Annotated in this window: 56 protein-coding genes and 1 pseudogene (1 of these 57 cut by a window edge); 25 read left to right on the top strand and 32 right to left on the bottom strand. The window is 64.4% G+C overall.

Going from position 1 to position 55,021, the window contains the following annotated elements; all coding sequences use genetic code 11:
* Position 1: 1 nt before the first annotated feature.
* From BDD21_RS16695 to BDD21_RS16655, 9 genes are all read left to right on the top strand, one after another.
* Positions 2 to 214: a hypothetical protein gene (locus tag BDD21_RS16695; protein ID WP_120798101.1), complete on the top strand. Its 213-nt coding sequence runs from the start codon at positions 2 to 4 to the stop codon at positions 212 to 214.
* A gap of 150 nt (positions 215 to 364) precedes the next feature.
* Complete coding sequence (istA, locus tag BDD21_RS16690; protein WP_120795811.1) at positions 365 to 1,906, top strand: IS21 family transposase; 1,542 nt, start codon at positions 365 to 367, stop codon at positions 1,904 to 1,906.
* 57 nt (positions 1,907 to 1,963) lie between these two features.
* Complete coding sequence (gene istB / locus BDD21_RS16685) at positions 1,964 to 2,719, top strand: IS21-like element helper ATPase IstB (RefSeq protein WP_120795810.1); 756 nt, start codon at positions 1,964 to 1,966, stop codon at positions 2,717 to 2,719.
* Between the two features lie 170 nt (positions 2,720 to 2,889).
* Positions 2,890 to 4,062, top strand: coding sequence for an ISNCY family transposase (locus BDD21_RS16680; RefSeq protein ID WP_211335083.1), 1,173 nt, complete (start codon positions 2,890 to 2,892; stop codon positions 4,060 to 4,062).
* A gap of 2 nt (positions 4,063 to 4,064) precedes the next feature.
* Complete coding sequence (locus BDD21_RS16675; protein WP_120798099.1) at positions 4,065 to 4,700, top strand: Rpn family recombination-promoting nuclease/putative transposase; 636 nt, start codon at positions 4,065 to 4,067, stop codon at positions 4,698 to 4,700.
* Between the two features lie 602 nt (positions 4,701 to 5,302).
* A complete protein-coding gene (locus tag BDD21_RS16670; RefSeq protein WP_120798098.1) occupies positions 5,303 to 5,752 on the top strand; it encodes a pilin in 450 nt (149 codons plus the stop codon).
* Positions 5,753 to 6,024: 272 nt separating this feature from the next.
* Entirely contained in the window at positions 6,025 to 6,258 is a 234-nt protein-coding gene (locus tag BDD21_RS16665; RefSeq protein ID WP_120798097.1) for a hypothetical protein, read from the top strand.
* A 420-nt stretch (positions 6,259 to 6,678) separates the two neighbouring features.
* On the top strand, positions 6,679 to 6,957 hold the full coding sequence (locus tag BDD21_RS16660; protein ID WP_120798096.1) for a type II toxin-antitoxin system RelE/ParE family toxin: 279 nt from the start codon (positions 6,679 to 6,681) through the stop codon (positions 6,955 to 6,957).
* A 12-nt stretch (positions 6,958 to 6,969) separates the two neighbouring features.
* The gene (locus BDD21_RS16655; protein WP_211335082.1) at positions 6,970 to 7,275 is read left to right on the top strand and encodes a HigA family addiction module antitoxin; all 306 of its coding nucleotides are present in this window, start codon (positions 6,970 to 6,972) and stop codon (positions 7,273 to 7,275) included.
* A gap of 30 nt (positions 7,276 to 7,305) precedes the next feature.
* Here the strand turns inward: BDD21_RS16655 and BDD21_RS16650 are convergent, their stop codons facing one another.
* Entirely contained in the window at positions 7,306 to 8,025 is a 720-nt protein-coding gene (locus tag BDD21_RS16650; RefSeq protein ID WP_120798095.1) for a transposase, read from the bottom strand.
* Positions 8,026 to 8,214: 189 nt separating this feature from the next.
* On the opposite strand from BDD21_RS16650, the gene BDD21_RS28715 reads away from it, so the two are divergent.
* Positions 8,215 to 8,694 (top strand): pilin, encoded by a 480-nt coding sequence (locus BDD21_RS28715; RefSeq protein ID WP_425470284.1) that lies wholly within the window; start codon positions 8,215 to 8,217, stop codon positions 8,692 to 8,694.
* Positions 8,695 to 9,323: 629 nt separating this feature from the next.
* Here the strand turns inward: BDD21_RS28715 and BDD21_RS16640 are convergent.
* The 8 genes from BDD21_RS16640 to BDD21_RS16605 all read right to left on the bottom strand — a co-directional run bounded on the left by BDD21_RS16640 (position 9,324) and on the right by BDD21_RS16605 (position 12,688).
* Positions 9,324 to 9,764, bottom strand: coding sequence for a type II toxin-antitoxin system VapC family toxin (locus BDD21_RS16640; protein ID WP_120798093.1), 441 nt, complete (start codon positions 9,762 to 9,764; stop codon positions 9,324 to 9,326).
* Positions 9,751 to 9,981, bottom strand: a complete 231-nt coding sequence (locus tag BDD21_RS16635; RefSeq protein ID WP_120798092.1) for a type II toxin-antitoxin system Phd/YefM family antitoxin — start codon at positions 9,979 to 9,981, stop codon at positions 9,751 to 9,753. The genes BDD21_RS16640 and BDD21_RS16635 overlap by 14 nt, the downstream gene beginning before the upstream one ends.
* A 358-nt stretch (positions 9,982 to 10,339) precedes the next feature.
* The gene (locus tag BDD21_RS16630; protein WP_120798091.1) at positions 10,340 to 10,672 is read right to left on the bottom strand and encodes a helix-turn-helix domain-containing protein; all 333 of its coding nucleotides are present in this window, start codon (positions 10,670 to 10,672) and stop codon (positions 10,340 to 10,342) included.
* On the bottom strand, positions 10,672 to 11,016 hold the full coding sequence (locus BDD21_RS16625; RefSeq protein WP_120798090.1) for a type II toxin-antitoxin system RelE/ParE family toxin: 345 nt from the start codon (positions 11,014 to 11,016) through the stop codon (positions 10,672 to 10,674). The genes BDD21_RS16630 and BDD21_RS16625 overlap by 1 nt, the downstream gene beginning before the upstream one ends.
* Before the next feature lie 50 nt (positions 11,017 to 11,066).
* A complete protein-coding gene (locus tag BDD21_RS16620; protein ID WP_211335081.1) occupies positions 11,067 to 11,360 on the bottom strand; it encodes a hypothetical protein in 294 nt (97 codons plus the stop codon).
* 30 nt (positions 11,361 to 11,390) lie between these two features.
* Positions 11,391 to 11,912: a PIN domain-containing protein gene (locus BDD21_RS16615; protein WP_170164788.1), complete on the bottom strand. Its 522-nt coding sequence runs from the start codon at positions 11,910 to 11,912 to the stop codon at positions 11,391 to 11,393.
* Complete coding sequence (locus BDD21_RS16610; RefSeq protein WP_120798088.1) at positions 11,902 to 12,156, bottom strand: UPF0175 family protein; 255 nt, start codon at positions 12,154 to 12,156, stop codon at positions 11,902 to 11,904. The genes BDD21_RS16615 and BDD21_RS16610 overlap by 11 nt, the downstream gene beginning before the upstream one ends.
* A gap of 49 nt (positions 12,157 to 12,205) precedes the next feature.
* The gene (locus BDD21_RS16605; RefSeq protein ID WP_245969654.1) at positions 12,206 to 12,688 is read right to left on the bottom strand and encodes an RpnC/YadD family protein; all 483 of its coding nucleotides are present in this window, start codon (positions 12,686 to 12,688) and stop codon (positions 12,206 to 12,208) included.
* A gap of 90 nt (positions 12,689 to 12,778) precedes the next feature.
* Here BDD21_RS16605 and BDD21_RS16600 point away from each other — a divergent pair, with 90 nt between their 5' ends.
* Positions 12,779 to 13,792, top strand: coding sequence for an RpnC/YadD family protein (locus BDD21_RS16600; protein WP_120798087.1), 1,014 nt, complete (start codon positions 12,779 to 12,781; stop codon positions 13,790 to 13,792).
* A gap of 672 nt (positions 13,793 to 14,464) precedes the next feature.
* On the opposite strand, the gene BDD21_RS16595 is transcribed toward BDD21_RS16600, so the two are convergent.
* Positions 14,465 to 15,481, bottom strand: a complete 1,017-nt coding sequence (locus BDD21_RS16595; protein ID WP_120798086.1) for an IS110 family RNA-guided transposase — start codon at positions 15,479 to 15,481, stop codon at positions 14,465 to 14,467.
* Between the two features lie 309 nt (positions 15,482 to 15,790).
* Between BDD21_RS16595 and vapB the strand changes: the two genes are divergently transcribed.
* Together vapB and BDD21_RS16585 are read left to right on the top strand one after the other, a co-directional pair.
* Entirely contained in the window at positions 15,791 to 16,027 is a 237-nt protein-coding gene (gene vapB, locus BDD21_RS16590; protein WP_120798085.1) for a type II toxin-antitoxin system VapB family antitoxin, read from the top strand.
* Positions 16,027 to 16,434, top strand: coding sequence for a type II toxin-antitoxin system VapC family toxin (locus tag BDD21_RS16585; protein ID WP_120798084.1), 408 nt, complete (start codon positions 16,027 to 16,029; stop codon positions 16,432 to 16,434). The genes vapB and BDD21_RS16585 overlap by 1 nt, the downstream gene beginning before the upstream one ends.
* Before the next feature lie 158 nt (positions 16,435 to 16,592).
* Here BDD21_RS16585 and BDD21_RS16580 read toward each other — a convergent pair whose 3' ends face one another.
* Both BDD21_RS16580 and BDD21_RS16575 read right to left on the bottom strand, forming a co-directional pair.
* A complete protein-coding gene (locus BDD21_RS16580; RefSeq protein WP_147431121.1) occupies positions 16,593 to 17,282 on the bottom strand; it encodes a DUF6399 domain-containing protein in 690 nt (229 codons plus the stop codon).
* A gap of 170 nt (positions 17,283 to 17,452) precedes the next feature.
* Positions 17,453 to 17,713, bottom strand: coding sequence for a hypothetical protein (locus BDD21_RS16575; protein ID WP_120798082.1), 261 nt, complete (start codon positions 17,711 to 17,713; stop codon positions 17,453 to 17,455).
* 662 nt (positions 17,714 to 18,375) lie between these two features.
* On the opposite strand from BDD21_RS16575, the gene BDD21_RS16565 reads away from it, so the two are divergent.
* The 3 genes from BDD21_RS16565 (at position 18,376) to BDD21_RS16555 (ending at position 19,912) form a co-directional block, all read left to right on the top strand.
* Positions 18,376 to 18,708 (top strand): DUF7317 family protein, encoded by a 333-nt coding sequence (locus tag BDD21_RS16565; protein WP_120798081.1) that lies wholly within the window; start codon positions 18,376 to 18,378, stop codon positions 18,706 to 18,708.
* A 24-nt stretch (positions 18,709 to 18,732) separates the two neighbouring features.
* A complete protein-coding gene (locus BDD21_RS16560) occupies positions 18,733 to 19,251 on the top strand; it encodes a PIN domain-containing protein (protein ID WP_120798080.1) in 519 nt (172 codons plus the stop codon).
* 316 nt (positions 19,252 to 19,567) lie between these two features.
* Positions 19,568 to 19,912: a hypothetical protein gene (locus BDD21_RS16555; RefSeq protein WP_120798079.1), complete on the top strand. Its 345-nt coding sequence runs from the start codon at positions 19,568 to 19,570 to the stop codon at positions 19,910 to 19,912.
* Between the two features lie 256 nt (positions 19,913 to 20,168).
* Here BDD21_RS16555 and BDD21_RS28710 read toward each other — a convergent pair whose 3' ends face one another.
* The gene (locus BDD21_RS28710) at positions 20,169 to 21,323 is read right to left on the bottom strand and encodes an IS701 family transposase (RefSeq protein WP_245969653.1); all 1,155 of its coding nucleotides are present in this window, start codon (positions 21,321 to 21,323) and stop codon (positions 20,169 to 20,171) included.
* Between BDD21_RS28710 and BDD21_RS16540 the strand changes: the two genes are divergently transcribed.
* Complete coding sequence (locus BDD21_RS16540) at positions 21,310 to 21,615, top strand: HigA family addiction module antitoxin (RefSeq protein WP_211335080.1); 306 nt, start codon at positions 21,310 to 21,312, stop codon at positions 21,613 to 21,615. The genes BDD21_RS28710 and BDD21_RS16540 overlap by 14 nt on opposite strands.
* A 932-nt stretch (positions 21,616 to 22,547) precedes the next feature.
* Here BDD21_RS16540 and BDD21_RS16535 read toward each other — a convergent pair.
* Genes BDD21_RS16535 through BDD21_RS28320 form a run of 3 tightly spaced genes read right to left on the bottom strand, consistent with a single transcriptional unit; the run spans position 22,548 to position 24,162 of the window.
* The gene (locus BDD21_RS16535; protein ID WP_120798077.1) at positions 22,548 to 22,961 is read right to left on the bottom strand and encodes a HEPN domain-containing protein; all 414 of its coding nucleotides are present in this window, start codon (positions 22,959 to 22,961) and stop codon (positions 22,548 to 22,550) included.
* A 26-nt stretch (positions 22,962 to 22,987) separates the two neighbouring features.
* Positions 22,988 to 23,419, bottom strand: coding sequence for a nucleotidyltransferase domain-containing protein (locus BDD21_RS16530; protein ID WP_120798076.1), 432 nt, complete (start codon positions 23,417 to 23,419; stop codon positions 22,988 to 22,990).
* Positions 23,420 to 23,475: 56 nt separating this feature from the next.
* Positions 23,476 to 24,162 carry a reverse transcriptase family protein gene (locus tag BDD21_RS28320; protein WP_211335078.1) on the bottom strand — a complete coding sequence of 229 codons (687 nt, stop codon included), beginning with the start codon at positions 24,160 to 24,162 and terminating at the stop codon, positions 23,476 to 23,478.
* Here BDD21_RS28320 and BDD21_RS16520 point away from each other — a divergent pair.
* The 3 genes from BDD21_RS16520 to BDD21_RS27900 all read left to right on the top strand — a co-directional run bounded on the left by BDD21_RS16520 (position 24,139) and on the right by BDD21_RS27900 (position 25,404).
* On the top strand, positions 24,139 to 24,519 hold the full coding sequence (locus tag BDD21_RS16520) for a type II toxin-antitoxin system VapC family toxin (RefSeq protein ID WP_120798075.1): 381 nt from the start codon (positions 24,139 to 24,141) through the stop codon (positions 24,517 to 24,519). The two genes, BDD21_RS28320 and BDD21_RS16520, sit on opposite strands and share 24 nt — an antisense overlap.
* A 141-nt stretch (positions 24,520 to 24,660) precedes the next feature.
* Entirely contained in the window at positions 24,661 to 24,804 is a 144-nt protein-coding gene (locus BDD21_RS16515) for a hypothetical protein (RefSeq protein WP_245969651.1), read from the top strand.
* Between the two features lie 246 nt (positions 24,805 to 25,050).
* Complete coding sequence (locus tag BDD21_RS27900; protein WP_170164787.1) at positions 25,051 to 25,404, top strand: hypothetical protein; 354 nt, start codon at positions 25,051 to 25,053, stop codon at positions 25,402 to 25,404.
* A gap of 251 nt (positions 25,405 to 25,655) precedes the next feature.
* Here BDD21_RS27900 and BDD21_RS16510 read toward each other — a convergent pair.
* The 4 genes and pseudogenes from BDD21_RS16510 to BDD21_RS16500 form a co-directional block, all read right to left on the bottom strand.
* Positions 25,656 to 26,027, bottom strand: a pseudogene (locus BDD21_RS16510) (hypothetical protein); the annotation flags it as partial.
* A 91-nt stretch (positions 26,028 to 26,118) separates the two neighbouring features.
* Complete coding sequence (locus tag BDD21_RS27895; protein ID WP_170164786.1) at positions 26,119 to 26,277, bottom strand: hypothetical protein; 159 nt, start codon at positions 26,275 to 26,277, stop codon at positions 26,119 to 26,121.
* A 105-nt stretch (positions 26,278 to 26,382) separates the two neighbouring features.
* Positions 26,383 to 31,944, bottom strand: coding sequence for an alpha-2-macroglobulin family protein (locus BDD21_RS16505; RefSeq protein WP_120798074.1), 5,562 nt, complete (start codon positions 31,942 to 31,944; stop codon positions 26,383 to 26,385).
* 79 nt (positions 31,945 to 32,023) lie between these two features.
* Positions 32,024 to 32,572 (bottom strand): transglycosylase SLT domain-containing protein, encoded by a 549-nt coding sequence (locus BDD21_RS16500; RefSeq protein WP_120798073.1) that lies wholly within the window; start codon positions 32,570 to 32,572, stop codon positions 32,024 to 32,026.
* Between the two features lie 207 nt (positions 32,573 to 32,779).
* On the opposite strand from BDD21_RS16500, the gene BDD21_RS16495 reads away from it, so the two are divergent.
* A complete protein-coding gene (locus BDD21_RS16495; RefSeq protein WP_120798072.1) occupies positions 32,780 to 33,427 on the top strand; it encodes a hypothetical protein in 648 nt (215 codons plus the stop codon).
* Positions 33,428 to 33,664: 237 nt separating this feature from the next.
* Here BDD21_RS16495 and BDD21_RS16490 read toward each other — a convergent pair whose 3' ends face one another.
* Complete coding sequence (locus BDD21_RS16490; RefSeq protein WP_120798071.1) at positions 33,665 to 34,390, bottom strand: hypothetical protein; 726 nt, start codon at positions 34,388 to 34,390, stop codon at positions 33,665 to 33,667.
* 339 nt (positions 34,391 to 34,729) lie between these two features.
* Positions 34,730 to 35,842 carry an alanine dehydrogenase gene (ald, locus tag BDD21_RS16485; RefSeq protein ID WP_120799974.1) on the bottom strand — a complete coding sequence of 371 codons (1,113 nt, stop codon included), beginning with the start codon at positions 35,840 to 35,842 and terminating at the stop codon, positions 34,730 to 34,732.
* Between the two features lie 245 nt (positions 35,843 to 36,087).
* On the opposite strand from ald, the gene BDD21_RS16480 reads away from it, so the two are divergent.
* From BDD21_RS16480 to BDD21_RS16470, 3 genes are all read left to right on the top strand, one after another.
* Complete coding sequence (locus tag BDD21_RS16480; protein WP_211335077.1) at positions 36,088 to 37,761, top strand: MFS transporter; 1,674 nt, start codon at positions 36,088 to 36,090, stop codon at positions 37,759 to 37,761.
* A gap of 100 nt (positions 37,762 to 37,861) precedes the next feature.
* Positions 37,862 to 38,455: a Uma2 family endonuclease gene (locus BDD21_RS16475; RefSeq protein WP_120798070.1), complete on the top strand. Its 594-nt coding sequence runs from the start codon at positions 37,862 to 37,864 to the stop codon at positions 38,453 to 38,455.
* 90 nt (positions 38,456 to 38,545) lie between these two features.
* Entirely contained in the window at positions 38,546 to 39,490 is a 945-nt protein-coding gene (locus BDD21_RS16470; RefSeq protein ID WP_245969650.1) for an NAD(P)/FAD-dependent oxidoreductase, read from the top strand.
* A 145-nt stretch (positions 39,491 to 39,635) separates the two neighbouring features.
* Here BDD21_RS16470 and BDD21_RS16465 read toward each other — a convergent pair whose 3' ends face one another.
* The 4 genes from BDD21_RS16465 to recC all read right to left on the bottom strand — a co-directional run bounded on the left by BDD21_RS16465 (position 39,636) and on the right by recC (position 50,001).
* A complete protein-coding gene (locus BDD21_RS16465; RefSeq protein ID WP_147431118.1) occupies positions 39,636 to 39,956 on the bottom strand; it encodes a peptide ABC transporter substrate-binding protein in 321 nt (106 codons plus the stop codon).
* Positions 39,957 to 40,238: 282 nt separating this feature from the next.
* Positions 40,239 to 42,377: an exodeoxyribonuclease V subunit alpha gene (recD, locus tag BDD21_RS16460; RefSeq protein ID WP_120798068.1), complete on the bottom strand. Its 2,139-nt coding sequence runs from the start codon at positions 42,375 to 42,377 to the stop codon at positions 40,239 to 40,241.
* On the bottom strand, positions 42,374 to 46,348 hold the full coding sequence (gene recB, locus BDD21_RS16455; protein ID WP_120798067.1) for an exodeoxyribonuclease V subunit beta: 3,975 nt from the start codon (positions 46,346 to 46,348) through the stop codon (positions 42,374 to 42,376). Before recB ends, recD begins: the two co-directional genes overlap by 4 nt.
* A complete protein-coding gene (gene recC / locus BDD21_RS16450) occupies positions 46,345 to 50,001 on the bottom strand; it encodes an exodeoxyribonuclease V subunit gamma (protein WP_120798066.1) in 3,657 nt (1,218 codons plus the stop codon). Before recC ends, recB begins: the two co-directional genes overlap by 4 nt.
* A 367-nt stretch (positions 50,002 to 50,368) precedes the next feature.
* Here recC and BDD21_RS16445 point away from each other — a divergent pair, with 367 nt between their 5' ends.
* On the top strand, positions 50,369 to 50,719 hold the full coding sequence (locus BDD21_RS16445) for an FUN14 domain-containing protein (RefSeq protein WP_120798065.1): 351 nt from the start codon (positions 50,369 to 50,371) through the stop codon (positions 50,717 to 50,719).
* A 22-nt stretch (positions 50,720 to 50,741) separates the two neighbouring features.
* Here BDD21_RS16445 and BDD21_RS16440 read toward each other — a convergent pair whose 3' ends face one another.
* From BDD21_RS16440 to BDD21_RS16415, 6 genes are all read right to left on the bottom strand, one after another.
* Positions 50,742 to 51,533: an ABC transporter ATP-binding protein gene (locus tag BDD21_RS16440; protein WP_120798064.1), complete on the bottom strand. Its 792-nt coding sequence runs from the start codon at positions 51,531 to 51,533 to the stop codon at positions 50,742 to 50,744.
* A gap of 195 nt (positions 51,534 to 51,728) precedes the next feature.
* On the bottom strand, positions 51,729 to 52,340 hold the full coding sequence (locus tag BDD21_RS16435; protein WP_120798063.1) for a DUF2796 domain-containing protein: 612 nt from the start codon (positions 52,338 to 52,340) through the stop codon (positions 51,729 to 51,731).
* A 95-nt stretch (positions 52,341 to 52,435) separates the two neighbouring features.
* Positions 52,436 to 52,888, bottom strand: a complete 453-nt coding sequence (locus BDD21_RS16430) for a Fur family transcriptional regulator (protein WP_120798062.1) — start codon at positions 52,886 to 52,888, stop codon at positions 52,436 to 52,438.
* Positions 52,889 to 52,892: 4 nt separating this feature from the next.
* Positions 52,893 to 53,753: a metal ABC transporter permease gene (locus tag BDD21_RS16425; protein WP_120798061.1), complete on the bottom strand. Its 861-nt coding sequence runs from the start codon at positions 53,751 to 53,753 to the stop codon at positions 52,893 to 52,895.
* Between the two features lie 4 nt (positions 53,754 to 53,757).
* The gene (locus BDD21_RS16420) at positions 53,758 to 54,564 is read right to left on the bottom strand and encodes a metal ABC transporter ATP-binding protein (RefSeq protein ID WP_120798060.1); all 807 of its coding nucleotides are present in this window, start codon (positions 54,562 to 54,564) and stop codon (positions 53,758 to 53,760) included.
* Positions 54,561 to 55,021: the 3' portion of a metal ABC transporter solute-binding protein, Zn/Mn family gene (locus BDD21_RS16415; protein WP_120798059.1), read on the bottom strand. 412 nt of this gene lie beyond the right edge of the window; only the last 461 of its 873 coding nucleotides appear in the window; its start codon lies beyond the right edge, outside the window; the stop codon is at positions 54,561 to 54,563. The genes BDD21_RS16420 and BDD21_RS16415 overlap by 4 nt, the downstream gene beginning before the upstream one ends.

The raw sequence follows: 55,021 nt of genomic DNA, 5'->3' as shown, positions 1-55,021 counted from the left end.
TTTGGTCCTCAAGCCTGCCGTTGCCCAGAGTGATCCTGCGCCGGACGTGTTCTCGGTCACCGGCTTGGTGAAGCGGATTCGCGAGGCCTTGTTTGATTTGCCTGATCACCGTAAGGGCGGCAACAACCAGTCTTATTCCATCGGCGACGCTGCGCTGAGTGCCTTCTCGGCGTTTTTCCTGCGTATTCCGGCCCAATCCGGCCACCCATTCTGATTGAAAGCGGCCACCCATTCTGGTTCAAACCGGCCACCGATTCCGGCTGAATCCGGCCACCGATTCCGGTTGATCCGGCCACCCCGGCCGGGGTCTCGCCACACGGGATAACCCTGCGTAGGGTGCCTCCTCTTTTCAGGAGGTGCTCAGATGCCAAGACAGAGGTTATCCATGCGAAAAGTCGAAGAGGTGTTGCGGTTGAAATGGGGTTCCGGGCGGTCGGTGCGGGAGATCGCCCGTGCGCTCGGTATCGGGCGAACAACGGTGTCGGAGTACTTGGATCGGGCCGAGGCGGCAGGGCTGTCCTGGCCGTTGCCCGAGGGTCTGAGTGCGGGCGAGTTGGAGCGGCGGCTGTTCAAGCCGGGCGGGCGCCCCGCCGAGCGCGGGCTGGTCGAGCCCGACTTCGATGTCGTTCACCGGGAGCTGCGGCGCAAAGGCGTCACGCTGTTCCTGCTCTGGCAGGAGTACCGCGAGCGCCATCCCGAGGGCTATTCCTACAGCCAATTCTGCGCCCGCTACAGCGTCTGGAAGGGTCGGGTGGATGTGGTCATGCGCCAAACCCATCGGGCCGGGGAGAAGCTCTTCGTCGACTACGCCGGGCAGACGGCGGCGGTGATCGACCCCGACAGCGGGGAGATCCGCACCGCGCAGATCTTCGTGGCGGTGCTCGGGGCCTCCAACTACACCTATGCCGAGGCGACCTGGACGCAGACGCTCCCCGACTGGATCGGCGCGCAGGTGCGCGCGCTGAACTTTCTCGGCGGTTGCCCGGACATCATCGTTCCCGACAATCTGAAAAGCGCCGTCAGCAAGGCCCACCGTTACGAGCCGGATCTGAATCCGACCTACCAGGATTTCGCCGCCCATTACGGGCTGGCGGTGATCCCGGCACGGGTGCGCAAACCTCGGGATAAGGCCAAGGCCGAGGGCGGCGTGCTGTTGGTCGAACGTTGGATCCTGGCGCGCCTGCGCCATCAGGAGTTCTTCTCCCTTGCCGAGCTCAACGGGGTCATTGCCACCCACCTGCAGGCGCTCAATACCCGTCCCTTCAAAAAGCTCGACGGCTCGCGCCTGAGCCAATTCGAGGCGATCGATCGCCCGGCCCTGCGCGCGCTGCCGGCAACTCCCTACGAGTACGCCGAATGGCGCAAGGCACGGGTGGCGCCGAACATTCACATCGAGGTCGACGGGCACCACTATTCGGTCCCGCACGCCCTGGTCAAGCGCCAGGTCGACGTGCGCATGACCACCACCACAGTGGAGGTCATGCACCAAGGCCAGCGGGTCGCCAGCCATGTCCGCAGCGCCCGTCGGGGCGGCTATACCACGGTGACCGACCACATGCCGGAGCGCCATCAACGCGCCCTGGAGTGGACCCCGGAACGCCTGCAGCGCTGGGCGCACACCATCGGCCCGGCCACCGCTGCCGTCACCACGCAACTGCTCGGCGCGCGGCGCCATCCACAACAGGCCTTCAATGCCTGTTTCGGGGTGCTGCGCCTGAGCACGGCCTACAGCGAGGCCCGCCTGGAGGCGGCCTGTGCACGCGCGCTCACCCTCGGCACCGTCAGCTACAAAAGCCTCGCCACGATCCTGGAGAAAGGGCTTGATCAGCGGCCCTTGCCGACCCCCGATCAGCAGAGTTTGCCGCTGGATCACGCCAATCTGCGCGGCGCCGACTACTACCACTAACCGTCACCATGACCCCGTCGAACGACGGGGTCCTCACCCGTTACGGAGACCAGCGCCATGTTGCTTCACCCCACCCTGGAGACCCTCGCGCAACTGCGCCTCGACGGCATGCTCAAGGCTCTGCAGGAACAACTCGAGATGCCGGAGATTCAAACCCTGAGCTTCGAGGAGCGCCTCGGCCTGCTGCTCGATCGCGAGCTGAGCACGCGCGAGAATCGACGCCTCAAGACCCGGCTGAAACAGGCCAAGCTGCGTGAGCCGGCCGCCATCGAAGATCTCGACTACCGCACGCACCGCGGCCTGGACAAAGCCCTGATGAGCCGCCTGGCGACCGGTCAGTGGATCGGCGAGCACCTCAACGTCATCCTCACCGGGCCGACCGGCGTCGGAAAAACGTGGATCGCGTGCGCACTGGCCCACAAGGCCTGCCGCGACGGCTTCACCGTGCGCTATCTGCGCCTGCCCCGGCTGCTGCAGGATCTGGCGATGGCCCGCGCCGAGGGCCGCTACACCAAGCTGCTCGCCGAACTGGCGCGCACTGAGCTGCTGGTCCTGGATGACTGGGGATTGGCCCCTTTGAACGACGAGCAGCGGCGCGATCTGCTCGAAATCCTCGACGACCGCTTCAAGACGCGCGCCACCCTGGTCACCAGCCAACTCCCGGTCGCCCTTTGGCATGACTACCTCGGCGATCCGACCCTCGCCGACGCCATCCTCGATCGCCTCGTGCACTGCGCCTACAAGATCAATTTGACCGGAGACTCGATGCGCAAACACTCCACCGGGTTGACAGACGATCCCGCCCTCGCGTAACTACACCCATCCCGTGTCGCGGGGCCGCTTCGGACCGGCCGCTTTCCTTCGGACTGACTGGCTGGATTGAATCAGAACCAGTGGCCACTTTCCTTCGGACCGGGTGGCCACTTTCGCCGGAATACGCATTTTTCCTGCAGAGTCCGTCGTTTCTGGATTACCAGCGGCGCATGCAGAAAGAGCACGGGGAGAACAACGCCAGCTCGCTGTTCGGCGTGCATCAGATCCCGAGCACGCAGCAGATCGGCAATCTGCTCGACCCGGTCTCGGCGGATCATCTCGCGCCGGTGTTCTTCGAACTCATCGAGGCGCTGCATCGGCACGGCGCCTTGGCATCGCACCGCGGCGTCGACGCACGCCTGCTGATTGCGCTCGACGGGACTCAGTACCACTGTTCCGAGTCGATCCACTGCGAGCACTGCTCGACGCGCACGCTGAGTAACGGCAAGACTCAGAATTACCATGTTGCCGTCACACCGGTGATCGTCGCCCCGGGGCAAGCGCAGGTCTTTACCTTGCCACCGGCATTCGTGCGCCCGCAAGACGGGCAGGCCAAGCAGGACTGCGAGCTCAATGCTGCAACGCGGTGGCTGCTGCAGTGGGGTGCGCGTATCGCGCCGTGGCGCACCACAATGCTGGGCGACGATCTGTACTGTCATCAGCCGTTCTGCGAGCAGGTGCTCGCGCTGGGCTGTGCGTTTTTGTTCGTCTGCCTGCCACCGTCGCACACGCTGCTGTATGAATGGGTTGCGGACTTCGAGCGCATCGGCGCGGTGCCGACCCTGGTGAACACATGCTGGACGGGCAAGCAGCGCCTCACCGAGACCTATCGCTGGCTCAATGATCTGCCGCTGCGCGACGGTGATGATGCCCTGAAGGTCGGTTGGTGCGAGCTGACGACCACCGATGCCGCGGGCAATGTGCTCTACCGCAACGCCTGGGCCAGCTCCGTGCCGGTCACCCGGGAGAACGTCGTCGAACTCGTCGCCGACGGGCGCAGCCGCTGGAAGATCGAGAACGAGAACAACAATACCCTCAAGACCAAGGGCTACAACTTCGAGCACAACTACAGCCACGGCAAACAGCACCTGTCCTCGCTGCTGGCAAGCCTGATGCTGCTGGCCTTCCTCACCCACAGCGTGCTCGATCTGCTCGACCAACGCTATCGCGCAATCCGCCGGAACCTGCCCTCGCGGCGCACCTTCTTCGAACATCTGCGCGCGCTCACCTTGTACATGCCCTTTACCTCCTGGGATCACCTCTTCGACTTCATGCTGGAGGCCCTGCAGCCCGCGAGGCCGCCGCCCAAGCGTCGATCGCCCGGACAACGGCGGCAAATTTAGAATTGCTGGCCCGCGACACGGCCCGGCGGATCTTTCAGGTCGAGATCCAGCTCCTGGTCTTCCCCCGCTACCTGGCCCCGCGCATCCTCTATGCCTGGGCCGATCTCTACAGCCAGCAACTGCACAGCGGGCAGGACTACGACGCGCTCCGGCCGACCTATACGATCTGGATCCTCGACCAGACCCTCTTTGTCGAGCGACCGGAGTATGCTCACCGCTACTGTCTGCGCGACGACCTGGGGCGCCGGCTCGTCGACCACGGCGCCATCCGGCTCTTCGAGTTGAGCAAATTCCAGCTCGCGCGGGTCGAAACAGACGCCGAACGTTGGCTAAAATTCCTCAAGGACGGTGAACACCTCGATCCCGAGCATCTCCCCGAGTGGATGCAGCATCCCATCATGAGGCAGGCCATGAGCATCTTAAGCCGCTTTTCCGAGAAAGAGCGCGACTACCATCGCTATCAGTCCCGACAGGAGGCGCTGCGCGTGCAACGCTCCATCCAGCGCGCGCTGGACGAGGCACGCGCAGCCACGGAAGCCGAGCGCCAAGCCAAGGAAGCCGCCCTCCAAGACAAGGAAGCCGCACTCGCCGAGGTCGCACGCCTCAAGGCGCTCCTGCAGCAGCAGACCGACCGCTGAGGCCCTGTCCGAGCCGGGGCGCGCCCTATGTGGGTCGGGCTTCAGCCCGACAATCCTGCCGAGAGCAGCAGCACAGCAGAGTCGGACTCAAGTCCGACCCACAGCGCGATCCGCAAGCCGGCCGTCTTCATCCGATCCCCCGATCCGCCCGAGCGACCGGAATGGGCACCCCGAACCTGCCCCGTTTCGTCACCTTTTGACACGCTGGGTCCGAGCCGAAGGCGGTGTTGTCGCGTCCGGGCGATCCGACGAGCCGTGCCGGGCGGATCACGCGCGATCCTTATTCGACGGGCAATCGGCTGTCGATCGGTAGGGTTTTGCGTGGAGATTGCGGAAATACCTTGCCGACGTAGGGATTTCAACGTCTTGGGCCGAGGTGCCGATCCGTGAAAGCGTGATGGGCGTCACGGCGTGCGAGGAGGATTTCCTTTAGTCCCGTGCGCGGCGTCTCAGCGCGGTCCGTATGGCTGCGGCGGATGTCGGTTGCTGGCCCGAATGATGCTGTATCTGGGTCGGGACACCCAGGGATGCGACGCTAGAACACTGGCAGTACCCAACCGCCGGGATCGCCCGGGTCATCACACAGCAACGAGAGTACAAACATGAAAAAGCAGCAATCCGGTTTTACACTTATCGAGCTGATGATCGTCGTGGCGATCATTGGTATTTTGGCGGCGATTGCTTTGCCGGCTTATCAGGATTATACGGGGCGTGCTCAGTTGAGTGAGGGAATGAGCTTAGCCGGTGGTTTGAAAACGAGTGTAGCTGAAGCTTACAGTTTGACTGGAAACTTGACAGGCCTTAATAGCGACTCAAATGGTATCCCAGCAGCAGTTGAAAAAGATGTAGGGAAGTATGCAGACGCGGTCTCAGTCACCAATGGAATCATCGAGGTTAAGATGCAGAAAGATGGTGTAGCTTCTTGTGCTTCAGAAGCGACTGTGACACTGGCACCAAGCGACGCAGGCGGCGTGGCTCAACCACTTGTTTGGGATTGCTCAACCACCGCCAAGTGCGCACCTAGTTCTTGCCCAACTAAAGCAAAGAGTTAGAAAAGAGGAAGAAAGGGGACAGATTTATTTTCCAGGAGATCGTAAGTTAAGGATGACGGAACAAGCCTGAATCTGCCCCTGTGAGATAAAGACCGCTTCGGCGGTCTTTTCTTTTGCGTTGAAAAAGAGGAAAAAAAGGGGACAGATTCTGAGGTATCCCCACTAAAAAATCTTATAATACAATCGTTTATTTTCGCATATGTAAGTTAGAATGGAACATGCATGGGGTTTGATGGTCCACAACGGGCGACCAAACCTGCGGAGGCCCCCCCATGCATGCCCTGACGATTCTACAGCGTTGTGTTGCCCCACTGCTGGCCGGCATTCACCGTCGGCGCTTGGCCGTGTTGCTCGAAGCCGTCGCCGCAACCGTCAGTGGTCCGCGGCTGACGCTGACCGAGATCGGCCGACGCTTCCGCGGCGGGTTGGATTTGCGACACCGCATCAAGCGGGCCGACCGGCTGCTGGGCAATGCGCATCTTCAGCGCGATGCCAAAGGCATCTAGGGATAAACGGGGACAGACCACGATTTAGTCCGGAAAAAAGGGGACAGATTTATTTTCCAGGAGATCGTAAGTTAAGGATGACTGAACAAGCCTGAATCTGCCCCCTGTGAGATTAAGACCGCTTCGGCGGTCTTTTCTTTTGCGTTGAAATAGAGGAAAAAAGGGGATCGATTGAACTTCGTAGCGCCCTTCCCGGAGTGTTCCCGAAGGTGAGTCCTGACGGTTGACGACGCGCGTCTGCAATCCGAGCTGCGCGGGTGCCTGGAGCCAGACGATCAGAGCGCGCACGATGCCCATCGCGGCCGCGATCCGCGGCTCGCCTCAAGCCGGAACAGCGCACCCTTGTCGAGACGGGTAAGCCCGGGACAGACTGCCTTCCTTATGATTGACGTATTACGCTTAACGTAATATTCTACTTGCATGATCAAATCGTTTCGCTGCAAGGACACCGCCAAGCTGTTCGCCGGCCAAAGCCCGCAACACTTTCGCGCTTTCCAACGTGTTGCGGAGCGCAAACTGACGCAACTTCACGCCGCCATAACCCTCGAGTTTCTGCGCAGCCCACCAGGCAACCGTTTGGAAGCCTTGAGCGGAGATCGCACGGGACAGCACAGCATACGTATCAATGGCCAATGGCGCCTGTGCTTCATTTGGCGCGATGGCGATGCTTACGAAGTCGAGATCGTGGACTACCACTGAGGAGGTGATCGAATGATTCCCATCAATGGCCTCAGGCCAGTGCATCCGGGTGAGATTCTGCGCGAGGACTTTCTGATACCACTGGGGATGAGCGTCAACGCCTTGGCGCACGCTTTGCGCGTGCCGGCTACCCGTCTGCATGAGATCGTCAAGGAACGGCGCGCGATCACTCCCGATACTGCTTTGCGGCTCGCGCGCTACTTCGGCGGTGATGCGCAATCGTGGCTGAATCTTCAGGCCTGTTTCGATCTGAAGACCGCGGAACTGAGGTTACGCGACGTGATCGAACGCGAGGTCGAGCCGCGCGAGGCAGCTTGAGCCGTGGGAGAGGGCAAAAAAGGGACAGATTTATTTTCCGCCCACCTCGCCAGGACCAACCGGCTTGCAAGGTCGTCCGCGTCTACGATTCTCGATTCGCCGGCTGAGGATGGCCTCCACTTGATCCGCGAACCGTTGTCCTCCGGTGAGTTGTCCACGTTGCACAGCCTCGCGGATCAGCGTCCACTCCCCTTGCGGAATCGCGCCGCGCGCGAACTCCCGATAACGCGCGGCTCGCTCGGAGGCCGTAGAGCCCAGCGCTTCGTAACACGGATCGATATCGAGCCAGTCGAGGGTGTCGTCTGCGCCGACGTGTCGGCGATAACTCGACCAGGGATAAGACGCCGGCGCATCGGTCATGCGGGCGCGCACCGGGTTGAGCTCGACGTATCGGCAACAGGCCAGCAAATAGGCATCGGTCTCGATCGGGCTGGATTTGTAGCGTCCTTCCCAGAGGGTTCCCGACCGTGCGTCCTGACGGTTGACGAAGCGCGTCTGCCGCCCCGCCAGGCGTTTCATGAGTTGCCCGAGACCGGCGATCGCCTCGCCGGGCTGCAGGATCAAGTGAACGTGGTTTGTCATCAAACAGAACGCGTAAACCTGAACGTCGTAGAGGGCCTTGAACGCCTCCAGGGTGTTGAGGTAGTACCGATAATCCGCTTCTTCGACAAACACCACCTGCTTGTTGTGGCCGCGCTGCACCACGTGATGCGGATAGTTCGGAAGCACCACGCGACCGATTCTCGGCATGCTCCGGTCCTGCTTCGGATGGGTTCAGGCGCCAGTGTAGCAGGAGTCGCAGAAGACACGATCTGTCCTCGGTCATGGCGCACGCATTCTGGATTGGCCTGAAATTTGCTATTGAATCGACAGTATCCAAACCAGACAAGGAGATCGACCTTGCAACCACATCAGCAGGGATTCAACCTGATCGAGCTCATGATCGTCGTGGCGATCATCGGGATCCTCGCCGCTGTCGCGGTGCCTGCGTACCGGGATTATGCGATTCGCGCGAAGGTCTCCGAGGTTCTCCTCGAGGTCGGCAAGGTTAAGACAGATTTAAGCCTTTTCTATTCCGACCATGGGCGCTTCCCGGTCGGTCCGGATGCAGATGTCGGCACTGACGAGCGCAAGCAGTTCAAGATCTCTCCGGAAGACAAACATCCCAGCATTCGCGTTCTGGCGGTCCACGGAGTCGGAGCCTGCAATCGCAAAGCTGGCTGCCCGAAGACCCGGATGGAGGTGCAGCTGCGGCGCTCCGTCTACAACGGCATCGGCGGCGATGCGAACAGTCAGTTGCGCCTCGAAGGGCATGGTGGACCGAGCGGTGGCGTTGTGACCTGGCTTTGCGGACCACGTGATGTCCAACCGCTAAGATTGGAATGGCTGCCCGCGACCTGTCGGCATCCACCGACTTGAGATTCACCCGAGCATACCGGCGTGGTATGCGTGGGTCGTCGGGGTCAGGTTGTGACTTGGGTCTTTTCCGAGCTCTCTTATGGCTTATGGCCAGGCCGCTGCAACGTGAGATGCACCCGAGCGTAGCGGCGAGGCATGCGTCAGAACCTGACCCGCCACCTATGCCAGCTCGTGTACTCCGAGGTAACATTCGACGAGACGAACACGCCTCGGAGAGGCCCATGCCCATGCCCACGCCCAAAACATCGGGGTCACCATTTAGCTGACCCCGATCAATGGCACGACCTCTTTTCTCGCACCCAGGCACGCTTGTGTCGGTCGGGAAGTGCGACATCGGTACCGCCAACGCGCCCGCGGTTCTCGCTGAAAGGTCGCGGATTGACTCCGATCCGCGCCAGTCACCCTTCTGGATCAAGGCGATGGGGCTGCTCCGTCGGGAGTAGACACCCGGCCCCTGGCTAGCACAAAAAGGGACAGATTTATTTTCCAGGAAATCGTAAGTTAAGGATGAAGGATCAACCCTGAATCTGAGCCCCTATTGAAAAAGACCGCTTCGGCGGTCTTTTGGTTTGGAAGAAGAAAGGGGACGGAAGAAGGAAACATGGGAAAAAGGGGACTTCTGCGTCGATCTAAAATTGCCTCACCGTCAGGCCCATCGCCGAGGCGGCTTCGGCCATCACACAATCCGCGGTGGCCAGTGTCTCCACAGCCAGATGACCGGCCAGCGCCAAGTGCAGCGCGTCGAGTGTGCGCAGCGGGTGCTCGGGATAACGGGTGATCAAGTTCACGGCCTGGTCGAAGCAGACGTCGTTCACAGGGTGATCCTGCAGCCAGCCCCGAGCGATATCGTCCAGGAACGCGGCATAGAGGACGGATTCGAGCTCGGCGCTCAGCTCGCCCATGCGCCGGCGACGGCTCAGCAGCGAGCGCATCTCGGTGTGGGTGAGCCGGCTGATGATGGCAACATCGACACCCTGCAGGTATTCGGCAAAGACCTCGGAACCCGGTTCGCTGAGATACCACTTTGCCAGGGCGCTGGTATCCAGGTAGACGCGATCATCCGCGCTCATCGCGTTCGGCGCGGATCAGCACTGCCGAGGAGGTCGACAGCCGCCGGGTACGGGCGCGCAAGTCGGCGTGGTCCGGCCGCCGCCGCTTTCCGGCAATTGGCAGGATGCGGGCGATAGGGCTCCCGCGGCGACTCACGACGATCTCGCCGGCCTCCTCCACCAACTTGTCGAGCTGACCGATCACTGCCCGCATTTCTCTGACATTCAGTTCTTTCATGGCGTTCGTTCCCGATGTGCTGCAACTACTGATAGTGTGGCACATTCGGCGAGTGGCTTGTTGAAAGATTCTCATGAAGGTCGTCAAGGCCTAGGGTCAGAGGCCTAGGGTCAGGTCTTGACTTTTGCCTTTTCAGAGCTACCTTTAAAGCCATGCCCAGACCCCGATGCTGGGGTCAATTCTGTCCTCGTGACAGTCCAGAGTGTCACGAGCGCCATCACCCGCCAGGCGGGCGACCCTCAAAGGGCCGTGCAAGCCGCCCGCGGCCTGACGTCCCGATCCAGACGCTCGCCCAGGCGCTTGCAAGCCTCCTTGAGGTCGTCGTCCGCCTGTAGACCCACAACGGGGACACCAACCATCACGCCGCGATCTGTCCCAGCTCGCGAAGTTTGTCCAAGGTATCCGGGAACTTTCGCACCATCAGGATCAGCGCGGCCGCCTGAGCATTCGGCCTAGCGCGGCCCTGCTCCCAGTTCTCCAGGGTGCGGGTAGAAACGCGCAAACGGCGGGCAAACACAGCCCTAGAGACATGCATCTGTTCTCGCGTCTGCCGGATCAGTTCGGCATCGACCACCAATGGCGGTAGGTCCTCCACCTCGTGCGAACGCAGCGTCACCTTGCCGGTGCGCTGCTGCTGCATGGATTCGACTCCATCCATCAACTCATCGAATAGCTTACGTTTGCGCGTCATCAGCTTTTCCTCCTGGCCGTTAGCTCGGCCTGGATCGCTTTCTTCAGTAAGTTCTTTTCTTCGGCCGTCAGATCCGCCGCTTCGTCCTTCCCATAAAGGGTGAAGAACCAGATCTGGTGATCGGCCGTGAGGGAGTAGTAGATCACCCTCAGACCACCCCGCTTGCCCTTCCTACGGCGAGCGTCCTCCCACCGTACCTTGCGGAACCCACCTGTGCCAGGCATCACGTCGCCGAGCTCGGGGTTCTCCAAGAGGGTCCGTTGCAACTCCCGGTAACCCTCGTCGCTCAGGTAGTCCGGGAGCAGGCGAGAAAACAGCGGGGTTTCGAAAAACACGAGCTTCATTGCTTCATTATACGCAAATTGCGTATGTTATGGGGGAAAAGGGGACAGATTTATTTTCCGGCCACCTCGCCAGGACCAACCGGCTTGCAAGGTCGTCCGCGTCTACGATTCTCGATTCGCCGGCTGAGGATGGCCTCCACTTGATCGGCGAACCGGTGCCCTCCGGTGAGTTGTCCACGTTGCACAGCCTCGCGGATCAGCGTCCACTCCCCTTGCGGAATCGCGCCGCGCACGAACTCCCGATAACGCGCGGCTCTCTCAGAGGCCGTAGAACCCAGCGCTTCGTAACACGGATCAATATCGAGCCAGTCGAGGGTGTCGTCTGCGGTCTCGGGGTCTTTCATGGCCGGGTCTGATCAGGATACGTGTGAATTTCAGCAATCTCGGCTGATTTCCAGCGACTCACCAACCTCGCCAACCTCGCGCAAGAGTCGCTGCACAATCTCGTCGGACGCGTAGAGTCCGGTTTCCCGCAGTCGCTGGATGACGGGCCCAGCGCAATCGATCAGTCCTGCAACCTTCGCGCGACCGATGATGCCCAAGGTTCCAATGATCGCGAGCCCCATCGCCTTCGCGCAGCGTCTGGCCGCCAAGTCGTCGATCACGACCCGATCTGCGGCATGCGCAACCGCATAGCTGATGACTTGGGTTTCGCCCGCGCCGAGATCCCAGCTCAGAATATTGGCCGGCGGGACTTCGTCATCCACGATGATGGCAGGCTCGAGTGCGCCCAGGATCTGAATCGTACGCGCTCCATCTGGTTTGGCGCTGACCTCTTGGATGACGGCGCCGGGCACGGCGATCTGCCCTGCCATGGCTCTGAGCAGTTCGATCTGCTCGACCTTGCCGAGCAAGATCAGCGGCGAGGCATTGACGAACCAGCGTCTATCCGCCATGGATCTCGGCCGCAAGCTCATCGGCCGTGACTTGGCACGCCGGGACCTTGCGGCGGTGGAGCTCTTCCAAGAGCTCGGCGCGCGTCAGATCGGCCAGCTCAGCCGCTTTTCCCTGCGAAACGACGCCTTCGGCGTACCACTGAACCGCCGCGGCGATGCGCATCTCGCGTGCAAACTCCCCGGGCGCGAGGCGCAACGCGCCGAAGGCCGAGGCATCGAAGTCAAAAGTGATCGTGGTGGTCATGGCTGTTCTGGCGGTGGGTTGTGGGCATCAGGGTCCAACATCGACGCCATCAGTGCAGCACCTCATCAAGACTGTTGGCATCGAGTATCCGATCGGACCATTGCAGCAGCGTGTTCGGGTCGGCCCGGGTGACGCGTTCGCGCACCTGCTCACTGGGCGGGCCGAAGCGGCGTTCGATGAGGCGCAGGAGCATGGCTGCGCCGCCTTGCTGCACGCCCTGATGCACGCCCTGTTCAATGTAACGGTCGATGAAGGTTTGCATGATGGGGTCTCCGGTGCTGGTTGACTGTTGGAGCAGTTCCCGTACGTCGTGTTCTTCGATGCGCTGCGTGCCTTGGACATAGTAGCGCAACAGGGATTCCAGGATCGCGACGGCGGTGTCCTTGTCCTGCACCTGCTCGATCAGCGCCAGCAGCGTGCGCAGGCGCCCGATGGGTTGATCGTCGAAGATCCAGCGCAGGGCGAGTTGGACCAGACGCGTGAGCACTTGGCCCTTGATCTCGGCGTTGGTGCGCGCTCCGGGGACGATCATGCCGCTTGGCGTTGGGCTGATGATGCGGAGACTTTATCGTGTACGATCCGGTAAGATGCGCGACGACACGAACAGGCTACGGAGAGGCCCATGCGCACACCTGCCGCCGATCGCGACGATTATGATTCCCCCTGGAAGGATCTGCTCGACCGTTGGCAGCGTCCATTTCTGGAGTTCTTCTTCCCGGCGATCGCCGCCGACATCGACTGGTCGAGGGGCTTCGAGTTTCTCGACAAGGAGCTGCAGAAGGTCACGCGCCGTGCGGTGGTCGGTCGACGGTATGTCGACAAGCTGGTCAAGGTCTGGCGCACTGGCGGCGAGGAGGCTTGGGTCTTGATCCACACCGAGGTGCAGGGCGAGCCGGATCCGGCATTCGCGCGGCGGCTCTACACCTACCACTCGCGTCTGATGGACCGCTACGATCGTCCGGTCGCGACCTTGGTGATCCTGGCCGATGAGCGGCACGGCTGGCGCCCGAAGCGCTATCGTCATGCCCTCTGGGGCTGCGAGGCGGTGCTGGTGTTTCCGGTCGTGAAGCTGCTGGATTTCAAGTCCCGCATGGCCGAGCTGGAGGCGAGTGCCAACCCGTTCGCGCTGGTCGTCCTTGCGCAGTTGGCCGCCACCGCGACCAAACGCGACCCGGCAGCGCGGCTGGATCGCAAGATCGGGCTAACCCGGCGTCTGTACCGTTCCGGTCTGAGCCGCGACGAGGTGTTGAGTCTGTATGCCTTCATCGACTGGGTGATGACATTGCCCGAGCCGTTGGAGGACGACTACCATCGGGCCATTCAAGCCATCGAAGAGGCGGAGCAGATGCGATACGTGACCACGGCCGAGCGAATCGGCATGCGCAAGGGGATGGAGCGGGGTCTGGAATCCGAACGTGCATTGCTGCAGCGCCTGGCTCGGCGGCGCTTCGGAGATGCGGTCGCCGAGCGCGCCGCTGTGCTGTTGGCGCTGATTCGGGCGCCGGAGACTCTTGAGCAGCTCGGTGAATGCCTGCTCGATGATGCCGACGGCGAGGTCTGGTTGACGGCGGTACAGGCACAGGCGGAGCGCGCGGACGATCGCAGCGATGAAGGAAAAAGGGCCAGGCTCAAATAGCCCTTTCACCTTTGAAAAGGCCGCTGAAACGGCATCGGTGGAGGAAGGAGGAGGAAGACGACGGGGTCTTGACTTTTGCCTTTTCCGAGCTATTTTCGGAGTCATGGTGAGACCCCTACGACTTGAGTTTGCCGGTGAACTTTGGGGTCACCATTTAGCTGACCCCGATCAATGGCACGACCTCTTTTCTCGCACCCAGGCACGCTTGTGTCGGTCAGGAAGTGCGACATCGGTACCGCCAACGCGCCCGCGGTTCTCGTTGAAAGGTCGCGGATTCACTCCGATCCGCGCCAGTCACCCTTCTGGATCAAGGCGATGGGACTGCTCCGTCGGGAGTAGACACCCGGCCCCTGGCTCATTGGAGCCCCAGAAAATCGTCGGTGCCCCACCAAGGTCCACGTGGACCACGGAGGTGAGTGCGGGGCGGGGGCGCGGATCCCTAAATATCCAGGCGTCCCCGCCCCGCACTCACCGGGCCGCGGGATCACAGATCGCTGGCTCGGTGCCATGTCGGCACCGTCCAACCCCGTGCTGGCTCGATGGCAGAGGCGTCTCGGTCACGCTCGTTGCTCCCTGACGGATGTGGGCGGGAGATGTGCCGGCGGCCAATCAGATCTGGAGGCTGTCCGCCAACCCCGTGTCCTGGCTCACCGGCGCATCGCCCATAGTCCTTCAGGCGAAGGCCCGATCGACATCGAAATCGGTGCCCTCGCGCAGCATGTAGTAACAGGCCCGTGCCAGCTTGTGGGCCACCGTCTTGATGGCGACCACGCCATTGGTCTTGGCGCGCTTGCGCTGGTCGTAGCGCTTGATCGCGGGGTTGTAGCGCACCGCGAAGTTGGCCGCCTCCAGATAGGCCCAGGCCAGATACTTGTTGCCGCTCTTGGTGTTGCCCCGGCCCTTGCGTTTGCCGTTGGAGAGCCGCTCGCTGCCGACGAGGCGGCTGTAGGAGGCATAGTTGCCGACGTGGGCAAAGCGCTCGATGGGTCCGGTCTCCAACAGGATCGTCAGCCCCAGCACCTGACCGATGCCGCTGGTGCTGAGCAGATGCCGGTACTCGGGCCGGCTTTTGACCTGCGCGCAGGCCTCGTGCTCCAACAGGTCGATCGCCGCCTCTTGGCCACGCATGGCCAGCAGGGTGCTTTGGACCGCCAGAGCCAGATTCGCATCGGGCAGCAGCTCGCCTACCCTCCCGGGCGTCAGGCGTCGGATCGCATTGGCGCTCAGCGAGCGCCCGCGGTTGCGCGAGAACAGGTTCTGCACCGCCAGGACGTTGGCCGTATGCTGCTGGACCAGGCGACTGCGCCGTCGCAGCAGATCACGCACGGCGCGCTGTTCCTTGGGGTAGATATAGCCTTCCGCCAACAGCTTCAGGCGCAGCAGCTTGGCCAGCCAGGCGGCGTCGGAATCGTCGTCGCTGTACTTCAGCCCGCTGTACTGCACGATCGCCGCGGTATTGGCCAAGTGCACCCGATACCCCGCGTCCATCAAGGCATCGACCAGCCAGTACCAGTTGTAGGTCGACTCCACCACCAGTCCCGTGATCGCTTCGCGATACGGCGCCAAGGCTTCCAGCACCAGCGCCGCGTCGTTCGCCAGTCGCTTGCGATACACCACGCGGTCCTCTTCGTCCAAAAGGGCCACGACGCTATTGTTGGAATGCAGATCGATTCCGCCGTAGAGTTTCATCGTCGACTCCTCCTGCCGGGTCTCCAGGTCTGGTGTTTTCTTCTACCTTAACTGTAGGCCCACGGGCGGGGTCGGCTAGATGTTTATCAGGTTTTCCATTGCACACTTGGTCGGATCAAGGTCCTTGGGCTTATGGCCGCACCGCTGCGACTTAAGAGCCACCCGAGCCTACCGGGGGGCACAAGTCAGGACCTGCCCGCCCTCCCCGCCGACTCCCGTACTCCGCGTCGAGGCGCTCGCCAACGCCTTGCGTTTGCTGTTTCCCATGCTAAAGTACATACACTGTACATCCTTGATCGCGAGCTGCTCATGCGCATCACGAAAGCGTTTAAAAATGGCCATTCGCAAGCCGTGCGGATCCCCGCCGAGCTGGCTTTCGAGCGAATGGATGTTGAACTGGAGATCGAAAGATGCGGCGACGAACTGCGCATTCGCCCCGCACGGCGGTCTTTGGCAGGGGTATTGACCAAATTTGCCCAATTCTCTCCTGACTTCATGGCGAACGGTCGCGGCGAGCAAGAACAGGACGATCGGGATCACCTCTGATGCCGCGCTACATGCTCGATACCAACATGTGTATCTATCTGATCAAGCATCAGCCCGAGATCGTCGCCCAACGCTTTGCCCAATGTCATGTCGGCGATGTCGTGATGTCCGCGATCACCTTCGCCGAGCTGGAATATGGCGTCGTGGTAGCGGCCCATCCGCAAAAGGAACGCGGTTATCTGGACAGTCTGATTCAAGACATCCCGGTTGCACCCTTCGATGCGGCAGCCGGCCGAGCCTATGCGTCGGTCAGACTCGCGACACGCGATAGCCGGAAGGACGCTCTCGACAAGCTGATTGCCGCCCATGCACAGTCGCTCAACGTCACACTCATCACCAACAACACGAAAGATTTCGCCAGATATCCCAGGGTCATGATCGAAAACTGGCTGATGCCAAACACCTGAAACCCTGAATCCCCCGGAATCCGAATTCCTGAAGTTCCCCTGAAATGCATGGCAAAACGGGGGCATGTCTCTTGTAGCCTTCGATGACCTTGGGTCAAATCATCAGGACATTGCTGCATGGCCCGCCCCGGCCTTGATCATCGTTTGGTCCACCGTTGCTAAGCCGCCACAGGGACGAGGTACGGCTGCCTTGCCGGGCGCGGTCGTCCTCGGGCCGGTCGGGCAGGCCAGGGCATGCGCTCGAGCACCTGCTCGAACAAGGATGGGTGGGGCTGAGCGAAGAAGCGCTCGGCGGCCGTGGTGCCGTCGGGCCGCTTGATCGCAAAGTTGTGCAGGGCGGTCAAGACCTGCTGCTTGCGCGGACTGAGTCGGTGATGCCCGTGCTGATAGAGCGCGAGGAAGCCGTTGCGTCCCTCGACACAGGAGCTGCTGCGCTGGAACAGATCGGCACACTCCCCGGCGACCTGCTCGAGATGGTGACGGGTCTGCGGATCCAGCGACTGGATCGGGTGCGAGGGCTGCCTCAGCGGGGCGAGACGCTGCGCACTCAGTGCTCGGAGTCGATGACGGGGCTCGGCGCGGGTGCTGCGTGCGGCGACGCGCTCCAGATAAAGCGCCGGGATCAGGTCGTCGAGCATCGCCTGCTCGATCGCCGGTGCCAGGTCCAGCGCCTGCACCCGGGTGTTGACCATCATGAAGAAGAAAGTCAGCGTGGCGACGAGGCTGTGAGTCAGGCGCTTCGCCTTGGCCAGATGTCCGCATAGGCGCTCAGACAGATCCGCTGCCTCGGCGATCGCCTCCAAGCGCGCAAACAGCGTCCCCATCCAACTGGCGGGTGCCCTGTACATCGTCGCGCAGCAGCGATTCCAGAAGCTCCAGCACGGCCGGCTGCTCCAGCGCCTGGGCGATCAGACTCAGCAGTTCGCGCAGTCGTTGGTTGACTGGGCCCGCGGGTCGACGATGTGGCGCAGCGCCAGTTGTACCAGACGGGTCAGGACAGTGCCCTCATCCCCATCATCTAGCCGATTTCCTTGTGACATTTTAGGCACAAACCATCGATCAGTTGATCGACGGCAGCGTCACAGTAGGAGCAGAGTCCGACTTTTTCCCCGATGTCTTCAAGGATTTCACCAGGGTTACAATCGTAATGATGGCCGATTTTGATGACGGCTTGAGCGAATATCTGGGTCTGCTCTCGACCGAGCATGTCGAAAACGCCATGACGATCAAGCAAACGCAGCACCTCGTTGAGCATGTAACTACCACTGTGGTTCGACATGGGTTTCGACTCTCTCTGGAGCGCGGGAACGCTCGGACATAATCGGGGTTTCGGTCATCGGTCGCTCAGGCACCGGGATCAATGCAGCACATCGTCGAGCGTTTTGGTATCCAGGATGCGCTCGGACCAGTGCAGCAGGTTGTCGGCATCGGCGGCGGCAATGCGTGCGCGCAGCGGTTCGTCAGGGGTCAGTGGTCAGTGGTCTTTCCTTTTGACAGTCCAGATAGTCCGGCCGAAATCCGGTCGATCCGAGGACGTGGACATGGGCGTACGCTCCGTGCGAGTCGGGGCATGGTACACCGATGCGGGATCGTTTTTGGGGAGCCAGTCGGGATTCAGAGCTGGCGTCGACGTCTTCTCGCTCCGCGCTCCGGGGGACGATCTGGCTTGACGATCATGCCGCTTGGCGGTGGACTGATGACGCGGAGACTTTATCGTAGCAAATAGGCGTAGCAAATAGGGGACGTACCACGGAATCGCTCGTAAGGAGCGAGGATCGGAGGTTCGCGACGTCCGGTGGTGCCCTTGGAATCCGAGACCCTGACGCGGTGGAGTCGGCCGTTACCCGGCCATGGCACTTAGCGCTGGCGAGGATCTATATACGCAGATCTCCACGGTTTTTTTGTGCTACTTTTCGTGAGCACAATCATGCGAGGCAACTGATGGAAACGCTCGATATCTTCTCGGTTCGGGATCTACGTACCCGCTCGGGCGATCTGCTGAGGGACGCCGAGCTCGGACAACTCGCGCTCATCACGAAACATGGCCGTCCTGCGATCCTCGCCGTGCCGTTCGACCGACGGTTGCTCGACCACGGCGTCCATCGCGCCTTGGCACTGACTCTATTCGAGAACCGTCAACTCACCCTCGCCCAGGCCGCCAAGGTTGCGGGGCTCTCGCTGGATGGTTTCCTCGATCTGCTGGGATCGCTCGGCTTAGCTGCCGTGGATTATTCGGCCGAGGAGCTGGTGGATGAGTTGAGCGTCGCCTTGTGACGGCGGCTTGATGCGCCGGTCGCCATGAACAGGATCGTCGTCGCCGACGCCGGGCCGCTGATCGCCCTGGCCCGGATCGAGCGCTTGTCGCTGCTGTTTGCGCTCTACGGATCCGTGCTGGTGCCCGAGACCGTGCTTGCCGAGCTGTGCGTGGAGTCCGATCGGCCCGGAGCGCGGGTTTTGTCGGCCGCGCTCGCCGAGGGTGTTATCGAGCCGCGGCCCCTTCCGCGAGACTGTGACGCGGACATCGCCAATCTCGGTCTCTTGCTCGACCCCGGGGAGTCAGCGGCCATTGTGTTGGCGCAGGAAATGCGATGTCGCTTCTTACTGATCGATGAGCGCCGCGGACGACAGATTGCCCGGCGCCGCGGAATCCCGGTCGTCGGACTGGCCGGCGCGCTGCTGGCCGCCAAGCAGCGGGGTCTGCTTGAGTCTGTTCGGTCGGTGTTGACGGCGCTGTCGCAACAGGGCTATCGGCTCTCGGATACGCTGGTCGAAGAGGTCTTGCGCCTGGCCGGGGAGGCGGATCGACAAGGCGAATAGCTAGGGAACCTCGGGGTCGGGGTCGGGTCTTGACTCGGGGTGATCGGGGTCAGGTGATCGGGGTCATGACTTTTGCCTTTTCCGAGCAGAGAAAAGACAAGGGGATGGATTGATTATCCATCTTCAAACCAAACCCATGCCGCTTCCATCAAACGTGGAGCAAGCACCGGGCTCAATCTCCTGCGGTTCGGGGTGTGTCTTCCTGCTCCGTGCTCGGCGGACTTCGGTGCGACAGCATTCTCGGTTGTTGTTGACGAGCACGGGATCCAGTGCAACACTGGTTCCCGTGTTCCGCGCTCGGATCAGGAAACAACCTATGGCTAATGTCAACTTTACAGCCGCGATCGACCGCGATCTGCTCAAGCGGGCTAAGGTGCTTGCCGCGAAGGCAGAGACATCGGTCAATGCGCTATTTAACGCCGAGCTGCGTTATTTGGTCGAGACATTCGACGCAGCCGAGGAAGCGGGAAACCAAAATTTCCTCGTCCTGCTCGATTTTTCCTTGGGCCGCCGCGACGACCGGGAAACGATGGAGGCGCTCGGCATCGACAGCGAGGAAGACTTATTCTTGTTGATGGCCCGGGCACATCTGCCCACACCACGCTTGTCGGAATCGGTGACACGCGGCATGGTCGACGAATTGAACGCGTTGGCGGACTAAGCGGCCGTGCCTGCGGCGCATAGCCCGGTGGTGCTGCCCGATGCGGGACCGCTGATCACGCTGGCTTATGCAGATGCCTTGGACCTGCTGCTCAAACCGGGGTGGCCGGTAAGTATTATGGACATGGTGCTGTATGAGGTGACGCGCAACGACACCCCTACCAGCGCAAAGATCGGGGCCTGGGTAGCGGATCGTTCGATACCGATCGAGTCGACCCGGACGTTTGCGCACTATTGCGACGCTGTGGCCGAGGCCCTTAGCCAGGTGCGGAAGGCGAATCTCGGCGAGATCGCGGTGCAGGAGGCGATGAACGCTTTGGCATTGTCCGCCCCCGGCACGACTGGCGTATTCCTGTTCGAGGACCACAAGATCGCACGTGCCAGCTTTTTGTTGCCGGACAATTGCCGCAAGGTGAGCACGCGGGCTTGGCTGCTGTTCCTGGAAGGGAAGGGCTGGATCGATTCAGCCGCCGATATCGAGCGGGCGGCGATCTCGAATGGCCGCAGCTTTTCGCGCCTGCGTTTTCCTCACTGAAGTTTCTCGTTTTCCTCAGGCGACCAGCCCCATGACTGTAGCGATGAGGGAATTTCGGGTGCCGTGGCCGGGATCGTCGCAGATCGGCGAAGGCATATTCGGTCCGTCGCGCGGCGGCGTATCGCCGCGCGCGGGCCTGCTCCAAGCTGGCCGCGTAGATCCAGGTAATGGTGGTGGCCACCATACAGAAGTGCAGATGGTTGGTGACCGCATCGGGATTGCGGGTCTGCGTCTGGGCACTGCCGATCTCCTGCTTGATTTCCCTGAATCCGGCTTCGATTCTCCAACGCGCGCCATATATTTCAATGACTTGCGAAACGGATAGGGTCAGGTCGGTGGTCACCAGCGCGATCCATTGGGTGCGCCGGTAGACCCAGACCACGCGCACTTGGCAGCGCAGCGTCTTGAGCATCACCACCTGCTCGGCGGCCACCACGTCGCACACCCGCCCGAAGAGATTGAGCGAATAGGTCCGCGCGGTGGCCCGCAGCGCGACCTGCATGGCCTTGACACTGCCCAGACGCTCACCGTACTTGCGGGGTCGTCCGGCGCGTCCCGGCACGGCCACCGGCAGGCCATGGAGCACCGCGTTCACGCGCAGGCGCGAGAGCAGATGGGCACGGGAGCCGAGCGCCCGGCGCAAGGGCTTGAGAAAGCCGTTGTTGCGGAACCAGCTGTCGATGACCACCAGGATCGGCGCCCGCGGAAAGACCCCGGCGAAGCTCTGGATCAGGCGCACGGCTTGGGTGAACTTGGTCTCGAAGGTGAGCGCCCGACCGCGGATGCGCACGCTGCGCAGCGCCAGGGTCGCCCTGCGCAGGTAAAAGGCGAACGCCAGCGGCAGGCAGCACCAGCGCCCGTGAATGATTCCAATCAATGGCCTCAGGCCAGTGCATCCGGGTGAGATTCTGCGCGAGGACTTTCTGACACCACTGGGGATGAGCGTCAACGCCTTGGCGCAAGCTTTGCGCGTACCGGCTACCCGCCTGCATGAGATCGTCAAGGAACGGCGCGCGATCACCCCCGATACTGCTTTGCGGCTCGCGCGCTACTTCGGCGGTGATGCGCAATCGTGGCTGAATCTTCAGGCCTGTTTCGATCTGAAGACCTCGGAACTGAGGTTACGCGACGTGATCGAACGCGAGGTCGAGCCGCGCGAGGCAGCCTGATCCGTGTGAGAGAGAGACATCGGGGACAATGACAAGGCAAAAAGGGGACGAGAGCAGGAAACATCGGAAAAAAGGGGCATTGCTCGTAACTCCGTTGCGCCAGGCAAAGCCTGGAAGGAGAGGAAGATAGCGAACGGATAAGCCAATCGGAAACTCCTTTTTGCGACCCACCGGGTGCAAGTCCCGAGCCGGTAAGGAGTGGCCATCCACCGGAACCGAGTGTTGTGTGGTGCGGGAGCGATCCCGCCTGCGAAGCGTACACAGGGGGCGTGCAGGCCGTGTGATGGAGCCCCGTTACTGAGTTCAGCGGAGCCGACGTATTCGGAACACCGGAAGGCAACAGTTTCGGCATCGTAACGGCCTGATGTCGAGACTCCGCCGGGGTCTAAGAGCAGGGCATGTACGCACGGGTCGTCCAGGAACCTGGGAGCGCTCAGTTGCTCCTTGCCCGAGACGCGGCGCGGGCACCGCGTAAGAAGCCGCCCCGGCCCGACGGCGCTGGTCCGGCCGACGGGAGCGAACAGGACCGACGGCAAGGTAGCGCCAAGCGAAGGCAACGAAGTGCGGCGCGATGGCGACTGAGCAGTCAGAGTCGGCTGATAGTACCGTTGAGCGTGGGGAACGCACCCGAGCGGACCCATGGGAGGGAAGCGGCCGATCGGTTGAGACACCTTCTGAAGGGACGATGGCGTGAACATCGAGTCACCTGACCATCTGAACAGAACGACAGGAGATCGCGACATGGGCTGAATGGTCCATCGGGTGTGCGACAGTTGTCGTGCAGCGAGCGCTCAACCGAGGAGCCGGATGCGGTAGTCCCGCACGTCCGGATCTGTGGGAGCCGCGGGTGGGTAACCACCCGCGGCCACCCGGTGCCATCGTGGCACGTGGCGCAGAGCGCCAGGGGCATGCATGACACCGCAGAGCGGGTGTCACGAAGGATAGTCATGGCTTGATCCCATCGTTCCGTCATCGGAATCCTCGGGCATGAACTCGGCGCGCATTGCCGCGACGAAGGTTTCCGCCTGTTCCACCATCTCGCGCGCATCGCTTAGTTCCACTGCGTCGCCGGTGTAGTCAGCCACCAGGCGGAGTTCCTCGGCACGATTTAAGAGTCGGCCCATTTCCTTTGAAACGGGTCCATTCTTGATGAGATAGTTGCCAAAAGCACTGATGAGCCCCCTGTGCGTGCGGCCGATGTTCGATGCGAGCGGCACCCCGGACGCGAGCAGCGCAGTCCGGGCCGCGTCGAACATGGCGTAGTAGGCGCGATTGCAGGCACCGTCCACATCGCCCAGGTCGAGCAAAGCTCGCGCCGACGCTGCGGCTCGCTCCGCCTTCGCCATCAAGGCGACTGGTGTCAGTGGATGTCTCACAACCGGATGCCTTCCCTTGCAATATTCCGCAGCAGAGTCGGGTTTAAGTAGGTCTCGGGGTGCTCCCATTCGTCGAGCCAGACTGGTAATGGCGAGATCGCGATGCCGGTTTCCAGAAGCACATCGAAAGCCACATCGGCCATGGCCAGCTTCGTAGTAAGGAAGCGCAGGTGTTCGCCGCGCAGGAGCACCGCGACATCCGCATCGCTGTCGGGACGGTGAGTTCCCCGCGCCCGGCTGCCGAAGATGATGGCTCCGACCATGTCGTAGCGCTCGGAGATCAAGGCGAGAAAGCGTTGGACGGCCTTCTCTGTCTCAGGGTCAATATCATGATCAACGGGATTCGGGGTCACACCTTCGGAAGACGAGCCCTCGAAAGCATCTACTCGTTGACCAGTAAATAAGGGAACAGTTTTATTCTCGCTCATTTTCGTGGAAAAGGGTCGAATCAATCAATGGGAGCATCGGGGTCGGAGCATCGGGTTCATGACCCTGCCCTTTCTAAGCTATTTTTGGAGTCATTGTCAGATCCTTGCGACTTGAGTTTGCCGGTGTGGGTCACGGGGGAAAGTTTGCCGGTGCACTCTATCACGTCACTTCGCGCGGTGACGCAAGTAAACGGGTAGAGTAGAGAGCAGGCATCCTGCGTCCGTAGATCCGGCCTAGCTATTTCCGCCCCTTTCGTTTGGCGGTGCCTCGATAGTCGAGTCGTAGCCACAGGATGCCAGCCCTCACAGCCGTAGCTGCTGTCCTCGAACTGCACCTCGTAGAGGGGCTCCAGAACCCGTTTGATCGCCAGTTCCACCAGCTTGTCTTCAAAACAGCTGATGGCCAGCGGTCGCCCTTTCTCGCTTCCTGGCTTGGGAATATAGGTGCGCCGCTTCGGTTGCGGCCGGTAGCCCATGTTCCTCAGCCTGCTCAAGAGCACCTCGAAATTCTCCTCCAGGTTCGCTCCGTAGCGCTCCTTCGTGATGGCATCAATCCCCACTGCCCGATCCGCGGGCAGTGCGTCGAAGCAGGCGCGCAGGTGATCCACATCGCAGACATGATGATAAAAACTGGTCGGATACGACAACGAACGCGGAAAAAGCGACCACAAACACATTGACGAAAAAGAATATCCGTATTCCTGGTGCTCGATACCAACATGTGTATCGATCTGATCAGGCATCAGCCCGAGATCGTCGCTCAACGCTTTGCCCAATGTCATGTCGGCGATGTCGTGATGTCCGCGATCACCTTCGCCGAGCTGGAATATGGCGCCGCGGTAGCGGCCCATCCGGAAAAGGAACGCGGTTGTCTGGACAGTCTGATTCAAGACATCCCGGTTTCACCCTTCGATGGGGCAGCCGGCCGAGCCTATGCGTCTGTCAGACTCGCGACACGCGACAGCCGGAAGGACGCTCTCGACAAGCTGATTGCGGCTCATGCACAGTCGCTCAACGTCACGCTCATCACAAACAACACGCAAGACTTCGCCAGATATCCCGGCGTCATCATCGAAAACTGGCTGATCCCAAACACCTGAAACCCTGAATCCCCCGTCGGGCTCAGGGTCATCGGGGCCACAGGAACTTCCAGGAACTTCGGGCATCCGTAGGGCATCGAAGTTCTCCCGCTGACTCCCTTACGCCGGTGCGCTCCGGCGGAGAAGGTCACACGCCGTGCGGTGGTCGGTCGCCGCTATGTCGACAAGCTGGTCAAGGTCTGGCGCCTGGGCGGGGAAGAGACCTGGGTCTTGATCCACGCCGGGGTGCAGGGCGAGCCGGATCCGGATGAGCGCCCGGCGGGATGCACCGATCGGCCTCGTTGATCGATCCGGCCAACACTCGGCCCGAGGATCGCGGCAACGGAATCGTGATAGCAAGACTGCTGCGGCTTGAGATGCACCGGAGCGTGCCGGCGAGGCACAAGACAGAACCTGACCGCGCCTCCCGGCGACCGACTGGGGCACCGGCACCTAAGCGACCATCTTGATGGCAGGTTTTCCGACTCCTTGACTCAGCTTCTGCTAATCAGTATATTAGCATTAACTTATTTTATGGCCGAGTAAAAGCTCATGAAATCCAAACTCTTGATCCTGATCGCGACCCTCATCGCCTCTCCCGTAGTGATGTCGGACACCAACCCGCTGGCACTCGATCTCGATCGCAGTGTCGCGCATGACCGAACCTTCGCTACACAGGCCGGCCATGACTGGTACGAGCAACAGCGCCGAATCACCGCAGAACTTGAGGCAGAGCACTTGCTCGCAAAGCTGCATGAAGGCGTTGTGACTCGCAACGGTGAGTTCGACAGCATCGAGTTTGCGCAGATCGCCAATGCCCTTGTTGATCCGCGGGTGATGGATCTGCTCGAAACCAGTGCCTACTACGAGGCCGTTTTTCAGGGGCGTGTCGCGATCCTCAACTGATTGAATCAGCGTCTCACCGGAGAGACTATGCGGCCCCCGGGGCGCATGGTTTCTCGCCTTGTCAGACCCGCGACCCCGGCCCTCTTGGAACCGGGCCGGATCGGCACCCCTCACCTCAATCCTGACCCGCAAGCATCCGGCCCGACGCCGGGCACCAATTCGTAATCGCCGTACACGGCGGCGTGCGGGTCGTCGGGTGGCGAGCCGCGGGGCGATGTGCTCGACGGCCGTGAAAGTGACTCGACGGCCGGAACATCCGAAAGCTCCAGCCCAATTCGCCAATCCTCGACGAACGTCTCGATCGACTCGATGAAGTCCGGCTCGTGCTCGGTCCGGTTGATGGTGCAATGCACGAGCACACCCTTCCCCTCCGGCTCCGCCGTCACCGTCCAAGCCAGCGCATTCGGGCAGCCGGGGAGGGTGAATCGCACGCCGTCGCGGATCGGCTCGCGCCGTACCTCGAACTGGCCCCAAAGGCAGTAGATCTCGCCCACATCGAGATCCTCCCGCCAGTCCAGCACCCGATCGATCGCGCCGCAGCACTCTGCCAGGCGGGGCCCCGTGATCCGGTGGCGTACCTGATCCGGGGACGCGACGAGGCGGGCGGTGGCGAAGAACTCCATCGTTATCACTCCTGTTGTGGCGACGTGCCATTCAGCGCTGCGACTCGGCGGCCATGGCCTCGGCGGCGTTCACGAGGATCGCGCGATAGGCTCAATAGGCTCGACAGGCTTCAAGATTCACGCGGTAGGCGGTGCTGAGCCCGGTCCGTGCGCGCATGGTTCGCTCGCCGGAAGACGACGGCCCTTGGAGCAGTATCGGGCGATGGTCGGCGAAGAAAAGCCCCGGGGCGGCATCGGGTCGTATGGACACGCGTAGCGCTGTCCAGCAGCGCCGGCGCCAAACTCGGTGGACTTCGCTCGCGCTCGTCCACCCTACGGGCTTGGGCCGGTGCTGTGATCGTCGGTGCACGCCCGCTCAGCGCACGGGCGGCAGCACAACCTCCACCCTCCCCGTGTCCGTCCAAGCCCGCCGTTGCGGGCGGTACATATCCTCGACCGTCGCGGCGGGGTGGCTGAAGACGCCCGGCGAGACGGCGCGCAGCCGATAGGCGAGCTGGAACCGGGTCGGCGCGCGCGGGCCTCGGTCGACGGCGGCGACGAAGCGGTCGGCGCGGAACTCGAGATGCTCGGCGGTCTCCTCCAGGCCCAGCCAGGCGATGTCGGCGATGTCGCCGGCCTTGACGAGGCTTGGATTATCGATCTCGAAGCCGGCGGGGAGCGGGTCGTCGACGAGGAGTCGGGCTTGGCGCTGGGTGTCGGCGCCGACGGTGATGACGGCGACCATGCGATCGCCTTGGGTGACGGCGGAGGGGTCGATGCGGCGTCCGTCCAGGTCGTAGTAGGCGCGCTCGATGCGGTAGCCGTCGCCGCCGGCGGGCTCGGGTGTCTGCGGGATGCCGCCGACGCTGACCAGTGCCTCCAGCGGGCGTTGGCCCGCGTTCCCGACGATCAGCGGCAGTGCGACGGCGGTGTCGGCACCGAGGCGGCTGAACCAGGGACCGCTCCAGGACTCGCCCGAGACTGTCAGTTGCGGTTTGTCGGCACCCTGCATCAGGGCATGGGCGGCGAGCAGCAGCCAGGCGTCATCCTGTGTGCTGGTGTCGTTCGCGTTGACCCAAGCCCGTTCCAGACGTCGGGCGAGGGCCTGCAAGTCGACTGCGCGGGTCGCGCTCTCGGCGGCCAGGGTCAGGACGGCCGCGCCGTCGCGCAGCCCGGAGCCGAAGTCGGCGCGCCAAGCGCCGTCGTCGTCGCCACGCTCCAGCATCTCGACCGCGACACGGAAGACGGTATCGGCACGCGGGCGGTCGCCCATCAGGGCCAGCGCCGCGCCGAGCTGGGCCTTGGCCATGGGTGTGGAGAAGGCGTCGAGCTTGGTCTCGGCGTAGTAGCGCAGATCGCCGATGGCGGCGCGGCCGTTGCGGGCGAGGACGTAGAGCGCATAGGCGATGTCCTCGCCGCCGCTGCTGAAGTCCGGCACATAGGCGAGTCGGTTGCGCAGGTTGTCGAGGGCCATGTCGAAGGCGCGATCCGGCACGCTGTAGCCTTGCTCGCGTGCACGGGTGAGGAAGTCCGCGACATAGGCGTCGAGCCAGCCGTCGTCTCCGCCCGTAACCCAGAGTCCGAAGCTCCCGTTCGACGCTTGGTTGGCCAGCACCTCGCCGATCGCCTCGCGGACGCGCTCGCGAATCTCGGCGTCGGTCCCAAGACCGATGGCGGACGCGACCTCGTTGAGATAGAGCATCGGCAGTGCTCGGCTGGTGAGCTGCTCGGTGCATCCGTAGGGGTAGAGATCCAGACGCGTGACCAGGCCGGCGACGTCCAGCGGCCCGGCGCCCGTGATGGAGACGGCGAGCGCTCCGGTGCCGGGGAGCATCTCCGACCAGACCGAGGCGTCGAGACGCAGCTCACCACCCGGGGCTAGATCCACGACCGAGTTGCGCGAGAGCAATGGAGCGTTGGAGCGGACCGGGATCCGCAGGGTCTTGGTCAGCGATTGGCCGTTGGGCGTGCGCAGGACCAGGCTCATGGTCTCGTCGCCGACCGAAATCGCTTCGAGGGGGATCTGTACGGCGTCGCGTCCGCCCTGCGCCAGGCTCAGCGTGCGTTCGGTCTGGTCGGCGGGAATACGCACATGCTCACCGCCGGTGGCGACCGTCAGGGTGATCTCGCCCGCCGGTCCGTCGACGTGAGTCAGCTCCAGCAGCAGGCGCGAGCGGTCCTCGGGCGCGAGGAAACGCGGCAGGCTCGCCATCATGACGACCGGATCGCGCACCAGGACATCCTCGACCGCGTGGCCAACGCCTTGCTGGGACCAGGCCATCGCCATGACCCGCAGGGTGCCGTTGAAGTCCGGGATGTCGAAGGCGACCGTCGCCCGGCCTTGCGCGTCGAGACGGATGATCTCGGACTGGAAGGCGACCAGATCCTCGGTGGGCGGCGGGCCTTCGAGGCGGATCATGGCGCCGTCGCCGCCGGAGCGCACCACGCCGGGCACGCCCTGCATGCGGTCGATAAGCTGGCCGTAGAGGTCGCGGACCTCCATCCCGAGACGGCGCTGACCGAAGTACCAGCGGTCCGGCGCGGGCGATTGATAGCGGGTGAGGTTCAGGATCCCGAGATCGACGGCGGCGAGGGTCACATAGACCGGCTCGCCGGCCGGAGCACTCGCGACCTGGATGGGGAGTTCAAGCCGTTGGCGCGGCCGGATGACGCCCGCGGTCGGATCAAGACCGAGCGTCACGTCGAGCCGGCGATCGCCCGGATCCACCCCGGCCCAGGTCAGCCCGATCGCGCGTCCGGGCATGCGCCGGGCCTCCAGATCCATCGGCCGATAGAGCGTGGCCGTCACATAGGCGCCCGGCCCCCAGGCGCGGGTGACGGGCAGCTCGACGGTCGCACCGCCCTCGGGGACCTCGACCGTGCGCATCTCGATCAGGCGATCATCGATGACCATCACCAGGGCCACGCCCGGGAAGCGCGGCTCGATGCGCGCCTTGAGCGTCTCGCCGATCCGATATTCGGCCTTGTCGAGCGAGACCTTGAGCAGATCCGGGGTGTCGACGGCGCGCGGTGCGACGTACCAGCCGGCTTCGAAGTCGAGATCCACGGGCAAGGCCGTCCCGTCCGGGCCTTCGACCCGCAGACGATAGCCGCCCCACTCAACCCGCGCCTCGATCCGCGCAGCACCGGTCGCGGCGTCGATCTGACCCGGCTCCAGGGTGCCGGAGGCGACGCGTTGGGTCGAGACGACCGACTCGTAGTTCCAGCTTCCGTCGGACGCGTACCATTGGAAATCGGTGGTCAGGCGCGAGAGTGTCCAGCGTAACCCCTCGGGGGGCTGGCGCTGGCCGTTTGGATCGCCGGCGGGATCGATCAGGATGATCTCGAACCCGGCGTTGCCGCCCTCCTCCACCGCGTCCTCGAACAAGGGCTTCACGCCGATGCGAGGCTGGCGGGTGGCGATCGGCAGGGTCAGGCTGCGCTCGACCGGGCGCCCGCTGCCCTCGACCAAACGCACGCGCAGATCCGCTTCGAGCGGTCGGCTGGTCGGCGGGAGATCGGGCAGTTGCAGGGCGATCTCGGCCTTGCCTTGGTCGTCGGTGCGGGTGGTTGCGAGCGGCTGGCCGACCGGCTCGACCGGCTCGCTCGCCAAGCCGAATCGGAAACCGGGAAACGCGGCGAGGCCCTGCGCGGGCTTGACCTGGACCTCGCCCTCGACGGCGACACCCGCAGCGGGTGCACCGAAGAGGAAGCGGGCGTCCAGGGCGATCTCGGGAAGGTCGTCTGGGTCCAGCGTCTTGACCGGGCTCTCCAGATCGAAGGCGAGGCGCTCGGGCTCGAAGTCCTCGACCAGGAAGGTGACCTCGGCCAAGGGCGGGGCCTTGGGGTCGCTGTAGGTCGCCGCGCGCCAGGTGCCGCGCATGGCGGTGCGGCTTAAGTTCAGCGTCGCCCGATAGCCGCCGAGTCCCTGATCCTGCGTTAGGAGACGGCCGTGCTCGACCCCGTCCGGGCGTTTGAAGATGAAGGTGATCGGCACATCCGAGACGGCGTCGGCCTTGGCATCGCGCACCAGGGCGGTCAGCTGGACGGTCTCGCCGGGGCGATAGGCGCCGCGCTCGGTGACCAGATAGACATCGAGCGGCTGGGGCGCGGGCCGACCCGTGACACCCCGATCGCTCAGATCGAAAGGGGTCTGTGTGAGGTCGAGAAAGCCATAGTCGCCATCCGGACCCTCGGCGACCAGGATGGCGGGGGCATTGCCGCCGGAGCCCCTCAGCAGGCCCGGCTCGAAGCGGGCATGACCCTCGGCATCTGTGGTCGCCTCGCCCAGAATGTCGTCGTTGAGCGCGACCAGGCGCAGCGTCGCGCCGCCGACAGCGTCCGCGCTCGAAAGCGAGCGCACCAGGGCATGAAGGCCGTCGTTGCCCGAGAAGCTCGCAAGCCCGAGATCCGAGACGAGGAACCACTGGGTCGCAAGCGCCTCCGGCTCCTGCATGGCGTTGTGGGGCGTGGCGGTCATGGCGTAGACGCCGGGCCGCAGGTCCTCGACCAGATCGCCGACCGGGACCGAGGTCGTAACCTCGCGATTGAGCCGGGTGTCGGCAGGGGGTTTGACCTCGATGTGGCCGCTCCAGATCGCCTCCCCGGAGCGCTCGGCGATCTGATTGGCGTCCCAGGTCGAGAGCTGCTGACGGAATCGGCCGCTCGCGACCGCGGAGCCCAAGGCGCGGTCGCCGATACGATAGACCGCCGCGTCGATCCGATCCGTGTTCACCGAGACGACCGGGATCGCCGGATCGCCGCCCGCGGGCAGCACGTAGGCACGCCCGAGGAAGCGAACCATGGGCGCGCGGTCGCGCACGAAGATCTCCAGATCCGACGCCTTGGCGAGCGTCTCGCCGTCCGCCGCCGGGAGCCCGGCGCGAACCTGGATGCGGTAGCGCCCGCCGTGCTCGACCCCGTCGATACAGATCTGGCGGGCCTCGACCTCGATCGGCAAATCGGTGCGATCGGTCACGCGTACGAAATCGGCGAGCTGGCCGCGATCGCGGGCCAGCGGGTCGCTGAATTGCAGACAGATGCGGGGACTCGCGGCGTCCGAGTCGACCTCGTGTCCGGTGACGCGGAAACCGTGCTCCCCGATCATCTGGTCGTAGTCGTCGCGAACGGATGCGTCCTCGACCAACGCGAGCGAGGCGCGCAGCGAACGGATCGCGGGGCGCCAGTCGTCGCGCTCCGCGAGGGTCCGGGATAGGACCACCAAGGCATCGGCGCGCTCGGCAACCGTTGCGGAGCGCCAATAGGCGTTGACGGCCGCCCCGGTCGCATCCCGCTTGAAGGATTGCCGCGTCTGCCAATCGGAGGGCGAAGCCGCCATTGCCGTGCGGGCGAACTCAAGCCAAAGGCTGCGGTCGTCGGGGGCAAGTCGCAGGGCTGCGGCGTAGAGGTCCGCCGCGCGCTCCGGGTTGTTCGCAGCAGCCCGCGCGGCCTCCGCGGCCAAAGACGCGGGCGGCTGATCGCGGGGCGGGGCCTCGGCGATGCGCGCCGCGAGCTTTCGGGCGGCATCCAGCTCGCCGCGCGGCAGGAAGCGCAGCTCCGCACTGCGGGTGGCGGCACGATCCGGGGCCGACACGCTCGCCTGACCGATCCGAACGCGGCCGGAGACGGCATCCGGGAAGGGACGCGCGTCCGAGGCGGACTCCTTGAGGAAACACCAACCCGCCTTGCTGTTGAAGGTGAAGGCAAGGCAGCGGGTGTCCGCGAGACAGGCGTCGCGACAGGCTTCGAGATCGACCCCTTTCAGGGTCTCGTAATCCCCGCCGAAGTAGTCCATGCCCGGGGTCAGGAGGATACTGCGCTCGGCCGCTTCGACCGCTTCGCTGGCCGTCGGCCAACCCGTCGCCAAGGACACGGCCAATAGACCCGCCAACAGACCCGCCAACAGACCCGCAGGCAAGCGACGCGAGGAACCGAGCATGACGACACTCCTGTGGTCACCGACACCGGTGGATCAGAACAACTCTAGTGCGCGATCCGCCCGAGGTAAAGGGACCCGCTCAGCGACGACAGGAGCGCAGCTGCGCACCGTAGGTCTTTGCTTGCTGATCCACACGGCGCGCGACACGCACCAGCCAGGCTTTGTTTCGATAGGTCCCGCGCTGGAAGCCGCGATGGCCCTCGTGGTAAGCGAGGTACTGACGGTAGCCGTCCCATTTGGAGATGCCGAGCGTGCGGTGGGTGACATCCGTGTACCAGCCGACGAAGTCGACGGCATGGTCGAAGTTGGTGCGCTTCGCACGCCGATTGCCCGTCTGCTCCCGGTACCAGTCCCAAGTCCCGTCGATCGCCTGGGAGTAACCATAGGCGCTGGACACGCGTCCCGGCGGCCGGGCGTCGTGCCGGAAGCTCGACTCGGCCTGGATGATGGCCAACTGAACGGCAATCGGCGTTCCCCATTTACGCTCGGCCTTCTTGGTCGCCTTATACCAGCTCGGGCGCTCTTTGAAGATGGCGCAGGCGTCGAGCGGTTTGGACGGCGGAGGCGGCGCGGAGGCACAGCCGCCGACAAGCAGAAGCACGAGGCCGCAGAGGACCGGAAGGCTCAACCGCGCGCGCGGCGACGCAGCCCAGTCACCGACGCTCGCACTCGGAGAAAGCCGAAATCGTCCGGCGCAGTCGAAAATTCTTGCTGAAATTCCCTTAACACTCATCGAAAGTAAGGGTTAATATCCGGTTGCTTGACAAATTCGACGGAACTCCTCTCCCGGGGATGCGTCGATCACTCGCCCACTAACCCGAAAGGAGGGTTCCCTATGTTCAAATCCAAAGACGCTGCCTCGACGGAGACAGCGAAAAAGACCAAAAGTACCGACCAAGGCTCGCTGATGATGGCTCTCTTGCCGTCGGTGATTCTCTATGTCGCCGCCATCGTTCTGATCGCACTCACCCGCGACGATGCGACCGGAACCATACCCTACTGGGAGACCTTCGTCCCGGTTGTTGCCTTCATCTCCTTGCTCTCCGGCTTCGGACAGGCCTACGTCCGCGATCAATCCTACTTGTTCTACACCTTGAAGCAGGTCCTGCATTGGGGGATCGTGATCGGTCTGCTGTGGCTGCTGCACACGCACGGCGTGCGCGCCGCGCTCGACGACCAGAAATACCTGCTGGTGCTGCTCTACCTGCTCGGCCTCGCGACGCTGCTCGCCGGACTGCACATGGATTGGAAATTCGTCTTCTTCGGTGCCTTCCTGGCCTTCTGCACCTATATCATTGCCGCCCCGGAGAATGTCGCCATCCTTGCCCCGATCGGGGAGACCTTCGGCATCGCCAACGCGCAAGACAAACCGATGGCCATGATGATCGGCACCGCCGTGGCCGCCTTCCTCGCCAGCACCCTCGTGCTCATCGGAATGCGCGGCGCCATCCTGTCCAAGCGCGTCAGCGAGGCCAGGGCCTGAGGGAATCGATCGGACGGACGTGCGCAAGGCACACCCGACGCGGCGTCGCGATCCGATAGCCTCTGTCCTAAACCGATGAGCCCCCTGTCCGACCGCGCTGTCCGACCGGGGCCTCGACGTATCGGATCATCACCGCGCCTCACTCGATGCGCGCGCCCGGTCGGATCCCGACCGGCGAGAGCCCCGCGATCCGCGGGGCTGCAACTCTCGGTCAATCAGCGGTCAATCAGCGGTCAATCAGCCCGCGGAGCCGTAAGCCACCTGGCAAACCGCATTCAGAAGCTGTGCGTCGGCAGCCGACTGCGGGGGCTGACCGTTGAGCAATCCCTGACGACAGTTCGCAGCTCCATGCAGGGTGGCGCCTCCTGAGAGGGTGTAATTGAAGCTCGCGCCTTGTGTGCCGACCGCGTCCACCGAGCCGTAGTTGAGCTGATAGTCGCTCTGCGGTACGACGATGACGGTGGACTGACTCGACGATGCGGTGTTCACCAGCTCGGTGATGGCCACGCCGGTCGCCAGTCCTGCCAGACCCCAAGCCGCTGCACTTGTGCCCCACCAGCCCCAGGTGTCGGGCGCCCAGTGATACCACCCGGTATTCCAGGGACGACTGTGCCAATAGCCCCCGTTCGCCCAGTTGGGATGGAAACCGTTGTAGGGCCGGTTGTAGAAGTTCTTCTCGACGTTGATGTTGGTATTGAAGGTATCGTGATCGAGGCGATTACCGTCGAAGCTCTTCTCCGTGCTGCTCCAATGTGGACGCACGTTCTCCCCGTACATCGGGTGAAAGCCGCGATAACCCGCATCCAGGCCACCGCCCTCGAAGTGATAGCCGCCTCGATCGAATCCGCCCCCACCGAAGCGTGCGGACGCATCGAACGAGGAGGCGACTCCGATGGTCAGGAGCAGGACCGAGAGCGCAACCGTCGCGCGGGGAAGCCGAAGAGACGTAGTGTCAGGCAACATCGATGATCTCCTTATACGGTTTAACAAACGCCGAGGTCCTCGGATCCGTCGACCGGAGGGCCTTCGGGGATGGGCTCGCGCACGCGATGCTCGGGGCGAAGGGAGCACGCCGATACCGCTGCTGCTTACGCAAGGGAAACAGACCGACGGGCGCCGGAGCTTGGAGGAACACAGCGCCGAGCCCTGAGATGCTTCACCGCTCGACGATACTCGGGACACCAGGGGTCTGCAAGACACCCGCCCGGACCTATCCGACGCCCGCCGAGCCAGCGTCATCGGGAAACGAGACCCGGTGCTCGAGCCTGCCGATGACCGGCGCTCAGGCCTCGCGGGATCGGCTCAAAGCAGATCGGCGGGCGAAACCACGCGATAGCCCAACGCATCGGCCACGGCCGGATGGACCACCTGACCCTCGCACACGTTGAGCCCGTTGCGCAGATGCGGATCATCCTTCAGGGCCCCACGCCACCCTTGGTCGGCCAACGCGAGCACGTAGGGGAGCGTCGCGTTGTTCAAGGCGTAGGTGGAGGTATGCGGCACCGCGCCGGGGATGTTGGCAACACAGTAGTGGAGGATCCCGTCCACGACATAGGTCGGCTGGTCATGCGTCGTCGGACGCGAGGTCTCGAAACAGCCCCCTTGATCGATCGAGACATCGACCATGACGGCCCCGCGGCGCATGTCGCCGAGCATCGCACGGGTCACGATGTGCGGCGCCGTCGCTCCCGGAATCAGGACAGCACCGATCACCAGATCCGCCTCCCGGAGCGCGCTGTTCAGCGTCGCCCGATTGGAGTGGATCACCCGCGCGCGCGACTCGAAGTGTGCCGCCAAGCGGTCGAGCACCGCCGGATTGCGATCCAGGATGGTCACGTCCGCCTGCAAGCCCACCGCCATCTGCGCGGCGTTGAAACCGACCACCCCGCCGCCCAGGATCAGCACCCGACCTGGCGCCACCCCGGGAACACCGCCGAGCAGCACACCCCGCCCGCCGTGCACGGCCTCCAAAGCCGTCGCGCCGGCCTGGATCGCAAATCGTCCCGCGACCTGACTCATCGGCCGCAGGAGCGGCAGGCCGCCGAGTGCGTCGGTGACCGTCTCGTAGGCGATACAGACCGCGCCGGAGGCGACCAAATCGCGCGTTTGCTCCGGATCCGGCGCAAGATGCAGATACGAGAACAGGACCTGCCCCGGCCGCAACCAGACCCGCTCTTGCGCTTGGAGCTCTTTGACCTTGACCAACAGGTCGGCCCGGGCAAAGACCTCCTCGGCCGTCGCGCAGACCTGCGCACCCGCGGCTCGGTAGACCTCGTCGGTCGCGCCTATCCCATTTCCCGCGGCGGTCTCGACCAGCACCTGATGGCCCCGATGCACGGCCTCGGCCACCGCCTCAGGCGTGAGGCCGACGCGGTGCTCGTGTGCTTTGATCTCGCGCGTGACTCCGATCAGCATGCTCATACCCCTTGGCGGTACCCGTGGCGGTCCGGGTCCGCTGGAAAAGATCCGGCTCGCGCCAATCCCCGAAGAGCGTCGTCGACGGTGCGCGGCCCCTGTTTCGCAATCTGAGTGTAGCGCCGAGAATCCGTTCCGGCCGAAGCCCTCGGCCTCGACGCGCGGATTCGTTCGAGGCCGGTGGCTCGCCTCCGCGAGGGTGATGGCGTACCCTTCGGGCCTTTGTCGATCTCGAGAACGCAAACGTGACCGCCATTCGCAGCCCGCATACCGGACGACGGCATCAACGCGGATTCATCGCCGCAATCGGCCATTGGCTCGACCGCAACATCCTCGAGCTGGGACGCGAGATGCGGCTGTCGTATCTACCCCCCTTGATGATCTATGTGGCCTACGGCATCCAGGGCCTGACGGCCATCGTCGGCACCTTCTTCGTCAAGGACTATCTCGGGCTGCCCGCCTCCTTCCTTGCGGCACTCGCCTTTTGGGCGGGGATCCCCTGGGTGCTCAAGATGCCCCTGGGGCATCTGGTGGATCTGATCTGGCGCCATAAGGCGGGCCTGGTCTATCTCGGTGCGTCCATGCTCACCGGGAGCCTGTTGATCATGCTCGGCCTGCTGGCGGAGCGCGAGGCGATGGCCGCGGTCATGCCCGTGGAAGCCTGGTATGTCTTCGGCGCGCTGCTCGCACCCACGGGCTACGTGATTCAAGACGTGGTGGCGGATGCCATGACGGTCGAGGCGGTCCCGCGGGTCGACGCCGACGGCCAGCCGATCGATCGTGCTCGGCTCAAGCTCATGCACACCACGATGCAGACCCTGGGACGGATCGCCATCATCGGCGGCGGGGTGCTCGTGTCGGTGGCCAACATCTACCTCTTTGCCGGGGTCGAGGCCATGTCGGAGGCCGAGAAGGTCGCGACCTATATCTTCATCTATCAGATGGCCTTGGCGATTCCGGTGATCTCGGTCCTGGGCGTCGCCTTGGCGAGCTTCATCAAACGCCGCGACCTGCGTCGTCTGATGGCGAAGGGGTTGGATCAAGCCGACGCCCGTCAACGCCTGGAACGGCCCGCCGAGATCACCTCGCCGAATTGGTGGATCCTCGGCGGCAGCCTGGTCTTCGTCGTCTTCACCCTGGGCATGGGATTGACCGATGTGCCGTACAACCAGGAGATCATCTTCGTCGGCTCCATGGCCATCGTGCTCTTTTTGATGTCGCGCCTGATGCGTGTCCTGGACGCCGAGGCGCGGCTCTATCTCCTAGGCACGGCCATCATCATCTTCGTCTTTCGCGCCATGCCCGGACCGGGCGCCGGCCAGACCTGGTGGATGATCGACGAGCTGGCCTTCGACCAGCAGTTCCTGTCCGTGCTCGCGCTGATCGGCAGCACGCTGGCACTGGCGGGTCTCTTCATCTTCAGACGCTTCATGGCCGAGCACTCCATCGCCCATGTGGTGGTCTTCCTGACCCTGCTCACCAGCCTCTTCTACCTGCCCATCATCGGCATGTATTTCGGGCTGCATCACTGGACGGCCGCCATGACCGGCGGCATCGTCGATGCCCGCTTCATCGCCATCGTCGACACGGCACTGGAGTCGCCCCTAGGCCAGGTCGCCATGGTGCCCATGCTCGCCTGGATCGCCAACTCGGCCCCGGACAACCTCAAGGCCACCTTCTTCGCCGTCATGGCCTCGTTCAGCAACCTGGCCCTCTCGGCCGGTCAGTTGGGGACCAAGTATCTCAACGAGATCTTCCTCGTCACTCGCGAGGTGAAGGATCCCATCAGCGGCGTGGTGAGCGTGCCGGCGGATTACAGCGAGTTGGGCGACCTGATGATCGCCGCCCTGGTGATCGGCTTCGTTCTACCGCTGGTTGCGGTGGCGCTGGTCAAAATCACACGGCTGCGCAGCGCCTGAGGTGTCTAAACCCTAAGGCTCGCTCCTTGCGCGGGTCCGGCGTGGCGACTATGTTCCGGATCGAGACCCCACTGGATAGGCCAAGACGCGAGGTTCCGACATGATCACGAGCGCAACCGCACCCCGCCGGGCATCCTCGCTTGCCCGCGTCTTCCGGTTCTCGGTCACGGACTACCATCGTATGGGCGAGACCGGCATCCTCGGACCGGACCTGCGCACCGAATTGATTGACGGGGAGATCATCGAGATGCCGCCGATAGGATATCCGCACGCCGGAACCGTGAAGCTCCTGGCCAACCTGATGAAAGAAACCGTCGGTCGAGACGCAATCGTCGCGGTTCAGGATCCTGTGTGGCTCGACGATCACAGCGAACCGCTGCCCGACATCGCCTTGCTGCGCCCGCGCCCGGACTATTATCGCAATGCTCACCCCGGGCCGGCCGACGTGCTCTTGTTGGTGGAGGTCGCCGACAGCAGCCTGGCCTATGATCGGGAGATCAAGCTCCCCCGCTACGCCCGTGCCGGGATCCCGGAGGTCTGGCTGGTGGACCTTGCAGGCCGCCGGCTCGACATCCATCGGCAGCCGACCGAAGCCGGATACGCGGAGATCCGCACTGCCGCCGACCTGTCCGCGATCGCGTTGCCGCTTGGTTCCGATGTCCATCGTAGGCTCGATCTCGCCACACTCTTCTAACGACGCTCCGCGGGCGAATCAGGATCAACTCAATCAGGGGGGATGTGACCCCGAATCCGCCCAGAGGTCATTCGCAAACAACGGGATGCCATGATGGTCATGACAGAGCGCATCGCAATCGTCGGCGCCGGCATGGCGGGTCTCGCCTGTGCGCGGCACCTCGCCGATGCGGGCTACGCGCCGGTCGTGTTCGATAAAGGCCGTGGAATCGGCGGGCGGCTGGCCACGCGACGAACCCCGGATGGCCTGCAGTTCGATCACGGCGCACAATACGTCACGGCGCGATCGACAGGTTTCGACGCCCTATTGAAACAGGCCCAGACCGCCGGCGCCGCGGCCCTCTGGCCAGACGGATCGGATCAGCCACATGTCGTGGGCACTCCGGGCATGACCGGATTGGCGAAACATCTGGGACAGGGTCTCGATATCCGCCAGGGCACCGCAGTCACCGGGCTGCACAAGGCGGATCGCGGCTGGACGGTGACCCTCGCCGGCGAGACAGAGGTGTTCGACCGCGTTGTCGTCACCGTGCCCGCGCCACAGGTTGCCGACCTACTCGGACCCGAGCATCCGTTCTCGCGAGAGGTTGCCGGGGTACGCCTCGATCCTTGTCTGACGCTGATGGCCGCCTTCACTTCCGACACCCCGCAACCCTTCATCGCCCGCGCCGACGCCGACGACCCCCTGGCCTGGATCGCGCAGGACAGCAGCAAACCGGGACGCTCCGCGGCAGTCTGCTGGGTCGCCCAGGCGAGCACGGACTGGAGCACCGCGCACCTGGACTTCGCCCCCGACAACCTCGTCTCGCTCATGCTACCCATGCTATGCGACCGGCTCGGTGCGGATCCGAGTACCGTTCGATACGCCGCCGCCCACCGCTGGCGCTACGCCCGCGTCCTTGTGCCGCTTGGCCGCCCATTCGCCCGCGATGACTCCGGCACGCTCTACGCCGGCGGCGACTGGTGCCTCGGCCCGCGGGTCGAGGCGGCTTGGACCAGCGGCGACGCCATCGCACGGGACATCTTGAGTTCCTAAGGCCCCAACGGGGCTGACCACGTTAGCCCGGGGCAACACCCCGGGAATAGCGATCCGCAACCGGTCCAAGCCCTGAAGGGGCGACCTAGACTTCGGCCGCGCAGGACTCGACGACCAGCCTGACGCCTTCGAGCTGCCCTGGTCCTCATAGATCCAGCGGGACGCTGTGCTGCTGAACCTCGGGACTGAACCGGGCCAGATCCTCCTCGCTCACAAGCCCGAGGGTGCGTATGAGCATCAGTCGGAAGGTGGCGTCCGATCTCGAAAGTCCATCGAAGGTGGCGACCAGCTTGCGGTCACGCGCATGGATGAGCTCGTAGATCTTGAGGTACCGCTCGTGCGCGGTCAGTTCCGCGTCGCGGTTGATGGCGTCGATGTCGTCGAGCACCTGCTGGCAAAAGCGCTGCAGGGCGTTTTCTCGTACCTGTTTGAAGACCTTCCAATCGGCTTCTCGGATCGTTTTCATGCTGGACTCCTCCTCGTAGGTGGCAAGCAACCACGCCTGTGGCGACGACAGGTCTGCCGTGCGGATCGGAGCGGTTCACAATTTCTGCCCCAGCGGCACGTGGCGCGGAGCGCCAGGGGCATGCGTGACACCGCGGAGCGGATGCCACGAGCCCCCTTACCCCTCACCCTTCACCCTTCACCCCTCACTCTCCACCCTTCACCCTTCACCCTTCACCCTTCACTCTTCACTCTTCACTCTTCACTCTTCACTCTTCACTCTTCACTCTTCACTCCTCACCCTTCATACCTCATCCATCAACCCGCTCGCCCGCAACACCCGCCGCTGCACCGCCTGTTCCAGCACCTGATCCCCGCCCGGCCGCACCAAGGTCAGGTGGGCACGCGCGCGGGTGATGCCGGTGTAGAGCAGCTCGCGCGTGAGGATGGGGCTGAGGGTCTCGGGAAGGACCAGCGCGGCATGGCTGAATTCGGAGCCTTGGGATTTGTGAACGGTGAGCGCGTAGACGGTCTCGACCGCCTGGAGGCGACTGGGGAGGATCCACTTGATGCCGTCTTGGCCGTCGCCTGCGGGAAAGGCGACGCGGAGCGTCCAGTCTCGATCGCCGGGTGCGGGGCGGGTCAAGGTGATGCCGATGTCGCCGTTCATGAGCCCCAGGCCGTAGTCGTTGCGGGTGATCAGGACGGGGCGCCCGAGATACCAACCGCTGTTGGCCGAGATGAGATCCGCGTCGTGCAGCAGGCCGGCGATACGCTGGTTGAGTCCCTCGACGCCCCAAGGGCCTCGGCGCAGGGCGCAGAGACATTGAAAGCGGCCGTGAGCCTGCAAGACGGTACGCGCCCAGGCGTCGTAGGCGGACGCGTCGGCGTCGCGGGCGGGTTGGCCTTTTCGCAGGGTATCGAGGTAATGGCGGTAGCCGTGTCGCGGCGGCTGAGCATCGGTCTGCGCTGGCCGGGCGACTTCACCGCCCTGCGGATCGACCGGCGAGGTCGCCGCGCCATCGATCAGCAGTGACCGGAAAGCCTCATCCTCGGTGCTGTGGAGCGCGATCAGGGCGAGGTCGTGATAACCGCGTGTCCAGATGTCGCGGACGGTGACGGGATCGCCTGCATTGATCGCCTCCGCGAGCCGGCCGATGCCGCTGTCGGCCGAGAAGCGGTGACTGTGCCGAAGCATGACGACGGACTGATCGAGCGCGGTACCGGCCGGATCGACAAGGTCCGCGGGGATGTGCTCGCCGGTCGCACCCTCCAGCCAGTCGCGGGTGTTCGGGGTGTAGTGGCCTTCGCGGGCACGACCGCACAGCTCCCCGAGCACGGCGCCGGCCTCGACCGAGGCGAGCTGGTCTTTGTCCCCGAGCAGGATCAGGCGCGCGTTCGCCGGCAGGGCGTCGAGGACGGCGGCCATCATCTCCAGATCGACCATGGATGCCTCGTCGATCACCAGGACATCGAGGGCCAGCGGATTGCCGGCATGGTGGCGCAAGCGGCGGGTGTCCGGGCGACTGCCGAGCAGGCGGTGGAGCGTGCTCACGGTGACGGGAATGGCGGCGCGCACGGCCTCGCCCTGTGCAAGGTCGGCGAGCGGCAGGCTGGCGACCGCGGCGGCGATGGATTCGTTCAGACGGGCCGCGGCCTTGCCGGTGGGTGCCGCGAGACGGATGCGCAGGGGACGCGTCGGCTGGCCGGGCGGCGGCTCGACGAGCGCCAGGGCTTGCAGCAGGGCCAGGAGGCGGACGACCGTCGTCGTCTTCCCCGTGCCGGGACCACCGGTGATGATGCTGAAGGCGCTGCGGGCGGCGAGCGCGCAGGCGAGCTTCTGCCAATCGGCCGTTTGGTCCGGAGTCCGGTCGTACGGGAAGAGACGCTCGAGCAACGCGCGCATGGCCGCGATCGGCAGCGCGGCCTGCAGGGTTTCGGAACGTGCCGAGCGGCCGTCGATACCTGCACGCACGGCCTGCTCGTAGCGCCAGTAACGACGCAGATAGAGTCGCGGACCGACCAGGACCAGCGGCGTGTCACCGACGCCTTCGCAGACCAGTTCGGGATGAGCGAGTGCCGCCTGCCAGTCGCGCACGGTCAGACCGTCCAGCACCTCCGCGGGGTGCGGCGGGATGTCGGTCTCCGTGGTGTCGGCACCCTCGGGGGGCAAGGACAGGGCGAAGGTCGGATCCTTCAGCGTGGCCTCCAAATCGAGACAGGCGTGGCCCCGACCGAGTTGGTGACTCGCGAGCGCCGCAGCGAGGATCAGCAAAGGCGGTGCGTCCGGCACCTCCCGGCGGAGGAAATCGGCGAAGGCGACATCGAGCGCGCGCAGCCAGTCGCGCTCGGCCCAGCGGGCGAGGAGTCTGTCCATGTGTTGCCCTCGGGCGTCTTGAGCACCTTGAGCCTGCGCGGCATGCATCGTCCGATTCCTGCTCATGATCCCCCCTCCTCCGCCTTGCGCGTAAAGCAGCGATCCAATGCCTCGATCAGCTCGCGCGGCGGGCGCTCGGCGTGCAGGCCCCGGCTCGGCGACGCGATGCCGCGCAGGAAGAGATAGACGGCGCCGCCGACGTGGCGGTCGTAGTCATAGTCCGGCAGGCGCGCCTTGAGCAGCCGATGCAGGGCAAAGAGATAGAGGACGTATTGGAGCTCGTAGCGCGCGTGCAGGATCTCGGCGCGCATAGCCTCCGGGGTGTAGGCGGCGGCGTCGGGGCCGAGCCAGTTGGACTTGTAGTCGGCCACGTAGTATCGGCCCTCGTACTCGAAGACCAGGTCCATGAAGCCCTTGAGCATGCCGTTGAGGCGGGCGGGTTGGAGCGCCGGACGGGGCTCTTGGTCGAGGGTGTAGGTGCAGACCAAGCGGTCGATCTCGCGGGTATCGGCACGGTGGGCAGCGAGCCAGAACTCCATCTCTGGGACGGCGGTTGTCAAATCGACCAGGCTGAAGGTGGTGGGCGGAAGGTCGTCCATCGCGGGCACAGACAACGGCGTCGTCAGAAAGGACTCTAGCCAGGCGGTGAGCGGATCGATCCATTCGGACCAGCCGCGCACCTGACAGCGTCGGGCGATGGTGTCGCGCAGGCGCACCGGATCGGCGGCGGCTTCGGCGAAACTCGGGTTGGCGGCCCATTCGAGGAGATCGTGGAGGAAGGTGCCCGCTTCCGGCCCGCGCGGGAAGGCGTGGATGGAGCCTGCGGCGGGCAGTCGATCGCTTGCGTCCTTGCTCGATGTCAAGCGGGGCAGCTCGGTGCCCGGCATGGCCGTCCGCGCGGCCTGCATCTCCCGGAACCGATCCTCGGTCGGTGTATCGGCCGGCGTATCGGCGGGTGTTGCGGACCGCGCGAGGTCGTCGCCGGCGACGGTGCGAAGGGCCGAATAGCTGGCGATCCACCAGGGCTCGCGCACGACAGGGTTCGAGGTGCGTGCCGGCCCGAGACGGCGTGCCGAACCGGCCGGGGCGAAGCGGTCCCCTAAAGGATCGGGCGAGGCATCGGGCGAAGGCTCGGGCGCCTTGACCACCGCAATGGACGCACAGTCCCCGCGCAGGTCCTCGAGCGCCTGCTCAATACCCTCGGGGGCCAGCACGGCGCCGCCGCCCAGCAGATACCCGAAGGCGCCCCCTTCCAGGCCGGACAGCGGCGCGAGACCGACCCAGGTGGCATGACGGGCGCGGGTCAGCGCGACATAGAGCTTGCGCAGATCCTCGCCCAGACGCTCGCGATCCGCCCGCTGCAGGATCTCCTCGTCGGCGCACAACCCCAACTGCAATCGGCCCTCCGCGTCGTGCCATTTGAGCGGCAGGTCATCGTGCTTGGTCACTCGATGGTCGGCGGCGAACGGCAGAAAAACCATCGGGTACTCAAGACCTTTTGATTTGTGCACCGTGACCACCTGCACCAAATCGGCGTCGCTCTCCAGACGGATCTGACGGGCATCGCCGCTCGCGCCACCGTCCGCATCCCGGCACTGCTCGGCGAGATGGCGGATCAGTGCATGCTCGCCGTCGAGCAGGACGCTGGCCTGTTGCAGCAGCTCGGCAAGATGGAGCAGATCGGTGAGGATGCGCTCAGCGTCGAACCCCGAGCCCGAGCCAGAGCCCGACACGGACGCGAGCAGCCGCGCGGGGACGCCGAAGTCGTTGAGAAGACGACGCAGCATCGGTAGCACGCCTCGGCGGAGCCAGGTGTCGCGATAGGCGCGGAACTGCAGCACGCGGGACTCCCAGGCGAGTTCGTCGTGGTTCAAACGGTCCAGCTCGGACCAGCTCAGACCGAGCGTTCCGGTGGCCAAGGCGGCGCGCAGCAGACGCGCATCGTCGGGCTCGGCACAGGCGGCCAGCCAGTGTTGCAGCTCGCCGGCCTGGGCGCTCTGGTAGACGGAATCCCGGTCGGAGAGATAAACGCTGCGCACCCCGCGGTGCGCCAAGGCGCGGCGGATGATCGCCGCTTCCGCGCGTGTGTTGACCAGCACGGCCAGATCCGCGGGACGCAGGGGCTTGCACACCCCCTCGCCGACGAAGGCCGCCTGCGCGGTTTGCCCGAGATTGAGCAGACGCACCATCTCGGCTGCGCACACCTCCGCGATCCGACTGCGATAGGCGTCCTTGCTCAACGCCCTGCCCGGCTCGTTGGGCGGCAGCCAGCAGACGGTGAGCGCCGGGAACGGTTGGCCGTCGATCTGCAGCGCGTCTTTGCGCCCTTTCGCGTCCGCCGCGATGAAGGGCACCGGGTTGTCGGTGCCGGTGCCGATGCCTGTCCCGGTCTCGGTCCCGGTCTCGGTCTCGGTCTCGGTCTCGGTCTCGGTGCGGAAGAGGAATGCGCCGGCCCCGCTTGCTCGGGCCTCGGCCGCCTCGAAGCAGCGATTGGTGGCCGCAACCATGTCGGGCGTGGAGCGATAGTTTCGTTTCAGGGTGTAGAGACGGCCCGCACAGTCTCGCCGGGCGGCGAGGTAGGTGTAGATGTCCGCGCCGCGGAAGGCATAGATTGCCTGTTTGGGATCGCCGATCAGGATGAGCGCGGTCGCGGGGTCGTTCGCCGCGACCCGGAAGACGGCATCGAAGATGCGGTACTGCACCGGATCGGTGTCCTGGAACTCGTCGATCAGGGCGACAGGGAACTGGCCGCGGATGATCTCGGCGAGGCGCTCGCCGTTGGGGCCTTGCAGGGCGGCGTCGAGCCGGGTCAGCAGGTCATTGAACCCCATCTGGGCGCGACGGGTCTGCTCGGCAGCGAAGCGGTCGGCGACCCAGCGCGCCGCGTGGCGCAGGAGCGCCGGGCGTGGCGTCGGCAGTTCGGCCAGGTCGTCCTTGAGGGCTGCGATCGCCTGAAGTGCGGGATGGGCGGGAGGATCGCCCTTCCAGGCATCGGCAAGGCCCGCGGGCGTGAGACGCTCCCAGCCTTTCCCGAGATCGAGCGGCTCGGCGGCCGGATCGGCGGCCCAGTCTCGCAATGCCTTCAGCCAGGGTGTGTAGAAACGCTCTTGCAGCTTGTGCCCGTTGACACGCTTGTTGGCGACGCCCTCATCGAGGAGCACCCTAAGCCCGTCCACCCAAGTCGACCAAGGTGCCTTGAGTTCGGCCAAACGGTCCAGTTTCTCCTGACGAACAGCCTTCAACGCGACGGCAGGCTCCGCTGCGGGATCGAGTCGATCGGCATGCTCGACGAGCGATCGGATGGCCCCTTGCAGCGCCTCAGGACCGGACCACCACTGACGGACCTCGGCAACCGACTCGGCGTCGAGCGGGATCATGAAGGTCCGCCAATAGTCGCGCACCACCTCGGCGAGCAGCTCGCTCTGATCGGCTTCCAGGGTCTGGGTAAAGTGGCTGTCGCTGTCGAAGGCGTGCTCGCGCAGCATCCGATTGCACCAGCCGTGGATGGTCGAGACGGCCGCCTCGTCCATCCATTCGGCGGCCAGCTGCAACTTGCGCGCGCAGGCCGGCCAGTGCTCGGGCGGGTATTCGGCACGCACGTCATGCAGCGGATCCTCGCCCGGAGGCCGAGCGGCGATCCCCTCCGGCGCTGCGCGGAAGGCTGTCGCCGCCTCGGCGAGACGCGCGCGGATGCGGTCGCGCAGCTCGCGCGTGGCGGCATCGGTGAAGGTGACGACCAGGATCTCGGGCGGCGTGAAGGCGCGGGGCGCGGTGTCCGGTGCGGCATCCGGCGCGGCATCCGGTGTGTCGTGAGGTGCGCCGTGACCGAGCACGAGGCGGACATAGAGTGTCGCGATGGTGAAGGTCTTGCCGGTGCCGGCACTGGCCTCGATCAGTCGGCTGCCCCAAAGCGGAAAGCGCAGCGGATCGAGCGAATCGGAGCCTGTGGATCGGGCTTCAGCCCGACCGGCGACCGCTGCGATATCCGCCTGATCGGAGGTCGCGGTCGCTGTTGTTCGACCATTTTCGGGGCTCATACGGCGGCTCCGGTCGTTTGGGGTGCGGCGGGCCGGTCCGGCTTCTTCTTGTTGTCGGCATGCATCGCCCTATAGAGCGGGCGCAGCAGGTCCTCGGCCAACTCGGCGAATTCGCCGCTCGCACGGAGCCTGTCGAAATCCGGATAGGCGCGCGCGACATAGGCGTCGGTCTCGACCTCGCCGATATGCTTGTAGCCGCCCTCGTAGGTCGTGCGGGCCTTCGACACGTCGCCTGCCTTGAGCCACTCGAGCGCGGTCTTCGCCGCCAGCGGGAGCGGTCGGCCCATGCCGACCTGCCAGGCCGCCAGCAGGGCGCTCAAATGCGCATTCGCTTGCTCGACCGGCAGTGGCTTGAGTTCGACCTCGCCGGCCTTGCTGAGGACCAGCGTCGTGAGGGGTCCGCCGGCCAGATGAAGGGCCAGATGCGCGACCCAGTGGCGGATGAGCTTCTCGCCGCGGTACTGATTGTTCTTGACCAGGTCGCTCGCCTCGATAAACACGCGTCCCCGACGGCCATCGGCGTCGGTGCGGATGCCGCCGATCCAATCCGCAAGCTCGGGCACGGGCTCCGGGAGATCGGCTTGAAACCGGATCTCTTCCTCGTCATCGAGAGGATGCGGCCAGCGGGCGAGTGCCTCTCGATAGCGTGTGAAGAGACCATCCATCGGTGCGACCAGGTCCGCCGCGACGGCCTCGCCGAAGGCACCCGGCGCGAGATCGCCGCGACGGCGCACCCGGTCGAGACGGGTCTCGCGCGCCGCGACGATCGGCTCGCCGTGCGCCAGTGCCTGCTCCTGGACCCGGATCAGCTCGTCTTGAAGCTGCCAGCGGGCGAGCCCGTCGAGTGTGAAGGGCTCTTGATCCTCGCTCGTCGGATCTTCGGACTCGAAGACGACGCCGAGCCGCTGACGGAAGAACGCCTTCACGGGTGACTTGAGGAAGTCGACGAGATCGCGGAGCGCGAGTGGCTCGTTGCGGGACAGCGGCGGCAATGCGGCCTCCGGCGCTTGCGGCACGGCATCCGGGCGATGAGGCCGAGCGGCATCGAGGGGGCGCCACTCGCGGGCATAGGTGAAGAGCGAAGCCGTCATTGGCCCCGGCTCCGAGAAAAGCTCCGGCGGGAAGTAGTCGGGGCTGAAGGGCTGGAGCGGATGCTCCGACGTGAGCGCATTCAAGAGGGCCTGACCCGGATCGATCGCGCGGGCCTCCTCCGGGATCGCCGTGTCGAGCGCCATCCGCCAACCCGCGGCAAGGTGGTCGCGCAACTGGGCAACCAGCACCGAGGGCGGTCGCACGCCGTTGTCGGTGATGCTGCGTCCGACCCAGGAGATGTGCAGATGGTCCCGTGCCGAGAGCAGGGCTTCGAGAAAGAGATAGCGGTCGTCCTCGCGCCGCGAGCGGTCGCCGGGTCGGTAGTCTCGGCCCATGAGGTCGAAGTCCATCGGGATGCGGGTGCGCGGGTAGTCGCCGTCGTTCATGCCGAGCAGGCAGACCCGGCGAAAGGGGATGGCCCGCATCGGCATCAGGGTCGCGAAGGTGACGGCGCCGGCGAAGAAGCGTTGCGATAGACCGCCGTCGTCGAGCTGCGAGAGCCAATATTCGCCGACGACCGACAGGGGCAGCTTCTCGGCAAGGGCGGCCTCGTCGCACGCCTCCTGCCATCCTTGCAGGGCGGTGTCGAGCTGCATGAGTGTGAACCCTTCTGCGCTGTCGGCGGCGTCGAAGAAGTCCGCCATCAGGGTCCGCAGACGCGTGCACCAGTCGGGGACGGTCGCGGGCTCGCGCAGCGTCCGCCAGGTCGCATCCAGACGCTCGATCAGTTGCACGAGCGGACCGAGCAGGACCGCATCCAGACCGCCGATCTCGTCGAACGACTCGATCCCCTGCCAGGCGCCCTCCTCGCCGGCTGAGCCGACCGCGTAGCCGAGCAACATCCGGCGCAGACCGAACAGCCAGGTGTGTTGGGCATGCGCGTCGGGCTGAGTCGGCAGATCGAGGCTCGCGCGCTGCTCGGCGTGCAGGCCCCAGCGGATGTTGGCTCCGCGGATCCAGCGGTGGAGCCGCGGGAGATCCGTCTCGGCGATACCGAAGCGCCGGCGCAGGGCCGGCGCTTCGAGAAGATCAAGCACGTCGCTGGCCGCAAGGCGCGATCGGGGCAGCTCGAGCAGCTTTTCCAGCGCCTGAATCAAGGGCTCGGTCGCCCGTTGGCCCTGGTCCGCGACGCTGTAGGGGATGTAGCGCGGATCCTCTCGATCGATCAGACCGAAGACCGCTTGGATGTGCGGCGCATAGGTCTCGATATCCGGCACCATAACGATGATGTCGCGCGGGGTCAGGCTCGCATCGGCGTTGAAGGCGGCGAGCAACTGGTCATGCAGGATCTCGACCTCGCGCTGCGGACTGTGGGCGACATGGAAGCGGATCGAGGCATCGCCCGTGCAAGACACCTCCGGCCATTGCGTGCGGGTCTCGGCGAGCGGGCGCAGATCACGGATGTCGTCCTGGAGCTGTTCGAGCAGGGAGCGAGCCTCTTGCGAGGCATCGAACAGATCGATCCGCTGGCCGATGGCATTGAACCGCCCGAGATAGCCCGCCCGAGCCGTCTCGTCGTCGTGCTCGTCGAGCAGACCGATGAAGTCGCGGCCTTGTTTGCCCCAGGCCGCGAGCAGGGGGTGGGCGTGCAGGTGCATCCGCTCCTCGGACAGATCCGTCGGCATGCCGTGGCGGCGTCGCTGGCGGGTACGCTCGGCACGCAGCAGGTCCTTGTCGGCGACGATGTCGGCCCAGTAGTGCTCGCAAGGGTTGTGGACGCACATGAGGACCTGGCTCCAGCGCGCCATTCCGGCCAGCACCTCCAGGGACTGACGCGGCAGACTGGAGATCCCGAAGACCATGACCCGACGCGGCAGGCCGCGCGGGTGCGTGTCTTCCGGCCAGTCGGACACACGGCGCAGGAATGCCTCGTGGACGCCGGCGCGACCGATTGCGGCGTCCTGTTCCCGGCCCTCGCCGCCTTTGTCGACATCGGCCAACAGCGCACGCCAGAGTCCCGACTGCCAGCGCTGCTCGTCCGGTAAGGGGATGCGACCGCCACGCGCCTGGATCAGCACGTCCTCGCCGCTGCCCCAGGCGGCCAGCCAATCGGCGCGATAGACCTGATACTGGTCGTAGAGATCGGCCAGACGCTCGGCGAGCTGAAAACGCTTGCGCAGATCGGCATCCGTCTGCAGGAAGCGCCGCAACGGCATGTATTCGGGCCGAGCCAACAGCTCGGGCAGAAGCCGCATCAAACGCCAGACCAGGCGCGACTTGTCGAAGGGCGAGACCTCCGGCACCGCATCGTTACCGAGCACCGCCCGGTAAACTCGCCAGAGAAAGCGCGCCGGTAGCGAGATCTCGAGCGCCGCGGCGATCCCGACGCCCCGCTCGCCGGCGGCAAGCTTCCCCGAGCCCGGATCGGCATCGGCGGCGAGCGCAAGCTTCAGCCACTGCGCGATGCCGTTGCTCTGCACCAGAATGATCTCGTTTTCGAGCGGCGCCAAGGGATAGCGCGCCATCCATTCCACCAGAAGATCGCGCAGATCCTCCGGACGGTTGCCGTGGACAAGCATCAGGCCGGGCGTCAGGGCACTTGCAGTCACGTCGAGCTCCATGCAACGGTGAGCAGCCCTCATTGTGCGCGAAGGATGATCGGCGCGCACCCGTTCCGGCATGGCGGCCGGTCACGCGCAGCGGTGGATGGGTGCGCCTAAACCGCGCCAGCTCCGACAGTCGTCGGAGCTGGCGCGGCTAAGCCCTTCCAACACATGACGCATACCGCACCGGGCGCGGTTTAGCGTGCAATGCAGCGAAAAACCCATGTGCGCTCGGTATACACTAGCGCCTCGCCGACGCAATCCGACCCGACCTTCTTCCGCCTCGTTGCCGACAGACCCGATGGATCATCCTGTACAACACACCTCGCCATTCGAGAGGGCAACCTATTCCCTCGAACGACTCGGTAACGACCTACTCGCGTCCATGGCACCGGAAAATGGCGCATGGACCGTGCCGGCGGACGCCGCCGGACTCTTCAACGAGACCTTCTTTCTGAAGCTCGGGTTCTCCTTCATGGTCGGGCTGGCGCTCGGGTTTGCGCTGAAGATGGCCTTCAAGCTGGTTGTGCTGGTCGTCGGTCTCATCCTGCTCGGGGTCTTCGCCTTGCAGTATGTCGGCATTCTGGACGTGAACTGGTCCGGCTTGGAGATCCACTACAACGGCTGGGTGGACTGGCTCGGGGTCCATGCAGGCGCCTTCTTCGACTTCATCGGCGGCAACCTCACGAGTGCGGCATCCTTCATGGCCGGCTTGTTGATGGGCCTTAAGCTTTAAACCGCGCTGGCTCCAGCGCTCGTCAGGTCGACTGCAGCCGATCCCATCCAAAAACATCGCATACCGCACCGGGCGGTTTAAGGGCGCGATTGACCTCGGCGAGACGCACCGTGCGATCGAACAAGGGCTCGAGCGCCGCATCGTGACTCACGAAAATCAAGCTCATCCGGGTCTCGGCACATTCCCGAAACAGCAGTCGAATGAAGGCTTCGCGGCGATCCGAATCGAGCGCGGAGGTCGGCTCGTCGGCGATCAGGATCTCGGGCGAACCCATGAGCGCGCGCGCCGCGGCAACGCGTTGTTGCTGCCCGACCGAGAGCTCAGTGACGGGCCGCTTCGAACGCGCGGGCTCGGCCATATCGAGATGATCGAGCAAACGCAGCGCCTCCTCCTCCAGACACCGCGCGGAACGGCCGCTGCAGCCGGTGCGCTCGAGCACGCGCGCACGCCGCAGTCGCGAGAAGCGACAGGGCAAGGTCACGTTCTCGACCAGCGACAGATAAGGGATCAGATTGAACATCTGAAAGACATAGCCGACATGATCGGCCCGGAAATGATCGCGCTTGACGGCGCCCATGCGCTCCAGCGGCTGCCCGAGAATGCTCAGGCTCCCCTGCTCGGCCTTGACCACGCCGGCCAGAAGACTCAACAGGGTGGTCTTGCCGCTGCCGCTCGGCCCCTCGATGAAGACACGCTCGCCGCGCGCGATCTCAAGGTGGTCGATGGTGAGCACGATCGGCGTACCGCGTCGCCATCGAAAGGCCAGATCGCGGATCGCGATGACTGCAGCGGGGTCGTCGGCTGGGTTACTCATGCAACACCGCAGCCGACAGAAGACCGCTCGCCGTCAATCCCGCCCAAGCGCCGAAACCAGACAGCCAACGCAGCACGAAAAAGCTGAGCTCGATGATTAAAAATCTCTTTCACCTAAATCGCGTCCCCGCTAAGGGCCGTGGATGCACCAAACGTCGAACTCACGCGAAAGTGAGCATCTCGCTCTGGACGCGGTTTAGAGCGGCACGAAGGTCACGACGGGCGCACGCGGGGTGAGCTCCGCCCCACCCTGCCCCTCCGCGGTCACGTACTGAAACAGGACGCGCTCAAGGGCGGGGAAGCCTGAGAAGAGGCCGAGCGCGGCCGAGCCCAGGGCGTCGGGCCGATCGCAGACGAAGCCGTAGCGCACGACAAAGTCCGCGTGTCCGTCCTCGCCGTGATCGGCGTCGTGATCGTGATCATGCGCGTGTGCGTGGTCGTGCTTCGCCCCTCGGCTTTGGCCGACCTCGGCAAAGGCGGCATCGATCTCCGCGGTTTCCAGCCGACAACCGGCCTCGATGTTCAGGCGGATCATGGCATCGCCGGCCATAAGGTTTTCCTTGGCGAGTGCGAGTGTCGCGCGCTCCTCGTCGGTTCGCGGTGCTCGCTCGAAACCGATCAGACTCGCCGCAGGGCTCGTCAGCTCGATCAGAACCTTGTCGCCCTCGGCGGCAAGCGTCATGTGAGCGATTCCATGGACATGGGCGCCCTGACGACGCTGTCCGGTGTCCTCGCCAGAGGCAGTCGCGACGGCGAGACCCATCATGATTGCCGTCACGGAGACGAGGTAGGTGCGAATTCGATGCATACTGACTCCTTGAGAATGAGTGGCGTGTCGGAAATAGGTTGACCACCGAATCCGGGATGACGAACAACACCTTCAATGCGTTGATGACGCGTGATTCACCGCCCCTTCTGCGCACACCCCGCACAGGTCCCGATCACTTCCACGACCCGCCGGTGCGGTTGAAAACCGCTTACGCTGGCGGCGCAGCCGAGGCTGCGGGCAATTGCCTCGTCATCGATCTCGGTGACCTCGCCACAGCTGTTGCAGATCAGAAACTGGCTTGAGTGCGGATGCTCGGGATGGTTGCAGCCGACGAAGGCATGCAGGCTCTCGAGCTTATGCACCAGACCCTGCTCGAGAAGAAAGTCGAGCGCGCGGTAGACGGTCGGCGGGGCCAGTGTGCGGGAGCCTTCGCGCATGGCATCGAGGATCTCGTAAGCACCCAACGGACGGGACGAGGCACACAGGATCGCGAGGACTCGGCGCCGCTGGGCGGTGAGTCTCACACCGCGCGCACGACAGAGGGCATCGGCGCGATCAAGTACTGTTGTCTCGGATATCGACGTCATCCGCTTAACCTCCCGCTTCGGCCACCAGCGCACGTCGCTGCACTCGGCGCCGCGAAAGAAAGCGGCTGAGAACGGCTGAGACGACATAAACGCTCCCGGCCAGCAAGATCATGGTCGGTCCCGCGGGCAGGTCCGGCCCGTAAGAGAGCGCCAAGCCCGTGGAGGTAAAAAACCCTCCGAGCAACGTCGCGATCAGCATCATGCCGCCGAGCGAGTGGACATAATGACCGGCGATCGCCGCCGGAAGGGTCAGCAGCGCGATCACGAGGATCAGGCCGACGACCTGGATCAGCAAGACCACGGTCACCGCCACCAAACAGAGCAGCAGGAGATAGAAAAAGGCGACGGGCACGCCGCGCAGTCGGGCGAACTCTTCGTCGAAGGTCACGGCGAGCAACTGTCGGTAGAAGAGCATGACGGTCAGCACCAACACCAGATCCAGGCCGGCCATGAACCAAAGCTCGCGACGCGGAACCAGGAGGATGTTCCCGAACAGAAAGCTCATGAGGTCGGTGGTGTAACCCGGCGTCTTGGCGATAAAGAGGATCCCGATCGCCATGCCGATCGCCCAGAGCGCGCCGATGAGGGTGTCCTCTTGGGCGTTCCAGGCGAGCCGCACCAGGCCGATCAGCACGGCCGAGAGCACGGCGGCGGCGAGCGCACCGAGCAAGGGGTCGAAGCCGAAATAGAGCGCCGCGCCCATACCGCCCAAGACCGAATGGGCGATCCCTCCGGCCATGAAGGCGATGCGCTTGACCACCACGAAGGTCCCGATCACGCCGCACCCGAGGCTTGCAAGGAGTCCGGCCAGCAGGGCAGTCTGCAGGAAGGCGTGTTGGCCGAGCGCCTGAATAAAGTCCTGCATCGGGTCAGTGCCCCTGGTGTGCGAGGTGGTGAGCGAGTCCGGGCGCGGATCCCGCATGCGCAACGTGACGGACGTTATCGCCGTAGAGCTGGTGGATCAGGTCGCCGTCGACGCGCTCGGTCGTATGACAGACCAAGGTTCGGTTGAGGCAGGCGACGCGACTCACATAACCCGAGATAAAAGCGATGTCGTGCGAGACGACCAGGATGGTCAGCCGCGCATTGAGCCGCGCGAGCAGGTCGAAGATGTCGCCCTCCATGCGTTGGTCGATGTTGGCCGTGGGCTCGTCGAGGATCAGGATCAGCGGCTCGCCGACCAGTGCGCGGGCCAGCAGAACACGCTGCAGCTGGCCACCCGAGAGAGTTCCGATGCGCCGACGCGCCAGATCCAGCGCCTCGACCTCGGCAAGCGCTCGGCGCGCCGCGGTGCGGTCGCTCGAGCGGTACCAGCCGAGCATCGGCCCGAAGCCGAGCCGCCCGGTCAGGACCACCTGCTCGACCGAGATCGGGAAATCCCGCGGAAAGGTCGGAAATTGGGGCACATAACCAACCCGTCGCACAGCCTGACGCGGCGCCTGCCCGAGAACCTGAATGCTCCCTTGCTGCGGCTCCAGAAGTCCGAGCACAAGCCGCAGGAGCGTGCTCTTACCGCCGGCATTGGGGCCGACCAGACCGACGAACTCGCCGTCGAGGATCTCCAGATCGACGCCCTCGAGGACAGGCGACTCGCCATAGGAGAAGCCGAGATCCCGGATCGCGATGACAGGTACTTTGGGCAATCCCGCCTGCGGCACGCCCCTGCCGGGGATCATGGCGCGCCGGCCCCCGCAATGAGTTCGGCAACCTGCCGAAGATTCTCGAAATAATCGCCCGACAAGGGGTCGATCACCGCAACCTGACCGCCGATCGATCGCGCAACCTGCTCGGCGGACGCCGGGTTGAGCTGAGGCTGCACGAAGATCACCCGGATGTCCTCGCGCCGAGCCTGCTCGATCACGGCGGTCAAGGCACGCGCACCCGGCTCTTTGCCCTCGCGCTCGATCGCGACCTGCTCCAGAGCATAGTCCTCGGCGAAGTAGCCCCAAGCCGGGTGGTAGACCATGAATCGGCGGTTCTCCACACCCGAGAGGCGCGCGCGAATCTCGGTATCGAGCGCGTCCAAGTCGGCGGCAAAGCGATCGTAGTTGGCGGCGAAGTCAGCGGCATACTCCGGGGCGAGATCGGCCAGCGCATCGCGGATCCTGGCACCCAGGATCTTCACGCGTGCGG

The organism is Thiocapsa rosea, assembly GCF_003634315.1.
Lineage (GTDB): Bacteria > Pseudomonadota > Gammaproteobacteria > Chromatiales > Chromatiaceae > Thiocapsa > Thiocapsa rosea.
The sequence above is the reverse complement of the archived record's forward strand: the minus strand, read 5'-3'. Positions and strand labels throughout refer to the sequence as shown.

Bases quoted from the DNA above. Each gene is read 5' to 3' on its own strand.
- BDD21_RS16650 (WP_120798095.1), bottom strand. From the start codon at position 8,025: ATGCCGAGAATCGGTCGCGTGGTGCTTCCGAACTATCCGCATCACGTG.
- BDD21_RS16595 (WP_120798086.1), bottom strand. From the start codon at position 15,481: ATGAAACTCTACGGCGGAATCGATCTGCATTCCAACAATAGCGTCGTG.
- BDD21_RS16530 (WP_120798076.1), bottom strand. From the start codon at position 23,419: ATGAGCGAGAATAAAACTGTTCCCTTATTTACTGGTCAACGAGTAGAT.
- recD (WP_120798068.1), bottom strand. From the start codon at position 42,377: ATGAGCAGGAATCGGACGATGCATGCCGCGCAGGCTCAAGGTGCTCAA.
- BDD21_RS16465 (WP_147431118.1), bottom strand. From the start codon at position 39,956: ATGAAAACGATCCGAGAAGCCGATTGGAAGGTCTTCAAACAGGTACGA.
- BDD21_RS16580 (WP_147431121.1), bottom strand. From the start codon at position 17,282: ATGTACAGGGCACCCGCCAGTTGGATGGGGACGCTGTTTGCGCGCTTG.
- BDD21_RS16425 (WP_120798061.1), bottom strand. From the start codon at position 53,753: ATGCAGGACTTTATTCAGGCGCTCGGCCAACACGCCTTCCTGCAGACT.
- BDD21_RS16605 (WP_245969654.1), bottom strand. From the start codon at position 12,688: ATGATCGTCCCCGGAGCGCGCACCAACGCCGAGATCAAGGGCCAAGTG.
- BDD21_RS16620 (WP_211335081.1), bottom strand. From the start codon at position 11,360: ATGAAAGACCCCGAGACCGCAGACGACACCCTCGACTGGCTCGATATT.
- BDD21_RS16435 (WP_120798063.1), bottom strand. From the start codon at position 52,340: ATGCATCGAATTCGCACCTACCTCGTCTCCGTGACGGCAATCATGATG.
- BDD21_RS16615 (WP_170164788.1), bottom strand. From the start codon at position 11,912: ATGGCGGATAGACGCTGGTTCGTCAATGCCTCGCCGCTGATCTTGCTC.
- vapB (WP_120798085.1), top strand. From the start codon at position 15,791: ATGCGCATCACGAAAGCGTTTAAAAATGGCCATTCGCAAGCCGTGCGG.
- BDD21_RS16490 (WP_120798071.1), bottom strand. From the start codon at position 34,390: ATGTTGCCTGACACTACGTCTCTTCGGCTTCCCCGCGCGACGGTTGCG.
- BDD21_RS16665 (WP_120798097.1), top strand. From the start codon at position 6,025: ATGCATGCCCTGACGATTCTACAGCGTTGTGTTGCCCCACTGCTGGCC.
- BDD21_RS16505 (WP_120798074.1), bottom strand. From the start codon at position 31,944: ATGCTCGGTTCCTCGCGTCGCTTGCCTGCGGGTCTGTTGGCGGGTCTG.
- BDD21_RS16520 (WP_120798075.1), top strand. From the start codon at position 24,139: ATGTGTATCGATCTGATCAGGCATCAGCCCGAGATCGTCGCTCAACGC.
- BDD21_RS16565 (WP_120798081.1), top strand. From the start codon at position 18,376: ATGGAAACGCTCGATATCTTCTCGGTTCGGGATCTACGTACCCGCTCG.
- BDD21_RS16430 (WP_120798062.1), bottom strand. From the start codon at position 52,888: ATGACGTCGATATCCGAGACAACAGTACTTGATCGCGCCGATGCCCTC.
- BDD21_RS27900 (WP_170164787.1), top strand. From the start codon at position 25,051: ATGAAATCCAAACTCTTGATCCTGATCGCGACCCTCATCGCCTCTCCC.
- istA (WP_120795811.1), top strand. From the start codon at position 365: ATGCCAAGACAGAGGTTATCCATGCGAAAAGTCGAAGAGGTGTTGCGG.
- BDD21_RS16600 (WP_120798087.1), top strand. From the start codon at position 12,779: ATGCGCACACCTGCCGCCGATCGCGACGATTATGATTCCCCCTGGAAG.
- BDD21_RS16640 (WP_120798093.1), bottom strand. From the start codon at position 9,764: ATGAGCGCGGATGATCGCGTCTACCTGGATACCAGCGCCCTGGCAAAG.
- recC (WP_120798066.1), bottom strand. From the start codon at position 50,001: ATGGAGCTCGACGTGACTGCAAGTGCCCTGACGCCCGGCCTGATGCTT.
- BDD21_RS16475 (WP_120798070.1), top strand. From the start codon at position 37,862: ATGATCACGAGCGCAACCGCACCCCGCCGGGCATCCTCGCTTGCCCGC.
- ald (WP_120799974.1), bottom strand. From the start codon at position 35,842: ATGCTGATCGGAGTCACGCGCGAGATCAAAGCACACGAGCACCGCGTC.
- BDD21_RS16470 (WP_245969650.1), top strand. From the start codon at position 38,546: ATGATGGTCATGACAGAGCGCATCGCAATCGTCGGCGCCGGCATGGCG.
- BDD21_RS16660 (WP_120798096.1), top strand. From the start codon at position 6,679: ATGATCAAATCGTTTCGCTGCAAGGACACCGCCAAGCTGTTCGCCGGC.
- BDD21_RS16655 (WP_211335082.1), top strand. From the start codon at position 6,970: ATGATTCCCATCAATGGCCTCAGGCCAGTGCATCCGGGTGAGATTCTG.
- BDD21_RS16575 (WP_120798082.1), bottom strand. From the start codon at position 17,713: ATGTCGAACCACAGTGGTAGTTACATGCTCAACGAGGTGCTGCGTTTG.
- BDD21_RS16610 (WP_120798088.1), bottom strand. From the start codon at position 12,156: ATGACCACCACGATCACTTTTGACTTCGATGCCTCGGCCTTCGGCGCG.
- BDD21_RS16630 (WP_120798091.1), bottom strand. From the start codon at position 10,672: ATGACGCGCAAACGTAAGCTATTCGATGAGTTGATGGATGGAGTCGAA.
- BDD21_RS16670 (WP_120798098.1), top strand. From the start codon at position 5,303: ATGAAAAAGCAGCAATCCGGTTTTACACTTATCGAGCTGATGATCGTC.
- istB (WP_120795810.1), top strand. From the start codon at position 1,964: ATGTTGCTTCACCCCACCCTGGAGACCCTCGCGCAACTGCGCCTCGAC.
- BDD21_RS16440 (WP_120798064.1), bottom strand. From the start codon at position 51,533: ATGAGTAACCCAGCCGACGACCCCGCTGCAGTCATCGCGATCCGCGAT.
- BDD21_RS16445 (WP_120798065.1), top strand. From the start codon at position 50,369: ATGGCACCGGAAAATGGCGCATGGACCGTGCCGGCGGACGCCGCCGGA.
- BDD21_RS16635 (WP_120798092.1), bottom strand. From the start codon at position 9,981: ATGAAAGAACTGAATGTCAGAGAAATGCGGGCAGTGATCGGTCAGCTC.
- recB (WP_120798067.1), bottom strand. From the start codon at position 46,348: ATGAGCCCCGAAAATGGTCGAACAACAGCGACCGCGACCTCCGATCAG.
- BDD21_RS16560 (WP_120798080.1), top strand. From the start codon at position 18,733: ATGAACAGGATCGTCGTCGCCGACGCCGGGCCGCTGATCGCCCTGGCC.
- BDD21_RS16680 (WP_211335083.1), top strand. From the start codon at position 2,890: ATGCAGAAAGAGCACGGGGAGAACAACGCCAGCTCGCTGTTCGGCGTG.
- BDD21_RS16585 (WP_120798084.1), top strand. From the start codon at position 16,027: ATGCCGCGCTACATGCTCGATACCAACATGTGTATCTATCTGATCAAG.
- BDD21_RS28715 (WP_425470284.1), top strand. From the start codon at position 8,215: ATGATCGTCGTGGCGATCATCGGGATCCTCGCCGCTGTCGCGGTGCCT.
- BDD21_RS16535 (WP_120798077.1), bottom strand. From the start codon at position 22,961: ATGGCGAAGGCGGAGCGAGCCGCAGCGTCGGCGCGAGCTTTGCTCGAC.
- BDD21_RS16495 (WP_120798072.1), top strand. From the start codon at position 32,780: ATGTTCAAATCCAAAGACGCTGCCTCGACGGAGACAGCGAAAAAGACC.
- BDD21_RS16555 (WP_120798079.1), top strand. From the start codon at position 19,568: ATGGCTAATGTCAACTTTACAGCCGCGATCGACCGCGATCTGCTCAAG.
- BDD21_RS28320 (WP_211335078.1), bottom strand. From the start codon at position 24,162: ATGCCTGATCAGATCGATACACATGTTGGTATCGAGCACCAGGAATAC.
- BDD21_RS16625 (WP_120798090.1), bottom strand. From the start codon at position 11,016: ATGAAGCTCGTGTTTTTCGAAACCCCGCTGTTTTCTCGCCTGCTCCCG.
- BDD21_RS16420 (WP_120798060.1), bottom strand. From the start codon at position 54,564: ATGATCCCCGGCAGGGGCGTGCCGCAGGCGGGATTGCCCAAAGTACCT.
- BDD21_RS16540 (WP_211335080.1), top strand. From the start codon at position 21,310: ATGATTCCAATCAATGGCCTCAGGCCAGTGCATCCGGGTGAGATTCTG.